Below are 57,671 nucleotides of genomic sequence, written 5' to 3'. Positions count from 1 at the left end.
TCATCTGATAGTGTTGATGATGGTGAAGCAGTGTTACGTTAAGTACGCTGCTTTGATCTTCTTGCCGTAGCCAGGGAATCATCGCATCGCTGGACCAGACCGACTCCAGTTCCCCGGCGGCAATCACCTTGCCACTGTTGAGAACGACCACCTGCTCGGCCAGCCTGAGAATCTCTTCCATGCTGTGAGTCACATACAAGATGGGAATATTGACGTCATGGGCCAGACGTTCAAGATAAGGAATCAGCTCCCGTTTTCTTGGCACATCCAGTGATGCCAGCGGTTCATCCATTAAAAGCAGTTCCGGGCCGGTTAACAACGCCCGCCCGATAGCGACCCGCTGCTTTTCACCGCCAGACAAGGTTAACGGAAACCGTTTAAGTAAATGGCCAATGCCCAATAACTCAACGATGTCGTCAAACTGCCCTTTCATATTGTCGTGCATACCGTATTGCAGATTACCTCTGGTACTGTAATGCGGAAATAACCGGGCATCCTGAAAGACATAGCCAATACGCCGTTTCTCCGGCGGTAAATAGATCCCTTTAGAACAATCAACCAGAACGCGATCGTATAATACAATCTCACCGCTGTCTGGTCGAGTCAGGCCGCTGACGGCATTAATCAACGAGGTTTTTCCTGCACCGGATAAACCAAATATCGCCGTAATGCCCTGACCCGGAACGTCAGTGGAGATGTCTAATGACAGATCGCCCAAGCGCTGCTTAAAATTTAGTTTTAACATCAGATACCCAACCTACGTCGGCTCCAGCGCGCCAGCCACTCAGACAGCAGTAATGAAATCAGAGAGAGCAGAATAGCGATAATACACAGCCTGGCCGCATCACCCTCTGCGCCCGGCGTTTCGATTAACGTGTACATGGCCAACGGAATGGTGCGGGTTTCTCCGGGAATGTTAGACACAAAGGTGATAGTGGCACCAAACTCTCCTAATGAACGGGCAAAAGCCAGTACCACCCCGGCCAAGATGCCGGGAAAAGAGAGCGGTAAAGTAATGGTAAAAAGGACCCGCCAAAAACCCGCGCCCAGCGTTCGGGCCGCCTGCTCTAACTTGAGGTCAACGGCTTCCAACGCCAGCCTGATAGCCCTCACCATTAATGGAAAAGCAATCACCGCTGAGGCCAGTGCCGCACCGCGCCAGCTAAAGGTAAAGCTAAAACCAAACCAATGATAAAGCCACTCACCAATAATTCCGCGCTTTCCCATGCCGATAAGCAATAAATAGCCAATCACCACCGGGGGCAGAACCAGAGGCAGGTGGATAATGCTGTCAACCAGTGCCTTACCCGCAAACTGACAACGGGCAAGAATCCATGCGACGAGAATACCCAGAGGCAGGCTGAAAGCCACTGCTACTCCGGCCACTTTGAGGCTGAGTAACAGGGCTTCTAATTCATATTCAGATAATATCATTACTTAAGTGGGCTAAAACCATAACGTTTAAACACCGCTGACGCTTCCGGCGTTGCAAGATACTCGGTGAAAGCCTGTACTGCCGGTGTTGAATGACCTTTGATTATCGCCATAGGATACTCTACCGGTAAATGGCTGTCTTTAGGGAATACGCCGACCACTTTCACTTTTTTGCTGGCAACGGCATCAGAGCCATACACAATACCCAGCGGAGCCTCTTCACGTTCAACTAATGCTAATGCGGCGCGCACGTTATTTGAACGAGCCATTTTAGATGCCAAAAGATCCCAACTGTCTAAATATTGAAGCGCTTGTTTAGTATAGATACCGGCCGGTACATGGTCAGGGTCACCAACGGCTAAACGGCCACCGTTCAATAAAGATACCCAGTCAGTTTTTTTATCAATAGTCACTGATTTTAGCGCGCTTTGTTCAGGGGCAACTAATACCAACTCATTGCCTAACAGCGTCACGCGGGTTTTATCTTCAATCGCTTTTTTATCCACTGCGTAATCCATCCACTGTTGGTCTGCAGAGATAAAGATATCGGCCGGGGCACCCTGCTCTATCTGACGCGCTAAGGTAGAAGACGAAGCAAAAGAACTCAGAATCTCATTGCCGGTTTTCTTCTGATAATCAGCTGAAATTTCCTGTAATGCGTTGGTTAGTGATGCCGCAGCAAATACCGTTATCTTTTCAGCCGCAGAGACCGTTTGAAACATACTGGCCGTAAACAGGGCAACAAGGGCGGTTAACTTCAATTTATTTTTCATTATAACCTCATGGATATAGAGTTCAGCGGGATATCGATATATAACCGATAATATAACGATTAATGATCTGTTTGTCATCGCCTGAATTAAGATTCATTGAGGAAAATCATTTGTTAAAAAATGGATAAAAAAATACCGGCCTTAATCAATAAGGCCGGTATCTGGTAATATCAGGCGGGAGACTACCCGTTCTTTTTATCGTGGTGACCGATTTTAGAAATAATATTAAATACTTCACCAAGGCCGTAAATCATTCCAAGAATGAGAGCCATAACGACCGGAACCATGCAGGCAGCAAAAACCAAACTTTTCAAAATTTCAAACATAGATGCCTCATTTCAACCTAAAAACGCCAACGCGCTTTTTATTAATCTATAACCAGCAGATAACCGAATATTAGCACAGAGTCTAGCAGGTATCCGCAGATAAATTTCATCTATATGTGCTGCAAACAGGAATTTGGCAGAACCATAAAAATAGGTAACAATGCATCATACATTTGTTCAACAGGCAGATATATCAATGAATGCTGAAATTTTACTGACGCTTAAACTTCAGGGAAACCTGTTTGCCGATCCTCGCCGTATCGCACTATTAAAGCAAATTGCACATACTGGCTCTATTAGTCAGGGCGCTAAACTGGCCGGCATTAGCTACAAGAGCGCATGGGATGCGGTCAATGAAATGAACCAGCTCACTGAAAACTTACTGGTTGAACGCAGTACCGGTGGCAAAGGCGGCGGCGGTGCCTCGCTCACAACTTACGGTCAGCGCCTTATTCAGCTATATGATTTGTTAGGTCAAATACAGCAAAAAGCATTTGATGTGTTACAGGATGACAGCCTGCCTTTAGATAGCCTGCTGGCCGCTATTGCCCGCTTCTCTTTACAGACCAGCGCGCGTAATCAATTTTTTGGTACCCTTGAATCCAGCCATGAAGACGCCGTTCAGGATAATATCGTGGTGCTTATGGCCGATGGTAAAACCCGGATTAATGCCTCTCTTACTCAACAGAGCGCGGAACGACTACAGTTATCTGCCGGTAAAGAAGTTCTGGCACTGATTAAAGCCCCGTCCATTTCGTTACATGTAGCGCCTTTGACAGTGAGTGATAACTGCCTGTCCGGCCAGGTGACATCGGTAAAATCCGGTGAAAAGAACAACGAAGTGTTAATGCAGTTAGCCGGCGGACAAACCCTGTGTGCCACCCTCAGCCATCAGGATGCCGATAAGCTCGGGCTGCACGTTCAGCAGCAGCTTTGGGCCAGTTTCAGCGCTGAAAGCATCATTATCGCCACCCTGTGTTAATGCCGTCTGCTTAGTGATATCAATATCTGACGCTTCCTCTTATTTGGTAAATGATTCACCAAATAAGAGGATCGGTAACCCATATTTCCCCAGAGCAACCCTATCACAATTTCACTACCCTCTCTTGTCGCTGTCATATATTTGATACCAGTCACAGAATAGTAATCTGCTTATTTCCGCTTGCTTGACCACTCGCCAAAGATGAAATTTTAATTCATTGTTTTAAAAAGATTATTAATTAAAAGTCTCGACCAATATTTAAATACTATCAATAATCAACAATCGCATATTGGTTTTAATCCGCCCCTGCCCTCAATAATAAAAAACCGTTAATTATCATTATTCATACGGTAATAGAACTCGCTACTTCCACCTGTTTTTCGGGTAATTTCCCGAATATTTTTGAAGCCAAAAGGAACAACGTTAAATGAAAAAATATCTTTCTGGTGTGGTCGCTCTGGCGGCGGTATCCGTCAGCCCGGTGACTCAGGCTGAGTACCTATGGGGCTTTGCTAACCTCGGTCTGCATTATCTGGACTGGAGCCAAAGCACAACCAACAGAACCAGCGAGAAATCTCATAAAGATGACTTCTTTTATCTGGAGTTAGAGGGCGGAGCCGGATTTACCTGGGGAGAGACCTATGGTTTCTTCGATTTAGAGAATCCGTTAAATAAAGAACATGACCAAAAAGGCGATGAACAGCGCTATACCTTTAAAAATACTAACCGAATCTATCTGGGTGATAGCGGTTTTAACCTTTATGGCCATATATACGGTACCTATAGCGCCCCTAACGGTAACCACTTTCATGACAATATGGTGCTATACGGCTTAGGCTATAACCTTAAAATCAGCGATTTTTGGTATAAGCCTTTTATTGCAAAACGCTATACCAACCAGACTTACTTCACCGGCAGCAATGGGTATGTATTTGGCTGGGTTGCCGGCTATGACTTCACCTCTTTTGGTGAGAAATTTAGCCTGACCAACTGGAATGAATATGAATTTGACCGCGCAGACCAATATGCTGCCGGTAACGGTGGTAAAGAGGGTATCAACGGAGCCGTCGCGCTTTGGTGGAAGCCAAACCCAACGATTACAACCGGCTTTCAATATCGCTACGCGGATAATAAGCTAGGTGAGAGTTTCCTGCAGGATGGTTTTATTTACTCAATAAAATATAATTTTTGATCATCTGCGATAAGACTTCTGGCCTGTCCCCTTACGGCGGCAGGCCTCTTACATTCTAATGCTCAGCTAAACGCAACCACAGCGTCTTACCAACAGACAAAATTGAAACGCAATATCAAAAAATTTCAATTTGCCCCAAAACCCGCATTTTATGCCTATGATTTATCACTCTCGGTTTGCGATTCTACGCAGATTGAGTAATCTGCTATAACAACAAATAAAAAAGCTTATTAATAGTTAAATTTAAAAGGCGCGGAATGAAAAAATTAACCATATCAGACGGGAGTTTTAGGCTGAGCCATACCCAATCACTCTCTTTACCGGCCTTGTCTTTAAATGAAAGTGAAAGCTGGGCATTTGTCGGTTCTAACGGCAGTGGAAAATCGGCACTGGCTCGAGCCCTGTCTGATGAACTTACGCTATTAACCGGTGACAGAGAAAATCAGTTTAAACATATCGTTCGTATCTCTTTTGAACAGCTACAAAAGCTGGTGACTGAAGAGTGGCAAAGAAATAACACCGATATGCTGAGCGAAGGTGAGGATGATACCGGGCGCACAACCGCAGAAATTATTCAACTGGAGCAGGCAAACCAAGACCAGTGCCAACGTCTGGCTGAAATGTTTGGTATTAGCCACCTTCTCAACCGCCGGTTTAAATACCTTTCAACCGGTGAAACCCGCAAAACCTTACTCTGTCAGGCATTGATTTCATCCCCGGATTTATTAATTTTAGATGAGCCTTTTGACGGGCTGGATGTAGCCTCTCGCCATCAGTTGGCCCAGCTATTATCTGAGCTTTCAGCCCAGGGCGTCACGCTGGTATTGGTGTTAAATCGGTTTGATGAAATTCCGGAATTTATTACTCATATCGGTGTATTAGCGGGCTGTCACCTGACCCGAACCGGTTTACGTGATGATATTCTGTCTGAAGCACTCGTAGCCCAGTTAGCCCAAAGTGAACGATTGTCAGGAACCTCACTTCCTCCGGCCGACGTGACTGAAAGCACGCCGCTTGCGGCAGACCAACCGTTAATTACGCTCAATAACTGTTTTATTCACTACAACGACCGGCCAATCATTAACGGACTCAACTGGCAGGTAAACCCCGGTGAACACTGGCAGATCGTTGGCCCTAACGGCGCGGGTAAATCGACTTTATTGAGCCTGATTACCGGCGATCATCCACAGGGTTATAGCAACGATCTCACCTTATTCGGGCGTAAACGCGGCAGTGGTGAAACCATATGGGATATTAAAAAACATATCGGCTATGTCAGTAGTAATCTTCATCTGGACTATCGGGTCAGCGTAAGCGTAAGAAATGTTATTTTGTCCGGTTATCTGGACTCTATTGGTATCTATCAGGCTACGTCTGACACTCAGGATAAACTCACTCAGCAATGGCTGGATTTACTCGGGCTGAGCAACCTTGCCGATACCCCCTTCCATTCATTATCCTGGGGCCAGCAGCGCTTAACATTGATCGCCAGAGCGCTGGTCAAACATCCGGCCTTGCTCATTTTAGATGAGCCGCTACAAGGGTTAGACCCGCTTAATCGCCAGTTAGTCAAACGTTGGATTGACGTGCTAATCAGCGAAGGCAAGAGCCAGCTGTTGTTTGTTTCACATCACGCTGAAGATGCCCCGGCCTGTATTACACACCGGCTGAGTTTTATTCCTACCGGAAATAGCTATGCTTATGCTATTGAAAATAAAGGCTACCAATAGCCTTACTCAGTAGATGACTATCGTTTAGTGACTGCTGCAATCGGCATTAGTTACAGCGTCACTAAAAACAATCGATAATTAGCAACACATTCATTCCAATGAATATCGGTTATTTGACCATTTTCATTCTGTTACTTCAGGAGCTTATATGTCATCAGCATTAATCATTATCGATTTAATTCAAGATATTGTCGGTGAGCATGCAGCCAGCCATCAACAAACCCATGAGCGCGGCGTTATCCCGCTGGCAAATAAAACCGCAGCCTATGCCCGTAGCCAGAAAATCCCCGTGATTTGGATTAAGGTCGGATTCGCTGATGATTACCATGATATCCCCACTCACTCGCCGATGTTTAACAGCGTTAAACAGGCCGGAAGATTGCGTTTAAGCAGCCCTGGCTGTGACTGGATTGAGGGGTTAGACGTTCAGCCACAGGATGAAGTTATGGTGAAAAAAGCTGTTTCAGCCTTTGCCGGTAACTCGCTTCACCAATGGCTAAGTGACAGAGGTTATGACCATCTGTTACTCGGAGGAGTCAGTTCTCTGATGGCCATTCAAAGCACCGCCAGACAGGCTCACGATCTTGGTTATAAAGTCAGCGTGCTGGAAGATCTTTGTGCCGCAGCAACACAAGACGCGCATGTTCAAAGCATGGCGGCATTAGGCGGAATGGCCTATATTTCCAGCACCGCTGAATGGATAAAAAATAGTCAGTAATCAGATCAAACGCAGCATATATACCCTGTGACTGTGACTTGGAACGGCAATAATTAAATGGTAGACTCCCCCGCTCAATAAGTTAGGGAAGACGACCTTAGCGTATATCTATAAGTTGATCTGACCATTTATAATTATTATTACGTTTTGTTATTTTTAAAGGATTAATACACATGTTTCCAATTGCTACATTCCAAATCATATTTGGTGTCATTGCTGCTATTCTGGCTATCGGGCTTTTTATACTTTTTCGTAAAAATGTTAAATTGAGAAAAGGTGCTGCCGCATTAGGCTTATTCATCGCTGCCGGTGGTTACTTATTTTTAGTTAACCACGTTTATGTGGTCAGTGACGATAACCAAGTGCAAGAGTTTGGCTTAATTAAAACCAGCGATTTTCAATTAGTCAACGGTACAGAAATTCGCCTGGTACCTGAAATCAAAATGGATAAATCATGGTTAGTAAATAACGGTAATTTGCCGATGGCTTTTGAAACCGTGATCTATGGCGAGACCAGTGCTAATCCGTATGGTTTCGAATTAGCCGGCTATAAGTCAATTGGTTTAGATAGCTCTATTGATTACTTATTTACTACACCACCAGATAGCATAAAAATCAAAGGTAAATCAGCAACTAAAGGCTGGTTACACCGTTAATCTGCTCTTCAACGGGCTTCGTGTCACGGGGCCCGTTTGATATTACCCGCCATACGTTATCGCTCTGCCGTTATTCCTCCCCCGACCTATCCGCTATAACCTGTTTTAAATCTACCGGTGAAAGCCAAAATGTAATCGGTTTCACAAAATGCGATAAGTGCCTCTTCCCAGCCTAAATGGATATGCTAATATATAACCAGAATATTCAAACGGAGAGTCTATTATGAGAGTTCTGGTTACTGGTGGTACCGGTTACATAGGAAGCCATACCTGCGTACGATTAATTGAAGCCGGCCATACGCCGGTTGTTATTGATAATTTATCCAATAGCAAAGTCAGCGTTCTGGCGCGGATTGAAAAACTGACCGGCCATAAACCTGCGTTCTATTGTGGTGATGTTCGTGACGCTAAGCTGTTAGAGACTATTTTCTCAGACCATCCCATCGACTCCGTTATTCATTTCGCTGCCTTAAAAGCGGTGGGAGAATCCGTCAGCAAGCCGCTGGAATATTACGATAACAATATTAATGGCTCTCTGGTATTGGTTGACGCTATGCGCCGTGCCGGTGTGACAAATTTTATCTTTAGCTCATCAGCGACGGTTTATGGCGAACAGCCGGTCATCCCTTATGTGGAAACCATGCCGACGGGCAAACCATCCAGCCCTTATGGCAACAGCAAGCTGATGATTGAGCAATGCCTGCAGGATCTGCAAAAAGCCCAGCCGGAATGGAGCATTGCCTTATTGCGCTATTTCAACCCGGTAGGTGCCCATCCTTCCGGTTCGATGGGCGAAGATCCGCAGGGAATTCCCAATAATTTAATGCCGTTTATCGCCCAGGTTGCCGTTGGGCGCCGGGATTCACTGTCTATCTTTGGTAATGACTACCCGACCCCTGACGGAACCTGTCAACGGGACTATATTCACGTGATTGATGTGGCCGACGGACATATTGCTGCCTTGGATAAAGTCACGGGTCGCCCCGGTGTATATACTTATAACCTTGGTGCCGGATTTGGCTACAGCGTTCTCGATGTGGTTAATGCCTTTGGTCAGGCCTGCGGAAAACCTCTCCCCTATCATTTTGCGCCCCGCCGTGAAGGCGATCTGGCCCGCTTCTGGGCCGATCCGACTAAAGCCGCAGTAGAGCTAAACTGGCGGGTCAAACTCAATTTAGATGATATGTGCGCCGATACCTGGCGCTGGCAATCGGCTAATCCTCAAGGATATCCTGATGAATAGTTCTACCACCACCCAGTTCAATCCGGTCGACCATCCTCATCGGCGGTTTAATCCGTTAACCGGACAGTGGATTTTGGTATCCCCCCATCGGGCTAAGCGCCCGTGGCAGGGTCAGCAAGAGGCGCCTGAATCCAATAAACGCCCGGTTCACGATGCTGAATGTTTTCTCTGTGCGGGAAATACAAGGGTTACCGGCGATATCAACCCGGACTATAAGCAAACTTACGTTTTTACCAATGACTTTGCGGCTCTGATGCCGGACACGCCGGACGCCAATCAATCGCAAGACCCTCTTATTCGTTGTCAGAGTGCCAGAGGAACCAGCCGGGTGATTTGCTTTTCTCCGGATCACAGTAAAACGCTGCCGGAACTATCGCTTTGTGACTTAGAAAAAATCATTGATACCTGGCAGCAGCAGATTGATGAGCTTAGCCAAATTTACCCTTGGGTTCAGGTGTTTGAAAATAAGGGTTCGGCGATGGGGTGTTCTAACCCTCACCCTCACGGACAAATATGGGCAAACAGTTTTTTACCGAACGAAGTCGAACGGGAAGACCGGCTACAAAAAACCTATTTTGAGCAATATCAGTCACCGATGCTTGTCGACTATGTGCGTCGAGAAATGGCTGACGGCAGTCGTACCGTTGTGGAAACAGAACACTGGTTAGCCGTAGTGCCCTATTGGGCATCATGGCCGTTCGAGACGTTGTTATTGCCCAAAGCACATATTCAGACCATGTCACAGCTATCTGCAGGGCAGAAAAGCGATTTAGCCGTGGCATTGAAAAAGTTAACCAGCCGATATGATAATTTATTCCACTGCTCCTTCCCTTATTCCATGGGTTGGCACAGTGCGCCCTTCAATCAGCAAAATAACCAACACTGGCAGCTTCATGCCCATTTCTATCCCCCGTTGCTTCGCTCCGCCACGGTGCGAAAATTTATGGTGGGTTATGAAATGCTGGCTGAAGCCCAGCGAGATTTAACTGCCGAGCAGGCCGCAGAACGCTTACGTGCCGTCAGCGATGTTCACTATAACGAGTCAGGAAATAACAATGAATGATTTGAAGCAGCAGACACAAACCACATTTCAGCAACAGTTTGGTTATGCGCCTGAGCTAACCATTCAGGCCCCCGGCCGCGTGAATCTGATTGGTGAGCACACTGACTATAACGACGGTTTTGTCCTACCTTGCGCCATTGATTATCTTACCGTTATCTCTGGCGCTAAACGTCACGATCGCCAAATTAGAGTGATTGCCGCTGATTACCATAACCAGCAAGATATTTTCTCTCTGGACCAGGAAATAGCGCTCCATCCTGAATATATGTGGGCTAACTATGTGCGCGGCGTTGTCCTGTATTTACAGCAGCGCAAGCCGGAATTTGGCGGCGCAGACCTGGTTATCAGTGGCAATGTTCCTCAGGGTGCGGGACTCAGTTCATCGGCCTCTCTGGAAGTCGCGGTAGGCAAAGCCATTCAGGCGTTATATCAGTTAGACATTGACCACGTTGAGCTGGCGCTTAACGGCCAGCAGGCAGAGAATCAATTTGTCGGCTGTAACTGCGGCATTATGGACCAGCTCATCTCCGCGTTAGGTCGTCAAGATCACGCGCTGTTAATCGATTGTCGTAGCCTAGATACCAAAGCCGTTCCCGTACCCGAAGATATGTCCGTTATTATCATCAACTCTAACGTTAAACGCGGGTTAGTTGACAGTGAATACAATACCCGCCGCAGGCAGTGTGAAACAGCGGCTGCATTCTTTGGTGTTGCTGCACTCAGAGATGTCACACTGGAACAATTGGAACAGGCAAAACAGCACTTAGACCCTATGGTATTTAAACGCGCCCGCCACGTAATTACCGAGAATACCCGAACGCTGGCCGCCGCAGATGCGCTGGCCGCCGGCGATCTGCCCATGCTCGGCCGGTTAATGGCTGAGTCCCATGCCTCAATGCGCGATGACTTTGAAATTACCGTCCCGGCCATTGATACATTGGTCTATATTATTAAGCAGGTCATTGGAGAGCGTGGCGGTGTCCGCATGACAGGCGGCGGATTTGGTGGCTGTGTTGTCGCATTGGCCCCCCGGTCTTTCGTTGATGAAATTCGTCAGGCGGTCAGTCAGCAATATCAGGAGCAAACGGGTATGAAAGAAAGTTTCTACATCTGTAAAGCCTCAGAAGGAACCGGCGTATGTTGAGTTCTCAGTTACACACCGCCCCGGACGGTAAACCCTTCACGATTGTGACGTTAAACAACAGTCAGGGAATGCAGGTTCAAGTGATGGATTGGGGAGCAACATGGCTTTCCTGCCGGTTCCCTGTCGAGGAGACGGTACGTGAAGTGCTGCTTGGCTGTGCTCAGCCACAGGATTATCTAAACCAGCAGGCGTACCTCGGGGCAACGGTAGGTCGCTATGCCAATCGAATTGCCGGTGCCCAAATAGAGCAGCAAAATGGCCCCATTAACCTGACGCCTAATCAGGGAACCCATCAGCTACACGGCGGCCCTGACAGCTTCGACCAGCGTCGCTGGGACATCATATATCAAACTATCAAGTCGGTGACTTTCAGGCTGATATCCCCGAACGGAGACAATGGTTACCCGGGGAATCTTCAGGTCGATGTGACCTACACGCTGACAGATACTAATAAAGTGGATATTCGTTATCAGGCAACCGTTGACCGTGGATGCCCGGTGAATATGACTAACCATGCCTATTTTAATCTTGACGGCGTTAATCATGACAGCCGGGAACATCGCTTATATATCAATAGCGATACTTTTTTACCGGTAGACAGTGAAGGTATTCCCAATGCCGATCTCACGCCGGTAGCCGGCTTGAGCATGGATTTCCGCCAACCCAAAACGCTCAGCCAGGATTTCCTGCAGGATAAGTTTCAACAGCAGGTCAGTGGCTATGACCATGCTTATTTACTGTCGGAAGAGTGCCGCAATGGTGATAAAGCCGCCGCCCTGCTCTGGTCTTCAGACAACAAAGTCAAAATGTCGGTATTTACCACTAAGCCGGCATTGCAGCTTTACAGCGGGAATTTCTTAAGCGGTACGCCATCCAGAGACGGCGGCAGCTATGGAAATTACGCCGGAATTGCACTGGAAAGTGAATTTTTACCCGATAGCCCTAATCATCCAGAATGGCCACAGCCAAGCTGCTGGCTTACCCCGGGTGAAACCTATCGTTCATTAACCGTGTATCAGTTTGAATCGGTTACAGGCTGATATAGCCCTGTTTTAAGCCACGTTGTTAGTTAAAGCCCGGGAGATATCCGGGTCCAGCCTACTGACAACGTGGTTTAATTTGATCTCAATGTAAATTTCGTCCACATAATCAATATCGGAATAGTGCTTTTTCCTCGCGGCCGAAGAGCGGCTTGTTGAGCTCAACGGGCTTTTCTATTTAGCGCACGCAATCCCCTTCTTCCGTTTATAAATTCAACTATGATTAATTATTGGCTGCTATTTACTATTTAAGTTCCTCTCGCCTAGAGTACAATGATAATCATTATCATTAAATTCGACAGTTTATTTAGGAGAAAAATGATGGCTGTAACAAAATTAGTGTTGGTCAGGCACGGTGAAAGTGAGTGGAATAAAGAGAACCGCTTTACTGGCTGGACCGACGTTGAATTATCTGACAAAGGCCGTGCGGAAGCCATTCAGGCCGGTGAATTGTTAAAAGCCGAGGGTTTCACCTTTGACTTCGCCTATACCTCGGTGTTGAAACGGGCTATTCATACTTTGTGGAATATTCTGGATCAAATGGATACTCAGTGGCTTCCGGTCGAAAAATCGTGGAAACTCAATGAGCGCCATTATGGTGCCCTGCAAGGGCTGAATAAGGCCGAAACCGCTAAAAAGTATGGCGATGAGCAAGTTAAGCTGTGGCGCCGCGGATTTGCCATCACTCCGCCAGAATTAACTAAAGACGATCAACGCTATCCCGGTCACGACCGACGTTACGCCAATCTGGCAGACGCTGAATTGCCTGTGACAGAAAGCCTGGCGACCACCATTGAACGGGTTATCCCTTACTGGACCGATGTTATCAAGCCGCGCATGGCGAAAGGTGAACGCATTATTATTGCCGCCCACGGTAACTCTATTCGCGCCATGGTGAAGTATTTAGATGATATGAGTGAAGATGAAATTCTGGAATTGAACATCCCGACCGGCGTACCGCTGGTTTATGAGTTTGATGAAAAGATGAAGCCAATTAAACGCTATTATTTAGGCAATGCTGACGAAATTGCCGCTAAAGCAGCCGCAGTGGCTAATCAGGGAAAAGCTAAATAGGGCTAAGCGTAAAACAAAGAACAACGGGAAAGCCGTCGCTTTCCCGTTTTGTTGCGTAGAGTAAGGCTATTTACGGCGTGCTTTTACTGCATCAGCCAGATTTTTCAGCAGAAGCTCAGTATCATCCCAGCCAATACAGGCATCGGTTACGCTCTGGCCATAGGTCAGTGGCTGTGCACCTTCTAAATCCTGCGCTCCTTCAACTAAATGGCTTTCAACCATTACACCGGTAATGGCGGAGTCTCCGGCAGAGATTTGCTGGCAAACGCTATCACAGACATCCATCTGCTTTTTATATTGTTTGCAGCTGTTGGCATGGCTGAAGTCAATCATCACGTTAAGCGGCAATTTGGCTTTATTCAGCGCTTCTTTAACCGCCGCAACGTCTTCTGCACTGTAATTGGTCACTTTTCCGCCGCGCAAAATAATATGGCAGTCATGGTTGCCGCGCGTATTGACGATGGCTGAATGACCATACTTAGTCACGGATAAGAAACAGTGAGGTGCGCCGGCTGCATTGATGGCATCAATAGCCACTTTAATCGTGCCGTCAGTACCATTTTTAAATCCGACCGGGCAAGATAATCCGGAAGCCAGTTCGCGGTGAACCTGTGATTCGGTAGTACGAGCACCAATTGCGCCCCAGCTCATTAAGTCAGCCAGATACTGTGGCGTAATCATATCCAGAAACTCACCGGCCGTCGGTAATCCACTGTCATTGATATCCAGCAGTAATTTACGCGCAATGCGTAAACCATCGTTGATCTGATAGCTATGGTCTAAATGAGGATCGTTAATCAGCCCTTTCCAACCGACAGTGGTGCGCGGCTTTTCAAAATAAACGCGCATAACGATTTCCAGCTCATTATCAAAACGTGAGCGGATGTCTAGCAGGCGGCGTGCATATTCTAATGCGGCTTTGGTGTCATGAATTGAACAAGGACCAATAACGACCAGCAGACGATCGTCTTCTCCGGTGAGAATGTTATGAATAGCTTCGCGCGCACCGGCTACGGTAACCGCCGCTTTCTCTGTTGCCGGGAACTTTTCCAGTAATGCTACCGGAGGTAATAATTCATTAATTGCTTCTATTCTTACGTCATCATTCTGGTAATTCATCTTCACTCATCCGGTGTCAAATAATACAAACAATATGACAGCCTACAACAATCTGCTATGTGCAAACAATACTATCAACGCATGTGTCGAATTACAGACAGTTACGCGGAAAAATTCCCCTTCTACGTACTTTTGTCTGATAAACATCATTCATCTCGAACAAATGAACTAAAGGTAAGCTTACACATCCTCATATTGAGCCTGACAATCATCCTAATGAAATTATTCTGGTTATTGATAACCCAGGTGGGATGAATAGATAAAGTTCCTTAGATTGGCATTCAGGGCGCAAGATTAAGATAGCCTTAAAATGATTATCTAAGATGCTAACTAGGGAAGTGTTCTAATTGAGGTTAAGGGTAAATTTCGCCCGCATGGATAGCATTGGAATATGGGTATTTTCTGGCGGTCGAGATGGCGGCATGAGGGAGTTTGGCTGTAGAAACGAAAAAAGCGCCTTAGGCGCTTTCAGATTGCTGACAAACCTCAAATACTAAAATTTAGGTGTTAAAAAACTTAAACGCAGGGAGAGCTTTCCGTTGGGGTCGTAGCAACTTTAGTTGCCGGAGGGCCCCTAGGAAAGGTAGGCCCGGAGCCCTCAAAGCTCAAAACCTCGCCCTTCGGCCGATAGAAAAAATAAATATTCCAATAATGATTATGCGGACGAAATTTGCACTGAAATCAAATTAGATCACTTTGTCATTAGTCTGAAAGCGCCTTAGGCGCTTTTCTCTGAAATTGGTGGGGCGTGCAGGATGACTCGGCCTGTGGCCTCGCCCTGCGGGCCGTTGTCTACGACAACGTTGTCTCGCTTCGCTCGGCTCGAACCTTTAGGTTCTCATCCAACACGCGTTAACTTTTTTAAGCCAGAAACGAAAAAAGCGCCTTAGGCGCTTTTCTCTGAAATTGGTGGGGCGTGCAGGATAACTCGGCCTTTGGCCTCGCCCTTCGGGCCGTTGTCTGCGACAACGTTGTCTCGCTTCGCTCGGCTCGAACCTTTAGGTTCTCATCCAACACGCGTTGACTTTTTTAAGCCAGAAACGAAAAAAGCGCCTTAGGCGCTTTTCTCTGAAATTGGTGGGGCGTGCAGGATAACTCGGCCTTTGGCCTCGCCCTGCGGGCCGTTGTCTGCGACAACGTTGTCTCGCTTCGCTCGGCTCGAACCTTTAGGTTCTCATCCAACACGCGTTAGCTTTTTTAAGCCAGAAACGAAAAAAGCGCCTTAGGCGCTTTTCTCTGAAATTGGTGGGGCGTGCAGGATTCGAACCTGCGACCAATTGATTAAAAGTCAACTGCTCTACCAACTGAGCTAACGCCCCAATTTCTTAATGCTTTATCGTCGGACCCAACGTAACTTCTTTAACTTCAAAAGAAGTGGTGGGGCGTGCAGGATTCGAACCTGCGACCAATTGATTAAAAGTCAACTGCTCTACCAACTGAGCTAACGCCCCAACGTTTTTACTGTTTCCAGTTATCCCCGGCAACGGCGGCATATATTACTGACTTCCTGAAAGTGTGCAACAATTAATTTATCTTTCAGAGTCTAACTGCCTGATTTTCACCCATACCAACTTATAAAATGTACAAGTAGGTAAAAAAATAGGCAGATTATGATGACTAAATACGATTACAGAGCCGCTAAACGTTTCTCTGCTTGCTTAGCAATATCGGTATTTGCGAACTGGCTTACCACACGTTGGTAAACGGCTTTCGCTTTATCTTTGTCACCCTTCTCTTGCATGATAATGCCAACTTTCAACATTGACTCAGCCGCTTTAGGTGATTTTGGATAATCTTTAACGACGGTAGCAAAATAGTATGACGCATCATCTTTTTTGCCTTTGTTATAAAATAACTGACCTAACCAATAGTTTGCATTCGATTGATAGGTTGATTTTGGATACTGCTTAATAAAGCTTTGAAATGCCTGAATGGCATTATCGTAATCTTTTTTTCCAACAACCAGCGCCACAGCATTATCATAATCCTGTTTTTCATTACCCGTACTGGCAGCAGAAGAACCTGTCGCAGTAGCCGTAGTTGAAGCAGTGCCGGTGGATGCCGCCGCGGTTCCTGAGGTCGCTGCAGATGCAGTTCCTTTAGAACTTAGCTCGTCCATTTGTTGCAAAATGAATTTTTGTCTTTCTACCGCTTGATCCAGCTGATACTGGTTGGTTTGGATCTGTCCACGCAGAGTATCGATATCTCTCTGCATGTCTGAAACCTGCTGCTGCAGTTGTGTGAATAACTGACTGTGTGCATCAGAAATTCGCTCAAGCTGAGTAATGCGATCGTCAGTTGAAGCAGCAATAGCAGCCCAAGGGGCTGCTATGCCAACCAGTAACGACAGACTTAATACATGATATCTGAAATTACTGTTCATATTTTTCTCTTAGTAAACCAGTACTGCACGACGGTTTTTAGCAAACGCTGCTTCGTCATGGCCTAGCACTGCTGGCTTCTCTTTACCGTAAGATACGATAGCGATTTGCTCACCAGATACGCCTTTTCCTTGCAGATACATTTTCACTGCATTAGCACGACGTTCACCCAGTGCGATATTATATTCTGGTGTACCACGCTCATCCGCATGACCTTCAACAGTCACTTTGAAAGATGGGTTTGAACGCAGGAACGCAGCATGCGCATCCAGCATTTGAGCGAAGTCAGAACGAACATCATAACGGTCAAAATCAAAGTATACGATGTTGTTTCTTTGTAGCTCTTGCATCGTTAAACGCGCTTGTTCATCAGCAGAACCGTAGCCGCCGCTGCCGTTTAACATTCCGCCATTACCACCTAAAGCAGACTGATCGTTGTCAGCGCTTTTATTGGAACTACATGCGGCCACAGCTAGAATAGGTAAAGCCAGCATCAGCCCTTTTAGCACTTTGTTCAGTTGCATTGTTTCGATCCTTTTATATAAGTTTGCCATACATATTTACACATGCATCACAGATACGGCGACCAGGCAGGGAATTTAACCTGACCCTCAGTCGTCGGAAGACGCGCTTTAAAACGCCCATCGGTCGACACTAAGCGTAATACGCTACCCAGCCCTTCAGTGGCGCTGTAGATAATCATAGTACCGTTAGGTGCGATGCTAGGCGTTTCATCTAGGAATGTATCAGTCAAGAGTTGCACCGATCCCGTTTCCAGATCCATTTTGGAGATGTGCTGCTGACCGCTCGCTGAACTCACCATAGCCATAAATTTGCCATCGGGTGAAACATCCGTATCTTGATTTTGATTACCTTCCCAGGAAACGCGAACTGGCACACCGCCATTAATATTCACTTTATAAATTTGAGGTCTACCGCCCTGATCGGAGGTATAGGCTAATGTTTGGCTATCCGGATACCAAGATGGTTCGGTATCATTACTCCGGCTACGCGTAACTTGAGTAATCTGGCTTGAAGCCAAGTCCATAACGTATAAATTTAAGCTACCGTCTTTAGACAGAGCAAATGCCAGCTTTTTGCCATCAGGCGAAAACGCAGGAGCACCATTATGACGCGGGAAAGAGGCGATGCGTTTAATTGCGCCATTAGCTAAAGTCTGCATCACTAACTCTGAACGTCCACTTTCAAACGTCACATAGGCAATTTTAGTTCCGTCCGGAGACCAAGCTGGTGACATCAGCGGCTCAGGAGAACGGTGAACGACGAATTGGTTAAAGCCATCATAGTCAGCAACGCGCAGCTCATGCGGATATTGGCCACCGGCTTTACGTACCACATAGGCAATACGCGTACGGAATGCGCCCTTAATTCCGGTTAACTTCTCAAAGGTTTCATCACTGGCAGTATGTCCTGCATAGCGTAACCACTGTTTAGTCACTTTATACTGGTTCTGAGACAGTACGGTTGGCGTTGCCGTAGAAGTATCAACCAGTTGATAAGATACTAAGAAACTGCCATCAGCACTTGGCTGAACCTGACCAATCACTACCGCAGTAATCCCTAGCGCAGACCACGCTGCAGGCGTCACTTCCGATACTGAAGTGGGTGCCTGAGGATTGCGAGACGGATCCAACGGATTAAATTTACCGCTGTTTCTTAAGTCAGACGCAACGATTTCAGCAATATTTTCAGGAGCAGCTCCTGAACCCGTCCATTTAAATGGTACAACGCCAATAGGTCGCGCTGAGTCAACACCTTGAGTGATGACAATTCTAACTTCAGCGTGTAGCACAGATGCCCATAGGATAAGCAGGCCCATAGCTAATCGAAATGCATGCTTCATGTTTTCTCCCTTATCTAGACCTTAGGGCCCGGATAAATTGCTCATTAATAATAAAGCCATATAACGTAAGCCTTAAAATATTGGTCATAACAAACCGTAAATCAAGTTTAAGCGTTATGTCTGTTTATATTGTTCCATCACTGAGGTTTAAAATCTATCGGAGCATTCTTAAACTTCTCATATATTGCTGCTGAAGGTGGTTTCGGTAACTTAGCCTGTCTTGCAGCCACCAGAGCTACCTGACAAAGCGCCGGATCGCCCCCTTCCGCTTGAACACTGATTAGCATACCGTCCGGAGCCATCTTAATCCGTAAGGTACAGGTTTTACCTTTATATAGCTGAGCATCAAAAAAGTTCTTCATCAGCGCAGCCTGAACCTGATTCATATAACCATCAACTTCGGGTCCTGAAGGACCAGCCTTAGCGCCTGTAGTGCCTGACGCGCCGTTAGCTGACGGTGCATTTTTATCTGAAGCCAGCCCGCCAAAGAGATCGTCGACGTCAGCATCTTGTTTTGCCGCAGCGGCGGCAGCCGCTTTTTTATCATCGGCCGCTTTTTTGGCATCTGCGGCTTTCTTAGCATCATCCGCCTTTTTCGCATCATCCGCCGCTTTCTGTTTTGCGGCTTCAGCCTGCTGTTTCTTCACTTCTTCTGCCGCTTTTTTAGCGTCAGCTTCAGCCTGTTTTTTCGCTTCAACTGCGGCGGCGGCGGCTTCTTTTTGCACTTTTGCTTCAGCGGCAGCTTTAGCCGCGTCAGCTTCGGCCTGCTTTTGGGCTTCCTGAGCCTTCTTAGCGGCCTGTTCTGATTGCTTCTGAGCTTCAGCTTGCTTCTTAGCCTCTTCTTGAGACTTCAAGCGATCGCGTTCTAAATCTTTTAACCGTTTTTGCTCAGACGCCTGCTGCTGTTTTAACTCTTCAGCCTGACGTTCCGCCTCTTGTTGGCGTAGTTTCTCTGCCCGCTTTGCATCTAACTTTTGCTGTTGTTGACGATCGGCTTGCTGAGCCATCGCATTAGGATCAACCATCACGGCATCAATCACACTCCCTCCGCCACCAGAAGGAGGCGGAGGAGGTTGCATAAATGCACCGATCGCTAAAATACCGACCACTAAAATATGCAAGATAATCGAAACCATGACGGAACGATTTAACTTGTCGTTTTGCTCTGTAGCCTTTCCCACGCGCTGTTTTCCAAAAACTAATTAATTGGCTGAGTCATCAGCCCGACAGACTTCACGCCAGCCTTATGAAGCATATTTAACGCTTTAATAACTTCATCGTAAGGAACTTCTTTAGCCCCACCGATTAAGAATACCGTTTTAGGATCTTCTGCCAATCGGGCCTGTGCTTCGGCAATCACCTGCTGTTCAGGAATTTGAGATATACGCTCTTTATCAATCACCAACGTATATTGACCAACGCCTGAAACTTCGACAATGATCGGCGGCTTATTATCCGTCGCCACTGCCGTTGAATCTGTTGCATCAGGTAAATCAACCTCAACGCTTTGGGTAATAATTGGGGCGGTTGCCATAAAAATCAACAATAACACCAACAATACGTCCAATAGCGGAACAATATTGATTTCGGCTTTAGTATCGCGACCACGCCGAGAACGTTTATACGCCACGTTAACCCCCTAGCTTATTTAGTCTCAGTAGAGAACGCCTGACGATGGAGAATGGTGGTAAATTCTTCCATAAAGTTGTCATAATTCTGCTCAAGCTTAACAACGCGCAGATTCAGGCGACTATGAGCCATTACAGCAGGGATTGCAGCAAACAGACCGATGGCTGTTGCAATCAAAGCTTCGGCGATGCCGGGTGCTACCATTTGTAAGGTAGCCTGTTTTACTGCACCCAAGGCGATAAAGGAGTGCATAATTCCCCATACGGTACCAAACAGACCAATATACGGGCTGATAGACCCTACTACACCGAGGAATGGAATGTGATTTTCTAAGTTTTCAAGCTCACGATTTAGTGACAAACGCATAGCACGCGTAGCACCTTCAATTGCTGCCTCTGGCGCATGATTATTTGCGCGATGAATACGAGCAAACTCTTTAAAACCAGAATAGAAAATTTGTTCAGATCCGCCTAACTCATCACGACGGGCACTGCTTTCTTGATACAGGCGAGATAAATCAATGCCCGACCAGAATTTATCTTCAAAGGCTTCAGCTTCGCGTCTTGCCGTACTGAGAATACGCGTGCGCTGGATGATGATAGCCCAAGATGCGATCGAGAATCCGACCAGAATCAGCATTACAAATTTAACGAGTAAACTAGCCTCTAAAAACAGGCTCATGATATTCATGTCAGTCACTTCTTTAACTCCGCGACAATAGACCTAGGAAGTTTCGTTGGCTTCATTAGGTGTGAATCAACACATGCTACTAACACATCGGCCTGGCTAAGTAATTTACCATTTTGGTCAAAGATGCGTTGTGCAAACGTAAGGGATGCGCCCCCGATAGCGACCACTTCAGTTTCAATCTCCAGCATGTCATCAAGACGGGCAGGAGAAATATACTCAACGGACATACGGCGGACAGCGAAAGCGACATGCTCACTCAGCAATTGTTGCTGATTATAATTGTATTGACGCAGCATCTCTGTGCGCGCTCTTTCATAGAAGGCTACATAACGCGCATGGTAAACCACACCACCGGCGTCAGTATCTTCAAAATAGACCCGGACGGGCCATTGGAATAGCAAGTTACTCACAATATATCCAGTCTAACTTAATAACTAACCGACTGATACTATACGCAAGAGCAAACCTCTTGGGAATGGGAAGAATGGATGAGAGCAAAAATAATTCTCAGTTAGGAAAACTGACCATTATTTTTGCTAATCGAGAAGTAGCTTATGATAAATAGTAGGCTAAACCTGCGATCAGGATCGCAATTGCCGGAAGAGGTGTAAAAAATGCCTTCCAACGTGTTTTATGCGGTCGAAAACCGACGCCGTGAATAATACCGGTACAGACAGCCCACATAATAGCAAAGCTTTGCCAGACGGCGATGTCACTGGTTTTAGCCGCAAACTGCGCAGGCTCCCAGAAAACACAGAACGCCATCGAAAACGCTAAGATTAAAGAAAGGGCCCGAATCGGGCCCTTATCCATAATAGCGTACAGTTTATTAAACACAGTACCCATTATATTTAGTCTTTATCCCCGTTATTGGTCTCATACCAAACGGCACCAATGATACCGGCAGCACAGGCAAGTAACGTTCCAAGACTCCAGGCAAAATACCACATTTTTTATGCTCCTAATGTTGATATCAATACAGTGCAGCGTGGTTGTCTTCGATATGTTTCTTATCAAGACGACCAAACATTTTGACGTAGCTCCAAATCGTATAACCCAACACGATAGGAACAAATATCAACGCAACAAAGGTCATGACGGTTAATGTCAGGTGACTAGAAGTCGCATCCCACATTGTCAGGCTCACATCAGGCACCAGGCTTGATGGCATAACGAATGGGAACATAGTGATACCTGAAGTGAAGATAACGCATGCAATCGTTAAAGAGGAGAATAAGAAACTCCATCCACCTTTATTGCAACGTGAAGAAATAATCGTCAGCAGAGGTAAAACTACGCCTAATGCAGGTACAGCCCACAAAATTGGATAGTTGTTAAAGTTAACTAACCATGCGCCAGCCTGATGAGCAACTTCTTTGGTCAGCGGGCTTGACGGTGCAGTGTGGTCCATAACGGACGTAATAATGAAGCCATCCATATAGTAGACAACCCAAACGCCGGCAGCGGCAAAGGCTAACATCACAACCAGGGCACTGATTTGCGTTGCGGCGCGAGCGCGCAAACGCAGTTCAGCCGTGGTTTTCATTTGCAGCCATGCAGCACCCTGAGTAACCAGCATCATCAGGCTAACAACGCCAGCGATAAGGGCAAACGGGTTCAACAATTGGAAGAAGTTACCGCTATATGTCACGCGCATTAAGTTATCAACGCTGAAAGGTACACCCTGTAACAGGTTACCGAAAGCAACACCGAAAACTAATGCCGGGACGAAGCTACCAATAAAGATGCCCGCATCCCACATGCTGCGCCAGCGCTGATCTTCAATCTTACCGCGATAGTCAAAGCCTAACGGACGGAAGAATAAAGCCGACAGAACCAGAATCATTGCAACATAAAAACCGGAGAATGCCGCAGCATAAACCATTGGCCAAGCTGCAAACAGCGCACCACCAGCGGTAATTAGCCATACCTGGTTGCCGTCCCAGTGGGGGGCAATGCTGTTGATCATAATACGGCGTTCAGTATTGGTCTTACCTATAATAGGAACCAAAATACCTACGCCCATATCAAAACCATCGGTAATGGCGAAACCAACCAGCAACACGCCAATTAACAGCCACCAGATAAATCGTAATGTATCGTAATCTAACATGTCTGGACTCCTGTTTACCGTGTTTCTTGCGCTATTGAAGCACTACTCTGCTCAAAATGATAACGTCCTGTTTTCAGAGCGCTTGGCCCCAGACGTGCATATTTAAACATTAAGAACATTTCAATAATGAGGAACAGCGTATACAGCCCGCAAATCAGAATGATCGAGAACCATATATCACCCGTTGTCAGCGAAGATGTCGCAGCAGCTACCGGTAATGTATCGGCAATTGCCCATGGTTGACGACCATACTCTGCGACAAACCAGCCAGCTTCAACGGCAATCCAAGGTAATGGAATACCGAACAGCGCCATGCGTAGCAGCCATTTTCTTTCGCCAATCTGGTTGCGAGCAACGTTCCAAACGCCCAAGCCTATAATCAGCAGCATTAAGAAGCCACAGGCGACCATCAGACGGAATGAATAATAAAGCGGAGCAACTTCTGGAATGGTACTCAGAGCCGCAGCTTTAATTTCTTGTTCAGTCGCATTATTAATATCTTTCGCTTGAGTTTGTAACAGAATACCGAAGCCAAGATCTTTTTTGGTTTGATCAAACGTATCGCGAACTGCCGGATCGTTATCACCTGAACGCAGTTTCTCTAACATTTGATACGCGGTAATACCATTACGAATGCGCAGTTCGTTCTCAACCACTAAATCTTTAATACCGGTAATTTGCGTATCCAGTGAACGGGTCGCAATGATCCCGAGCATATACGGAATTTCGATGGAGAAGTTGTTTTCCATCCGTTCCTGATTTGGAATACTTATGACGTTAAATGCAGCAGGTGCCTTTTGGGTATCCCACTCAGCTTCAATAGCAGCTAACTTAACGCGCTGCACATCACCCAGTTCACGACCAGATTCATCGCCTAACAGGATAACGGAGAGTACAGAAGCAAGACCGAAGCAGGCAGCAATCGCAAATGAACGCTTTGCAAAACCAATATCGCGTTTTTTCAGCAGGAAGTATGAGCTGATGCCCAAAATGAACATGGCACCCGTAACATAACCAGCGGAAACGGTATGTACAAATTTAACCTGAGCAACCGGGTTCAGAACGAGGTCGGCAAAGCTGACCATTTCCATACGCATGGTTTCATAGTTAAATTCTGACGCAATCGGGTTTTGCATCCAGCCGTTAGCAACCAGGATCCACAGTGCAGAAAGGTTAGAACCTAACGCAACAAACCAAGTGACAACCAAGTGCTGAACTTTACTTAGACGATCCCAACCGAAGAAGAACAGACCGACTAACGTTGATTCTAAGAAGAACGCCATTAGACCTTCGATAGCCAGCGGCGCACCGAAGATGTCTCCAACATAATGAGAGTAATAAGACCAGTTTGTACCAAACTGGAACTCCATGGTTAAACCAGTAGCGACCCCCAGTGCAAAGTTAATACCAAATAACTTGCCCCAGAACTTGGTCATATCTTTATAGATTTGCTTACCCGTCAGCACATATACCGACTCCATAATTGCCAGCAAAAACGCCATACCCAGCGTTAGCGGGACAAAAAGGAAGTGGTACATTGCCGTCAAGGCAAACTGCAATCGTGATAGTTCGACGACATCAAACATCTTGACTCCTTGCTCCTCACAGGAAGGCTTTTGGGGAGATAATTATACATCCGGTATACCCAAAGCCTTACACCATACTCACCAAAGATGAGTGCCTTAAAATTTCTAATAAATCAAACATCAAGCAAAATTCGTTAACTCGACTATTCTAATGGTAGTGCTCTATTTTGAACTGCAAACGCTGCTATCCATTGGTAACAAATTATGCCATTACATCGAACCGCTTTATAACAATTCGAATACTACGCCTCTAATCCCTTACAATAAATAGGTATTTCACAATAAAACTAGAATTGTGAACTCAAATCAAAATTACCACGTCACACACATCCCAATAAAATGATCCAGAACAAGTTTGGCTAATTACACCATAGATTCATAATTTTTCAATTGGGTTTAACTGCTATTTTGACGATATCTGCTAAATAATATAGTCGATTACCGTAACTTAGCAACATCAATCACTTTTCATTAACACTAAAATAACATTTTATTCCATTTATCATAATTAAGGGCATTGAGATAAAAGCGACCGGCAGAGAAAGAATATTAAGGACTGAAGAATTCATTGCTATTGATTGCTCATAAATACAACACCTTTATCTCCCCTCCCCTGTTATTTGTCGATAAAAAAAGCCGCTTTCGCGGCTTTCTTAAATAAACAGCTTTAATTCAAATTAATTAACTTCGGCAGATACATTTTTGGCAGCATGGGACTTACTGCCCAAGGCTTTTTTTACTGCGTCACCGATATCCGCCAAGCTGCGAACCGTATAGACCCCAGCCGCTTCCAAGGCCGCAAACTTCTCATCTGCGGTACCTTTACCACCGGCGATAATCGCACCGGCATGGCCCATACGCTTGCCTTTTGGCGCAGTAACGCCGGCAATATAGCCAATAACCGGTTTAGTAACATGATTCTTAATATAAGCAGCCGCTTCTTCCTCTGCCGAACCGCCAATCTCACCAATCATCACAATGGCTTCAGTTTGTGGATCTTGTTCAAACAGTTTCAGAATATCGATAAAGTTGGAGCCCGGAATAGGATCACCACCAATACCGACGCAGGTCGATTGCCCAAAACCGGCATCCGTGGTCTGTTTCACCGCCTCATAAGTCAGAGTCCCTGAACGAGAGACAATGCCGACGTTACCCTGTTGGTGAATATGACCGGGCATAATGCCAATTTTGCAGGCTCCGGGGGTAATAACGCCCGGGCAGTTTGGCCCAATCATTCTTACACCCAGCTGATCAACTTTGACTTTAACCGTCAGCATATCCAGCGTAGGGATCCCTTCGGTAATACAGATAATCAGTTTAATACCGGCATCTGCGGCCTCAAGAATCGAGTCTTTACAAAACTGGGCCGGAACATAAATGACTGATGCAGTCGCACCCGTGGCAACAACGGCTTCACGCACAGTATTAAATACCGGCAGGCCTAAATGTTCTGTTCCGCCCTTGCCCGGCGTCACACCGCCGACAAGTTTAGTTCCATAATCAAGCGCTTGCTGTGAGTGAAACGTGCCCTGACTTCCGGTAAAACCCTGACAAATAACTTTAGTATCTTTATCAATAAGTATGGACATTATTTCCCCTCCGCAGCAGCAACAACCCGTTGGGCTGCATCAGTTAAACTGGATGCGCCGATAATATTCAATCCACTTTCACTCAGTTTTTTCACCCCAAGCTCAGCATTATTACCTTCCAAACGTACTACCACAGGAACGTTGATGCCAGCCTCTCCCACTGCACCAATAATGCCGTCAGCAATTAAATCACAGCGAACAATGCCGCCAAAAATATTGACGAATACGGCTTTAACTTTTTCATCAGAGAGGATGATCTTAAAGGCTTCGGTCACGCGCTCTTTGGTTGCACCACCGCCAACATCAAGGAAGTTAGCCGGGTCGCCACCGTGAAGCTTCACGATGTCCATGGTGCCCATTGCCAGGCCCGCACCGTTAACCATACAGCCGATATTGCCGTCTAAAGCAACATAGTTCAGTTCCCATTGCGCGGCGTGAGACTCGCGGGCATCTTCCTGAGACGGGTCACGCATTTCGCGCAGCTCAGGCTGGCGGTACAGGGCGTTATTATCAACGTCCAACTTACCATCCAGACAGATTAAGTCTCCGGCCTTAGTCACCACCAGCGGGTTTATCTCAACTAAAGAGAGATCGCACTCAAGGAATAACTTACCAAGCCCGACAAAGATATTGGTAAATTCATTAATTTGTTTACCGCTTAATCCCAGCTTGAACGCCAGCTCTCTCCCCTGATAAGGCATCGGGCCCGTTAAAGGATCGAGAATCATTTTATGAATCAGTTCAGGCGTCTCTTCCGCAACTTTCTCAATTTCAACGCCGCCTTCGGTCGATGCCATAAAGACAACTCGACGGGAACTGCGGTCTACTACCGCACCAAGGTAAAGTTCACGGTCAATATCCGTCGCACTTTCAACCAAAATCTGACTAACCGGCAAACCTGCCGCATCAGTTTGATAAGTGGCCAGGCGCTGACCTAACCAGCGATGGGCAAAATCACGGATTTCATCTTTAGTTTTCGCCAGTTTCACACCACCGGACTTACCGCGTCCGCCGGTATGCACCTGACACTTGACTACCCAAGGACCGGCACCAATTTTTCCGGCAGCTTCAACAGTTTCTTGAGTTGTGTTACAGGCATAGCCTGTTGGTACCGGTAAGCGATACCGAGCAAACAGCTGTTTTGCCTGATACTCATGTAGGTTCATGATGTTCTATCCATTATTGTGGGGATTAAAGAACTGCGACTCTCTACGCTCAGGAGATCGCTACATAGCGACACTAAGCTCGAAAACACACTCATTCTGATAGGTACTCTCATTACACAACACTGTTGAGTGCCTATCGTCCTTAACTTGATGGGGTCGGATAGCGGTAAACTCAGCCGCTATCCGTCATACACCCACTAACGCTTAAACCGGTAAATTCACTAAACGTCTAATAACAAACGGGTAGGATCTTCCAGCAGATCTTTTACTGCCACCAAGAAACTCACCGACTCACGACCATCAATCAGACGGTGATCGTAAGACAGCGCTAAGTACATCATTGGCAAAATCACAACCTGACCATCAACCGCCATCGGACGGTCTTTAATCGCATGCATGCCTAAAATAGCGCTTTGAGGTGGGTTAATAATTGGCGTTGACATTAATGACCCGAACACTCCGCCGTTAGTAATGGTGAAATTACCGCCGGTTAAGTCTTCTACAGTCAACTTACCATCACGGCCTTTAACCGCGAGATCCTTAATACTTTTCTCAATATCGGCCATGCCTAATGAATCAACGTCACGTAATACTGGCGTAACCAGACCGCGAGGCGTTGATACCGCAATGCTGATATCAAAATAGTTGTGATACACCACATCTTCGCCATCCAGCGAGGCGTTAATTTCAGGGAAACGTTTTAACGCTTCAACCACCGCTTTCAGGTAGAAAGACATAAAGCCTAAACGCACGCCGTGACGTTTTTCAAACGCCTCACCGTATTGCTTACGCAAATCCATAATTGGCTTCATGTTGATTTCATTGAAGGTCGTCAACATGGCGGTATTATTTTTTGCTTCAAGCAGACGCTCAGCAATACGTTTACGTAAGCGAGTCATCGGTACCCGTTTTTCACTGCGATGAGCCAGCGATGCTGAATCGGCCTTTTTAGCTTCTGCTGCTGGAGCCGGTTTAGCGCTGGCCGGCTTTTGCTGTGCTAAGTGCTGAGTGATATCTTCACGGCTAATACGTCCGCCTACGCCAGAACCTTTGATTGCATTAGCATCCAGGCCGTGCTCGGCAATTAAACGACGAACACCCGGACTCAGTGCGTCATTTGAACCCTCTTCCAGACTGGCCGTTTGGCGCTGTGCCGGCGTTGATTCACTGCTTTGTGGTAAATCAGTAATTTGTTGACCGGTCACATCTGCCGGGCGTAGTCGACCTAGCAGTTGACGAGAAATAACGGTTGCACCTTCGTCTTCTAAAATAGCGTCGAGAATACCGGCTTCCAGAGCAGGAACTTCCAGAACGACTTTATCAGTCTCAATCTCAACTAAGACTTCGTCACGTTGAACGCTATCTCCTGGTTTTTTGTGCCAGGTTGCAACGCTCGCATCAGCGACGGATTCAGGAAGGTCAGGAACGAGAATATCTATGTTGCTCATTGTTTATCCTTTATTCATTTAACGTTAAGCGCGTCTTCAACCAGATTCTTTTGTTGTTCTTGGTGTACAGACATATAACCAACGGCAGGTGAAGCCGAGGCCGGGCGGCCAGCATAGCGAAGTTTAGATCCCTCAGGGATGACATCGCGGATATTATGCTGACTGCAATACCAGGCGCCTTGGTTTAAAGGCTCTTCCTGACACCAGACAAAATCTTTCACATGAGCATAGTCGAGTAATGCGTTTTGCATTACCTGATGTGGGAACGGATAAAGTTGCTCAATACGAATAATCGCCACATCGCTTTGCCCGTTGGCGCGGCGCTGATCTAATAAATCGTAGTACACTTTGCCCGAACACATTACTACACGTTTAACCTGCGCAGGATTGAGATTATCAATTTCACCGATAGCCGGCTGGAACACCCCGTTAGCGAGTTCATCTAAAGAAGAAATGGCTAATGGATGACGCAGTAGTGACTTCGGAGACATAACAATTAACGGGCGGCGCATTCCACGCAGCGCCTGACGGCGCAGCATGTGATAAACCTGAGCCGGCGTTGAAGGCACACAAACCTGAATATTCTGTTCTGCACAAAGCTGTAAATAACGCTCTAAACGTGCTGATGAGTGCTCTGGTCCCTGCCCTTCATAACCATGAGGTAATAACATTACCAAGCCACACATCCGCCCCCATTTTTGTTCACCGGAGCTGATAAACTGGTCGATAACCACCTGAGCGCCGTTAGCAAAATCACCAAACTGCGCTTCCCAGATAGTTAACGTCCGAGGTTCTGCTGTGGCATAACCATATTCAAATGCCAGAACGCCCGCTTCAGATAACACGGAATCCCATACTTGGAAGTTGCCTTGGCTATTATGAACGTTGGCCAACGGAATATAGTAAGAGCCGTCTTTTTGGTTATGAACAACGGCATGACGATGGAAGAATGTTCCACGGCCTGAGTCTTCGCCAGAAATACGTACCGGAATATTTTCATCAACCAGCGTGGCATAAGCCAGATTCTCAGCGGCACCCCAGTCAAACGGCTTTTCGCCATCGGCCATCAGTGCGCGATCGTCATAGATCTTCACCACTCGTGGATGCAGCTCAACGTTGTCCGGAACCTGACTAATGCGCTTAGCCAGATCTTGCAAACGTTTCATCTCAACGGAGCTTGGATACTCTTCATCCCACTCATGATTTAAATAAGGCGCCCATGCCATTGAATGGGTGTCAATCGGACGCCACTCTTCAACCACGCAATCACCGTTATCTAACGCATCGCGATAAAGGTTAACCATTTCGGTAACCTCTTGCGCAGACACCACGTTGGTTTCAATCAGTTTGTCGGCATACACTTTACGCGGCGTAGGCTGCTTTTTAATCTTCTGATACATCATCGGCTGGGTTGCACTTGGCTCATCCGCCTCGTTGTGCCCGTGACGGCGATAGCAGACCAGATCAATCATGACATCGCGTTTAAAGGTATTACGATAGTCCAGCGCCAGACGAGTAACGAAGGCGACGGCTTCCGGGTCATCTGCATTTACGTGGAAAATTGGCGCCTGAATCATCTTGGCGATATCAGTACAGTACTCGGTTGAGCGTACGTCCTGAGGATAAGAGGTGGTAAAGCCAATCTGATTATTGATTACGATGCGCACCGTTCCACCGACTTCGTAGGCGCGAACCTGAGACATATTCAGCGTTTCTTGCACAATTCCCTGGCCGATAACCGCCGCATCACCGTGAATCGTGATCGGTAGCACCTGATTGCTGCTGCCGGTTGCATCTATTCTGTCACGACGTGCGCGCACAGAGCCGATAACGACCGGACTGACAATTTCCAGATGCGATGGGTTAAATGCCAACGTCAGGTGGACCAGTTTGCCATCGGTTTCAAAATCAGAGGAGAAGCCCTGATGATACTTCACGTCACCGGTGCCAAGATGCTCTTTATGGATGCCGGCAAACTCATCAAACAGATCGCCCGGGCGTTTACCCAGTAAGTTAATTAATACGTTGAGGCGGCCGCGGTGAGCCATGCCCAACACCACTTCACGACCGTCGTTATGGGCTGCGTGTCGAACCATCTCTTTAAGCATCGGAATAAGTGCATCACCGCCTTCCAGAGAGAAGCGTTTTGCGCCCGGATACTTGGCACCAAGATAACGCTCAAGCCCCTCAGCTGCGGTTAATTCCCGCAAGAAACGTTTCTTTTCTTCAACGCTAAAGCTGCCACGGCCAGATACCGACTCCAGACGCTGTTGAATCCAGCGCTTCTCTTCCGTATTGGTGATGTGCATATATTCTGCACCAATAGAGTCGCAGTATGTTTGCTTCAGCGCCTGATAAATTTCGCTGAGCTTCATGGTCTCTTTGCCAACGGCAAATGAACCTACGTTAAAGGTTTCCTGCATATCTTCTTCAGTCAGATTATGGAAGGCAGGATCGAGCTCAAGAACCGGCTCTTTATAACGTAGTTTTATCGGGTCAAGGTTGGCATTCTGGTGGCCACGAAAACGGAATGCGTTGATCAGCTGTAATACTTTAACCTGCTTGGCGTCATTCTCCGGATCGCTTACGCTGGAGGTATAACGCTTAGAGTCTTTAGCTAATCGACGAAAATAGTCACGCGTAGTTGAATGGAATTGGTCCGGGCTAAGGTTTTCAATCGGCAATTTATCGAAAATTGCTCTCCAGCTGTCATCAATAGAATCCGGATCTGTCAGGTAATCTTCATAAAGTTGCTCTATGTAAGATTGATTCGCACCCGCAAGATAAGATGAATCTAACCAAGTCTTTATTGCGCCGTTCTGCATTATGACCTCTTAAGCTTAATGCTTCAGTATGGTGTTGTGATAATTCGTTACCACTCTCTCTAACACGTCGTTACTAAAACAAGCCTACATTTAAATTACTGCAAAAAAGAGAGTAAGTAGTTTCACTTTTATACAACACTCGTAAAACCGCTGAGACTTCCGCGATACCCTTATTAATATCAGATTATTCAATTGAACATAACCCTTTGTTATCTCTAATTGTTATGTTCAAAAAACCGCCAATCTCAATGTAGCAATAAGGAGGTGTAACCCGTAACCCCAGAGTTCAGGTTGCAACTCCCCGACCAGAAGTGTCCTTGAGTATAGAAGGCTCATTTTACTATTACAATTCAAATAAAAACAGATTGATAACATTTTCCCAAAAAAGTGATAACGATCACAATCATTAAAAAACCATTAAAAACAATAACTTTATATAAATCGTGTCAGCTATAATGTTAATCAATTGTCACATGAAAATTAAATTGTAAAATAAAAGTGAAATTTATCTTCACCATAGTCTAAATTTATGCAACTGTATTTAAGATAATTTATAGGATGGCAATAGCGTTTCATTTTATTAAATTTGCCAAACTCCCCTAACCAAGAATTATTTCTGGAGACAATCATGGCTGTAGAAAAAAAAGCAACATTGGTCTTTGATAGTGGTAATAATATAGAACTACCGATATTATCCGGCTCGTTGGGAGAGGACGTTTTAGACGTAAGGACCCTTGGTTCCAAAGGACTTTTTACCTACGATCCTGGTTATCTATCCACGGCATCTTGCGAATCGAAAATAACCTTCATTGATGGTAACCAAGGTATATTATTGCACCGCGGTTATCCGATTGCGCAATTAGCAAAAGAATCTACTTATTTAGAAGTTTGTTATATTTTATTATATGGCGAAACCCCGACGCCTGAAGAATTTGCGACATTTAAAGACATCGTGACCCGACATACGATGATTCACGAGCAGATTTCCCGTTTATTCCAGGGTTTTCGTCGTGACTCTCACCCGATGGCGGTTCTTTGCGGTGTAACCGGTGCCCTCGCCGCGTTCTACCATGACTCTTTAGATGTAAATAACGAGCGCCATCGCGAAATTACGGCCTTCCGTCTGCTGTCAAAAATGCCGACCGTTGCTGCGATGTGCTACAAGTACTCTGTCGGTCAGCCGTTTGTTTATCCGCGTAATGAACTGTCTTATGCAGCGAACTTCCTGCATATGATGTTCTCTACCCCATGCGAAGAGTATGTGGTTAACCCGGTAGTTGAACGCGCCATGGACCGCATCCTTATTTTGCATGCCGACCACGAACAAAATGCGTCAACCTCTACGGTCAGAACCGCGGGTTCGTCCGGTGCTAATCCGTTCGCTTGTATTGCCGCAGGCATTGCCTCTTTATGGGGACCGGCTCACGGCGGAGCAAACGAAGCCTGCTTAAAAATGCTGGAAGAGATTGGTACTGTTGACCGTATTCCTGAATTTATTGAGAAAGCCAAAAATAAAGACGATCCGTTCCGCTTGATGGGCTTTGGCCACCGCGTGTATAAAAACCACGATCCGCGCGCCACAGTGATGCGTGAAAGCTGCCATGAAGTGTTAAAAGAGCTAAATCTCAGCGATGAGTTACTGGACATTGCGATGGAGCTTGAACATATCGCATTAAATGACCCGTACTTCATTGAGAAGAAACTGTACCCGAACGTTGACTTCTACTCCGGTATTATTCTGAAAGCAATTGGGATTCCGACCACCATGTTTACCGTGATCTTTGCTATCGCCAGAACTATCGGCTGGATTGCCCATTGGAATGAGATGTATACCGACGGTATCCGTATCGCTCGTCCACGCCAGTTGTATACCGGTTATACCGAAAGAGAGTTTCACTCTCAGATCCCGAAAAAATCAGATAAAGCCTGATTGATACAACCAAACTTTAAAGCATAAAAAACCCGGGCTTACCCCGGGTTTTTCCATTTTAAATCACCACCAGCTATTTAACCGCTGACTTATCCGCCGTTTTATGTCCATGGTCATCATGTTTCCGGTGCCGATGGTAACCATCCACCATGCTCCAAAAAGTTTGGCTGATGGTATCCCCGGTGGTACACAAATAAAGATGAACCAGCATAAACATCACCGCAATCACCGATAGCGCCAGATGCACTTTCAACATCCAGTAACCATAACCGATAATTTCCGGATACAGGCACAGCAATCCGGTAATCAACAATAGCGGAACCATGCCATACATCACGGCTAAATAGGCTAATTGCTGTATTGGATTAAACTTACTTTTTTCACTGGCAGCAAAAGGATGAGGTTCTCCTTTCATAATGCCAAACAGATAAAAACGAACCTGCCTGATACAACGACCAATCAACCCTCGAGGTTGTATCCGATAATGGACCCCGTTATCACTGAACAGGTTGATCAATACAAAGCCAATCCAGAATACGATTAACAGATATCCGCAAAGCTGATGCAAGGTTATCAGCAGCGAAATTTTACCGATCGAGAAGTGGCCAAAAAATCCGCTGATAAGTAACATCACGAACAGTAGCGCATTTCCCCAGTGCCAAAATCTGACAGACTTGGAGTAAAGATAGGTTTTCTCTTCTTCCAGCCCGGCCGTTTTCGGCGTCAACCAATAACGCAACAAACCATGAAAAGCCAATACGGCAAATACCGCAACGACAATCAGGCCGGCAATCATCAGCCAAACGGGCCAGTAGTCAGGCGTATAATTTAACTCAGCACCCCAGATAATATTCATGCATTATCCCCTAAATGTATTTCTTTGCGGCGATATACTGCAGGCTTGCCTACGTTATCCAATTGATATTGATAAATATGTTCCTGACCGATCCATTTTTGAACTTCAGGCTGGTTAACCCGGCCGAAATGAAGCGCATCCGTCGGACAAACGCTAACGCAGGCAGGCTCCAGCCCCTGCGATAAACGAGAGTCGGTACAGAAATCGCATTTATCAGCAACGTGAGTCTCTGGATTTAAATAGCGGACATGATATGGACAGGCAGCAATACAGTAATCGCAGCCAATACATTTCTTCTCATTAACCTGAACAGTGCCGTTTTCATCACGAAATGACGCGCCGGTCGGGCAGGCTGAAATGCAGGGAGCATCTTCACAATGCTGGCAGGAAACCCGCACAAATTGAAAATGTGAACTTTTGCCTTCGTTTTCAGGTCCACGAATTTGGACCTGCAAGCGGCTATACCCTTCAGGGATGGCATTAACCACCTTACAGGCCACAGTACACGCCTGGCAGCCAATACAACGTTTTTCGTCATGCAACATGACATAATTGTTATTCATTATTCTCTCCGCCCCTAACCGCGAGCTAGCTGAACGCCTGACGTATGAACGTCAGTACCACAAACCGGGCTGATCTCATGAGGCAACAAATTGCCGCAGTGGATGCCATGAGTTGTCGCCGCTGTCTTGGCTCCGGCTTTAGCGCCAAATCCCATATAAACAAACAGCGTGTCAGGCCGGATGGCAGGCGTCACTAATGCCCGTCCTTTCTCTTTTCCGGTGCTATTTTCTAACCAGACAAAATCACCGGTTGTTATTCCCCGCTCTTTAGCCGTTTGTGGATGAATCCACACCGGGTTATCCCACATCAGTTCAGAAAGCAACGGAACGTACTGGGTTGCACCATTGGTATGAAGGGCCACTTTTCCTTGCACAAAGAATAATTCATTGTCTTTTTTCAGCGGAAAATTACGATAGCGCGGTGCACCATAGCCATTGGCCAGCCCTTCCAACGTTTCGGAATACAGTTCAATTAAGCTACTTGGCGATTTAAACTTCAGCTCATCGGCAAATGTGCCGTCAGCCGATAATCGGGCCGCCGCCGCGGGATAAGCCTCAACAAAGGCTTTGACTGATTCGGGCTCACGTAATAACAGAGGAATACCATATTCCAGATAGCCGGTGTGGCGAATTTGCTTATATAACGCCTCATCACCGTTAGTCTGGAACAGTTGGCGGGTTGCCATATCTTTCCATGGGAAATACTGGCCAAGACCGAGTTCGTTGCCTAACTCTTGCCAAATTTGCCAACTGGGTTTGGTATTACCGATAGGTGTAACCACCTGCTGGCGAACGGCATAAGCCGGGTGTTTTCCCGAGACATCTGAAATCTCTTCATCCCGTTCCAGATAGGTGGACTCAGGTAGAAGATAATCAGCATAGGNGGCACTTTCACTCAAATAAACATCACAGCTAACGACCAGATCCAGTTTGTCGATGGTTTTAACTAACTCAGGGCGGCATGCCACGGTCTGTAAAGGATTATGTCGCGACATGATCCAAGCCTTCACCGGATAAGGCTTTTCTTGCTCAACGGCACCAATAATACTTTGAACGATGCCGCCGCCTTTATTGATATATTTAAATTCCGGTTTCAATGCATCGATGCGTTTAGCTTTGATCTCCGGCATATTCTTAACGCCCGGTTTAGCTAACGTTGGCGCGACAGTCTGACCCGCCAGCTTATTGTATTTATCCGCACCTTTCTTTTGATACATTCCGCCCTGCCGCTCGATATTGCCCAGCAAAGCATTCATAGCAAAGATCATCCGACGCATATCTAGCTCTTCTTTGTTATAGGTAGCCCGGTGTCCCGGATTAACAATAACGTGAGGTGCAGCAGCGGCGATCTCTCTGGCAATACGGCGAGTCACATCAGCCGGAATATCCGAATACTGCTCAGCCCACTCAGGCGTAGCCGTTGCTAATGCTTCAGCTAACTGGGCAAAACCCGTGGTATAGCGTTCAACAAATGCCTTATCGTAAAGATTCTCATCAATTAATACCTTACACATTGCCATCAGAACCGGGAGGTCTCCGCCGGGGCGAATAGCGTGCCATTCATCAGCCTTGCTGGAAAAAATCGACATGCGAGGGTCAAAGCTCACCACTTTGGCTCCGCGTTCCTGAGCCATCATCATCTGATGCGTATCAGCAACCTCAATGCCTTCATACAGGTTGTGACCAAAAGCCAGCATATATTGAGTATTCGCAATATCCATGGAAAGATCGCCCCCCATCATGACTTGAGCAGCAATGGCTTTTCCTGCCGGGCAGGTACTTGCATGGGTGAATGTATTTGGCGATCCAAAAGCAGCCGCGAGATGAAATAAATGGGATGAAAGAGAACCTGACTTAGATGAAAAAACAACACTTTCAGCACCAGATTTCTGTTTTATTTCGTTCAATTTTTCAGCAATTTCTTTATAAGCAACTTGCCAACTAATAACTTCCCACTCTCCGCCACCTCTGGGGCCTTTACGTTTCATTGGCTGGACGATTCTGGCCGGATCATTCAGTAAACTTACCCCACTTCCGCCTCTGGCACAGACGCGGCTTCCTTGCTCTGGCGAGTTAGTATTTCCTTGAATAAATACGGTTTTACCTTTTACTACCTGAGCTTGGATAGGACAACGGAATGAACACATTTCACATAAGCTGGGAGTCAGGTTGCTCTTTCCTTCCAGCATTTCTGGCTGTTGCAGAGCCAATGCACCGGGGGCGAAACTACCGACTGCGCAACCTGCACAACCAATACCAACGCCTTTGATAAACTCACGACGATTAATCCTCACACTTCCTCCTGATATTTTTATTATTAAAGTAATTATAAAGAGGTATATATGAATTTAATTTGACCCAAGCAACACTTTGACTGCTTAAAGGCTAATAAACGATTTATATATGAATATAATTGAAAAAAGTAGGTTAATAATATTGATATTTGGTGTTAAAAATGAATAATACTTCGTTTAATGAAAATGATTATTATTCATTTATATAAAGGGGAATAAACTCATTAATCAGAACTGACAGCCCGGGCAATAAAAGAACGGGCGAGATGACAGCGTTATTTTTTGAATGGTTGCACCACAGCGAGTACAGGCCTGTCCGTCTCGTGAAAAAACATGAAATTTGAACAGTGCGCCATGATGATAGTTAGGATTATCATCACCGCGGGTCATATAAGATAAACGAGGGATCGTCAGCAACGCGCCCGCAAGCCTTGCTCGTTGTTCGGGCGCAAGCGCCTCCGGCTTATGCTCAGGTAATAATTGCGCATCCCACAAGATTTCAGCCCGTAAATAGTTACCTAACCCGGCTAAAAAAGACTGGTCGAGTAGCATACCGCCAAGTTGCCGACGCCTGAAACGCTGATCAAGCAAGCGCTCTGCAACCGCTGACTCGGTCAGAGAATCGTCTAAAATATCCGGGCCAATACGCTGTAAAAATGGATGCCGCAGAATAACGTCCTGCGGACCAACCTCAATATCTGAAGCGCTGTATAGCAAGATGGCTTTATCTGAAGTTTCTAACGCAACCCGTAAGTCACGTTTAGTATTAGGGCGTTTTCCCGCATCAGACACCGTCCATAGGCCATAAAGCTGATTATGGCTGTACATCGTCAGGCCGTCGGAGAAATGCGTGAGTAACGCTTTTCCCCGGGTTTCAATTCGTTCTATCTTCTGCCCCATCAATTGAGATTCAAACCTTTTCAATTGAGAAAAAGCAAACCAGGCTGAGGTGAGTACTTTGCCTTCAACGGCCGAAACCAGCTTATCAGCCGCGCGGCGAATTTCCGGTCCTTCGGGCATAGCAACTCCTATTTATAGAGACACATTAAATCAGTATGAAAATCAAACCGGGTTATTAATATCAATAAAAGTCACATCAAACTGATATTCAGCGCTTAACCATTCGCCTAGCGCCTTAATGCCATCGCATTCTGTTGCATGGTGACCGGCGGCGAAAAAATGAATTCCCATCTCTCGGGCAATATGAATCGTTCTTTCTGATACTTCTCCGGTAATAAATGCATCGAATCCATTTTCAGCGGCCAATTTAATGTAATCCTGTCCGCCGCCGGTACACCAGGCAACACGGCGAATTTCTTGCGGAGCATTATCGCCACAGTGAAGCGGTGAACGTTGATAGCGCTGGGTGATTCGCGCTTCCAGCTCAGCACCGGTAATTGGTTGCTTAAACTCACCGTGCCACATAAAGCACCCCGGGTTTTCCGCTTCAAAAGATCCAAACTGGTTAATACCTAAAGCGTCACCCAATAGCGCGTTATTGCCGAATAACGGATGAGCATCCAGCGGAAGATGGTAGCCATACAGATTCATATCATGGTTGATTAGGGTTTTTATGCGCTTATGCATCATACCGGTAATCATCGGTTCATCGTTTTTCCAGAAATAACCATGATGAACTAACACCGCATCAGCGTTCAGATTTACTGCCGCATCTAGCAAAGACTGGCAGGCAGTCACGCCGGTGACAATTCGTTGAATCTCATTACGCCCTTCCACCTGTAATCCATTGGGAGCATAATCTTTGAAACGTTGAACGTTAAGTTTCTGGTTAATTAACTTTTCTAATTGTCTGTTAAGCATGCGGTTCTCTTACATCTCTACAATTTATTTATACAACCATCCCTTTACGGGCCATTTCAAATGCGTTTAGCGTATTTATTCTGGCTTGAGAATGGTCAACGATGGGCTGCGGATAATCTAATTCGATCCCCTGCTTCTCTGCCCATAGGTGCGGTGTATGAATCCACTTTTCCGCTACTTCTTGCAATTCAGGCACCCACTGGCGGATAAAATGGCCCTGCGGATCGAAACGTTTACCCTGCGTCGTCGGATTAAATATGCGGAAATAAGGTGCTGAATCTGTCCCCGTGGACGCGGCCCACTGCCATCCACCGTTATTTGCCGCTAAATCGCCATCAATAAGCCGGGAGATAAAATAACGTTCGCCGCGTCGCCAATCAATCAGTAAATCCTTCACTAAAAAACTGGCAGTTATCATACGCAAACGATTATGCATCCAACCCGTCTGATTCAACTGACGCATTGCAGCATCCACTATAGGATAACCGGTTTTACCTTCACACCATGCGATAAAACTAGCCTCCTCAGGGTTCCATTGAACACCCTGAGTCCATTCAATAAAAGGCCGGTGTTTACACAATTGCGGATAGGCAACAATCAAGTGGTGATAAAATTCTCGCCAAACCAATTCGTTAAACCACGTAAAAGCGCCGCTATCGGGGTGCGATAAAAAATCAGGATGTTCTGCCAATAGCCGATTATAACATTGGCGAACAGAAAGCACGCCAATGGCTAAATAAGGCGATAAGCGGCTGGTCATATCCAGAGCAGGGATATCCCTATGCTTTAAATAATCAGCGGCGCGCTCCCGGCAAAAGGTTCTTAGCCGTTGAATAGCTTCTTGTTCTCCGGCAGGAAAATCATCATGAGGCAGTATCGGATAATTAAATTCAGGTATCGCGGTTAATTCAGGCTTATCACCACGAGCTTTAGGCACCGGACGTACAGGTTGAATACCTTGCTGGATTTGGCTGACAAAGCGATTACGAAAAGGAGTGAATATCTGATACATATCACCGTTTCCGGTTAGTACGCTGTTCGGCGGCAATAGTAGAGCATCATCAAAAGCGTGACAGATGATATCCGGTGATAGCGTGGCTTCTAACTGTCTATCCCGCCTCAACTCGTTAACCTGATACTGTTTATTATAATAAATATCTGAAATTCCATGCCGATCACACAGGCGTTTAATTTCAACGACTGAAGCGTCGAAATCATCACACTGTATAAATTCCAGCGGTATGCCCAAAGCGGCAAGGGAGTGTTGAAGGCTTAACAAATTAGAACGAATAAAACCGGCCTGTATAGCCGCCATATTATGGTTTTTCCATTGCTCAGGCGTGGCAACAAACAGAGCAATAACTTTATCATCAGCGCATCGGCAGGCGGCAGAGAGCGCACTGTTATCGGTGATGCGTAAATCATTTCTGAACCAGACTAATTGGGTTGCCATTATGTCCTTATTTCTTTTTGTTGTTTTTAGGCACGATGCCTAAGCCACGCCCGATGTTATATACCATAACTCAAATTCAGCGCTTCAGGATAGGGATCAAAATAGCGCTGTTGTTGAAGATATGCATCAGGGTATTCAGCAAGATAGTGTTTCAGTAATGCCATCGGAGCCTGTAACGACTGCAAACCTTGGCGGTACTGATCAATAAGCCCGGCTAATTCTTGCCGCTGTATGCTGGTCAGGTAGGGTCGAAAATATCCCTGAACGTGTTGTAATACATTCGTATGATTTTGGCGAGTTGCAGGTATAGACAGCAGTGACATTAGCTGAATTCGGTAAGCCAGAAAAAAATCCTGTATTGGCAATTTATCAATAGCGGCAACAAAGGGACCTATCTTTCGGTATTCCGGCTGGGAATGAGCTAACAAAATAAGTTTATAACGGCTGTGGTAATGGATTAATGCCCCCCGGGTCAGGCCGTCCACCAGAATCTGATTTAGCTCCCATAAGGCACAAATACGCGTTATCAGGTGTTGGCGAATCAAAGGCTGTTGTAATTGACCCGCCTCTTCTACCGGCAACCATGGCATGGCCTGTATTAACTGTTGGACTGATTCACGGGGCTGTGCTTCACACAGAATAAGCCCACACAGCGTAGAAAAATCCTCAACCTGCGCGGTATCATTCAGCCCGACCGTGACTTCAGCAGGCACAGTTCGAAGTGTAAGATAAGCTTTAAGTTGGTCATAAATCAACGCGAAACCGCGACGATCGCCATCAAAACGAACATCATTCCCCAATAGGCAATCACTCACCCCAATGGGTATTTCCCTTTTCATCTCTATCACTATCATAGCCTTATATTAATACGGCAATATCTTAACTAAAGTATAGGTGTTTATCATAGAAGAGTCTGGTAAAGGGATAATAGTAATAACAGAATGAGCTGATACAGGGTTTATCATAATAATCCCCTGAAATATTCAGGGGATTATTAACACCGTACAATAGAATGGCTGATTTAACTATTTTGATGACAGGACGTCAGATTAATAAAAGTCTTTAGGAGCCCGTTCTGATAAAGATAGCCAAACCGGTTTACTGCTTGTTTTACTCCACACGCGGTGTAGATAGCTATAATAGCGGCTCTTATCACTACGCAAGGCCATAAAAGGCAAAGCCAGCGTGCCAAGCAAAACAACACCAATGCGGCGAAGTACAATGCGGTAAAGTGGATATCTTTGATACATAACATGCCCCCCTAAAAATGACTAAGATATACAATGATGAGCCATAAACGACTCAATCAATACGTCTGTACAGTCAAATAAAAAGACAATAATCCTTATTGATTCACGGTATAAAAAACCGCTTTAAATCTGACAACCTAATATTTAATGAAACCTATATTAACTGATGACATAGACGCTGGCAACTGATCTGACCAGTTAGAATGAAAATTATTCCGCATTAATCCATTGCTGTTCAAGATTACATACCCCTGTTGATGACAATGGGATCAGCGCCAGCAAATAGACGTGCGGATACTGATTTAAATACAAAATTAACCAACCTTCATCGCTCAACTCTCGTAGTTCATTGCAGTTAAATCGCCGTGCCAATTGCCAGCGCAGGCGCTGATTATTGCTATTGGTTGCAACCCGATTAAGAAACAGCCGCCCGTGGCAAGGATAGCGCCTGATCTGAGGCAAAATACTGTGCTGGAACCAGCCGGCATCAATCGATGAAGTTTTGATGGCTTCCATAAGCATATCAACAAACTGATGAGTAAAATGCAGTTGGCAATTGATGGACATTTGGACTCCTTACGCTGACTTAATTAAGCGACGAGCATTTAAATCTTTATGGCTAACAACCTTACGGGTCACCACATCATCCATCCCCTTTAGCGCGGCATTTAATGCCGCACTGTGCAGATGTTGATAAAAGTTACGTTGTATAAACAGCGCCTGAGCCTCCTGGCTTTTATTATCTTGCATAAAATATCTCCTGATAATTAACTCTCCGCGTAACATAGTCAGCTAATCATCGAATCGCCAGTAGCTACGGTTAGAATTGCGGGATTTATTCCGATAATAATTCAGTGACTCTGTTGATTAATCATCTGGTTGCCTCAAGATATTGCTTGAATGGTAATGATAATTAGTCGTAACATCGTAAAAATATAACACCTACCTATTGAAGGGCTAAAAATGAGTACTTGGCTAATTTATGCTTTGCTGTCTGCCGTTACCGCAGCATTAGTTGCCATTTTTGGCAAGATAGGCTTGCAGCATCTGGACGCCAATACTGCCACGGCCATTCGCGCCGTGGTGATGGCCATATTTTTAATCGGCGTTGTTGTCGTTCAGGGCAAGCTAAACATGGTTTCGGAGGTATTGGCCGACCATAAAGCGCTGTTGTTTATTGTTCTCAGCGGCGTCGCCGGAGCGTTATCCTGGCTGTTCTACTTTATGGCCATTAAGCATGGCACGGTCTCTCAGGTGGCACCTATCGATAAGCTGAGCGTAGTTTTTGCGGTGATTTTAGCGGTTATTCTGTTTGGTGAGAAAGTTACCTTATTCACCGGAATTGGTATCGGCATGATTTCTGTCGGTGCACTGCTGGTTGCGTTGGGCTAGCCGGCAATAGATAAACCCTACCACCTATAAGACGCACTATTCTTCTGAATCAGGCTTGGCGCGGCCTTGCTTAAGTAACATCATAAAGTCGCGAAACGAGTGACGCAAAGGTTCAAATAACGGATGTTTACGGTTTTCCATCATCACTTCTGAAAACAATTTCAGACCGACCGTAAACGAGGTGGCGGTGTTAGTATCAAATCCCAAGTCATCCCGGGCCTTCATTTTTTCTATAAGCGATAAAATTTCATCGTGATTTTCTACCTCAAAGCTTACCGGAGACAGATCTAACGGCTCGCCCTTTTTATCACTCAGACCTTCAACGGTGATGCGGTAACGATATCCTGACATAGTGATTCCTCTCGCGAAAGTTCCGGCTAATTAAAGCGTAAAAAATAGATATATTAAAAGCATGGCAGATTATTCAGGGTAAAATAATCTGCCATTGTCCGGTGAAAGTCATAATAACCCTATCTGTCATTATGACCGTTTATCTTGAATGCTCTTTTGCTTTTGTAGCAACAGATCGATTATTTTGCCGACGCTAATACCGCACTCACAATATTCACCGCTTCATGTTCAATCTTTTCACGATGCTCCTGACCTAAGAAACTCTCACAATAGATCTTATAAGCTTCTTCAGTACCTGACGGACGTGCCGCAAACCAACCGTTATCCGTCATGACTTTCAGACCACCGATTGAAGCGCCATTGCCCGGCGCAGTCGTCAGGCGAGCCGTAATCTTATCCCCCGCCAGCATGTCAGCGGTGACCATTTCCGGCGATAGCTTAGACAGAATCGCTTTTTGTGCATGAGTAGCCGGTGCCTGAATACGGTTGTAGCTAGGCGCGCCAAAACGTGCCGCTAAATCTTCATAGTGATCCTGCGGATTCTTATCCGTTACCGCCGTAATTTCAGCCGCCAACAGGCACATGATCATGCCATCTTTATCCGTTGACCAAGGCTTTCCATCAAAGCGCAGGAATGAAGCGCCGGCACTCTCTTCGCCGCCAAAGCCTAAAGTCCCGTCAAACAGGCCATCAACAAACCACTTAAATCCGACCGGTACTTCCACTAATTTACGCCCAATACTGGCAACAACCCGATCGATCATTGCGCTGGAAACCAAGGTTTTCCCTACGCCGATATCTTTTCCCCACCGAGGGCGGTGCTGATACAAATAGTTAATCGCCACCGCCAAATAGTGGTTAGGATTCATCAAACCTTTCGGCGTCACAATGCCATGACGGTCATAATCGGGATCGTTGGCAAACGCTAAATCGAACTTATCTCTTAAAGCCAGTAACCCGGCCATCGCGCTAACGGATGAGCAATCCATACGGATAATGCCATCGTGATCCAAGTGCATAAAGCGGAAGGACGGGTCGATAGAATCATTTACCAGCGTGAGGTCTAACTTATAGAACTCGCCGATGCGCTGCCAGTAAGCAATACCTGCTCCGCCTAACGGATCAACGCCTAGCGTCAGCCCGGCCTTTTGAATGGCGGCCATATCAACCACATCAACTAGCTGCTCGACATAAGGCTGAATCAAATCCTGCGGGTGAATAAATCCGCTTTGCTGAGCCGCCGTGAACGTCAGGCGTTTAATACCCTGTAACTTATCTCGCAGTAATTGATTAGCTCTATTTTCAATCCATTGCGTCAGATTCGTGTCAGCCGGGCCGCCATTCGGTGGATTATATTTTATGCCACCGTCTTCTGGCGGATTGTGTGATGGCGTAATTACGATACCGTCAGCCAGCGCGCCGCCTTTACGGTTATAACATAGGATGGCATGTGAAATAGACGGCGTAGGCGTAAAACCGTTGTCTTGCTGTACCACAACGTCCACACCGTTGGCCGTCAGGACTTCTAAAACCGAAATAAATGCCGGCTCAGACAACCCGTGCGTGTCTTTACCGACAAAACACGGGCCAGTTATACCGTTAATCGCACGATTTTCAGCAATTGCCTGAGCGATGGCCAGTATATGAGGCTCATTGAAGCTCTGGCGTACAGAGCTACCTCGATGGCCCGAAGTACCAAACTTCACCGCATGGGCCGAGTTATCGCAATCTGGTTGCAAAACATAATACTCAGCAACTAGCTGAGGAATATTAATCAAATCGCTTTGCTGTGCCAGTTGCCCGGCCCTTGGGTGATTCGCCATTTAAGACACTCCCTGGTACTTACCGATAAATTAAATACTGCTGCAAGTTTGTTCTATTAATTCAGCCGGAAACTGCATTGCGGTCATAATATATTCAACCATGCTGCGTTTACGCTCTGAGTTAGTATTGGTAATAACCCAGTATGGCGTTTCGGGCACTGCTTTTGGCTTGGTATGACGGCCATTTTTTAACAGTGTTTCTTGATTATTAGAAAAATAAATACGGGTGCGGCCATGAAGTGATTCAGTCGCATCAGAAAAATCATTTTTATTGATTTGATAAAGCACTGACAATATAAGTAAAAAACGATCAACCGCGTTTTTTTGCTCGTTGTATTGATCGGACAGTAGTAGCTCGCTGATTTTGCCGCTTCGTTCCGCCGAAGACAGGGCCGAACGCTCTGTTTTTGCGCTAACAACCGCGATATTGGCGCTATCTGCAACCCCTTCAGGCACAACCATTGCCGGAGTGAAATTGAGCATCCGACGTAAAATTTCAGAAGCGCTCTCACCAATATGCAAGGTCTGGCTGGCGATATAACGATAAAGCTCTTCGTCCACTTCGATAGTTTTCATCTTTATCCTATAATTCTTTTCAAGTTATTCATGGAAATTATACGCGTTCGTATCGTGATACTCTAACGCAAAGCAACCAAAGATGTGACATTGTTATGAAATTAAACTACCGCCTTCAAGGTAATGGACCAATAATTGTTCTATTACATGGCCTATTTGGCAATTTAGACAATCTTGGCGTGATTGCCCGAGATCTCCAGCACGATTTTCAAACTTTACAGGTCGATTTACGCAATCACGGTCTTTCGCCTCATTCATCAGACATTAACTATCGGTTGATGGCTGAAGACTTATTGTCACTATTTGATGAGTTGGCGCTCAATGATATTACCGTTGTTGGCCACTCGATGGGGGGGAAAGTCGCTATGATGCTGACTGAACTGGCTGCGGAACGCATAGCGCGCTTAGTCATTATAGATATGGCACCGGTTGCTTATCCGGAACGCCATCATGACGATGTTTTTGCTGCCCTTAATGCCGTCACTGAATCAAAAGTGACACAACGCACTCAGGCCGCGGAGATAATGCGAAAATCAGGGCTGCATGAAGGTGTGATCTCATTTTTGCTTAAATCGTTTAATCAAGGAGAATGGCGTTTTAACGTCCCTGCCCTACAGCAGCACTATTCTGACATTATCGGTTGGCATGAAGTGAGTGCATGGAATAAGCCGGTCATGTTTATTCGCGGTGAGTTATCCCCTTATATCCAAGATAGCTATCGTCCGGCAATTGCACGCCAGTTTCCACAGGCCAGAGCTTACGTTGCTGCCGGTTGCGGCCATTGGGTTCACGCAGAAAAACCTCAGCAGGTTATTCGCGTGATTAGAAAAATGTTACCGTCATGATTTTGTTCAATTAAGCAACCATTGCGACATTTTTACCTACTAATCACGCTTTGTCATTGGCTAGGCGAAGACATCTGCGCTATGATTCACGGTCGCTTTATAAAGTAGCTAGGGAATTCCAATCGGTGCGCCGTCGCGGCAAATCCAAACTGGAACCTCTGTTTTTTGTATTTATCTGGTTTGATAGATTGATTTTATGGCAAAAGAACAATTAGATCGTACAACGCTGGATCTTTTCGCTGATGAGCGTCGTCCCGGTCGCCCCAAAACCAGTACTTTGTCTCGCGATGAGCAATTACGCATTAATAAACGTAACCAGCTTAAGCGCGATAAAGTTCGCGGCTTAAAGCGCGTTGAATTAAAGCTTACGCAGGAAGCGGTTGATGCTTTGGATGAACTCTCTGATGCTCAACAAATTAATCGTAGTGAGCTGATTGAATTGCTGCTTTTGAACGAATATAAAAAGCGGAAGAAAAACCGCGCGTAAAAAGACAGTATTAACCGTCTTCTGATATGATTTTGCTCCCCGTTGCTGATTCCTCCGATGTAGATTAACGATGCCATCCGGCATCAACAATGGTATATTATTGAATACGACGTATTAATATCCATACAATATTTATAAGGTGTAACGCGCTATGGCAACCGTAGGTATTTTCTTTGGTAGCGACACTGGCAATACTGAAAACATTGCCAAGATGATTCAAAAGCAGTTAGGTAAAGAGATCGTTGAAATCCACGATATCGCTAAAAGCAGTAAAGAAGACATCGAGCGCTTCGATACGCTGCTGTTAGGTATTCCAACATGGTATTACGGCGAAGCTCAATGCGATTGGGATGACTTCTTCCCTACGCTTGAAGAGATAGACTTTGAAGGTAAGTTGGTCGCTATTTTCGGCTGTGGCGACCAAGAAGATTATGCTGAATACTTCTGTGACGCGATGGGCACCATCCGCGATATTATTGAGCCTCATGGCGCAACAATTGTCGGTAACTGGCCAACCGCAGGCTATCATTTCGAAGCATCTAAAGGTCTGGCAGATGACGATCACTTTATTGGTTTAGCCATTGATGAAGACCGCCAGCCTGAGCTCACTGCTGAGCGAGTTGCCGCCTGGGTTAAGCAAATCTCTGCCGAAATGAATCTAAACTGATTACTTATTCTATTTCAGCTGCATTACACCATATATTTTATATATAAGTAATGCAGCTACCAGTTTAATCTCAACGCTTCTGAGTTAATACATATTATAAATTACTAAATTTATTATTGTCCTCTCTATATAATCCCCCGCGTGATAGTTCTGGCGTAGTTCACAATTAAAATACAAAAATTTTACTAAGCTGTGAGCAAGTGCAAACTAGTTTTCTCTATCTGTTGATATAATGTTAATTAATAATCCATAAGCTGTGTCCTTTTTAGGGATTATTGTTGATCGTTCTAACTCCAAGATGAGACGTTTGACTTAAAAAACTCTATAAAATACAAGCTATAAAGCAAACACACCGAATATAATTCATTCGAATTATATTCGCACGATAATAATTAAGGTGAGGTATAAGACGAGAAAAATATAATTATTCGATTCAGGTCTCATATTATTTATATAGATGAGCTTGCTATATTCAAATTACCAACTAGCAGCTACCTATATACATAGCTTGGTAATAAATTTTATTTCCTATTTATAGCTTTTTACAAAAGAGGAGGAGTCTCTATGCGCAGCATAGCGTCTCATATTACTTGGTTCGCCGTCGCTATACTTGGTGCCTGTGGACTCGCTATTATTGCGTTGAATAATGGTGAAAAGATTAACGCACTATGGATTGTCGTTGTCGCAGTCTCCGTTTATTTAATTGCATATCGCTATTACAGCCGTTTTATTGCCGACAAGGTGTTACAACTTGATTCAACCCGCATGACGCCAGCTTACCGTCACAATGACGGTCTGGATTATGTACCGACTAATAAATATGTGCTTTATGGCCACCACTTTGCGGCTATTGCCGGCGCTGGTCCACTAGTTGGTCCTGTATTAGCCGCTCAAATGGGCTATTTACCGGGTATGATCTGGATTCTGGCCGGTGTGGTTCTTGCCGGAGCAGTACAGGACTTCATGGTACTGTTCGTCTCAACTCGCCGTGACGGTCGTTCTCTGGGTGACTTGGTTAAATCTGAACTGGGCACCGTTCCCGGGGTCATCGCGCTGTTTGGCGCATTTATGATCATGATTATTATCCTTGCCGTATTGGCATTAATCGTGGTTAAGGCTTTGATTAATAGTCCATGGGGCGCGTTTACCGTTGGTATCACCATCCCTATCGCCCTATTTATGGGTGTATATAGTCGTTATATTCGTCCAGGTAAAATTGGCGAAATATCTATTATCGGATTCGTATTACTGATGCTGGCCATCATTTATGGTGGTGAAATAGCCAAGAATGAAACTCTGGCACCGTACTTCACCTTAGACGGCGTTGAACTGACTTGGGCTCTGATTATCTACGGCGGCATCGCCTCTGTACTGCCTGTTTGGCTGCTACTGGCTCCTCGTGACTATCTGTCAACCTTCCTGAAAATAGGTACCATTGTTGGTCTGGCAATCGGTATTGTGATTATTGCACCTGATTTACAAATGCCTGCAACAACACAGTTTATTGACGGTACCGGTCCGGTATGGTCAGGAAACCTATTCCCGTTCCTGTTTATTACTATTGCCTGTGGTGCTATCTCCGGCTTCCACGCCCTGATCTCTTCAGGTACCACGCCGAAAATGCTTGAAAATGAAAGCCATGCCCGTTTTATCGGTTATGGTGGTATGTTGATGGAATCCTTCGTTGCCATTATGGCGCTGATTGCCGCTTCCGTTATCGACCCGGGCGTTTACTTTGCCATGAACAGCCCGCTGGCGGTTCTTGGGCCAACGGTAGAATCAGCGGCGACAGTGGTCAGTTCATGGGGCTTTACCATAACGCCTGACGTTCTGGTTCAGTATGCTAAAGACGTAGGCGAGACAACCATCGTTTCTCGTGCAGGTGGTGCACCAACGCTGGCTGTAGGTATGGCTCATATTCTAAGCCAAATCACCGGTCCTTCTATGATGGCGTTCTGGTATCACTTTGCTATTCTGTTTGAAGCATTATTTATCCTGACGGCGGTTGATGCCGGTACCCGTGCGGGTCGTTTCATGCTGCAAGACTTGCTGGGTACCTTCGTCCCGTCAATGAAGCGCACTGACTCTTTTGTCGCGAATATCACTGCAACCGGTCTGTGTGTTGCTGCCTGGGGTTACTTCCTGTATCAAGGCGTTGTCGACCCGCTGGGTGGTATCAATACCCTGTGGCCTCTGTTCGGTATTGCTAACCAGATGCTGGCCGCGATTGCATTAACGCTGTGCGCAGTTGTGCTGTTTAAGATGAAGCGCGAGAAGTACGCTTGGGTGGCCGTTATCCCGACTATCTTCCTGTTAGTTTGTACGTTGACAGCCGGATGGCAAAAAGTGTTTGATGCCAACCCGCGCGTAGGCTTCCTGGCATTAGCCAATAAATATAAAGCGTCTCTCACTGAAGGTACGGTTCTTGCTCCGGCCAAATCCCTTGAGCAGATGAGTTCGCTGGTATTTAACAACCAGCTTAATGCCGGCCTCACATTGCTGTTTATGTTTGTTATGCTTAGTGTTGTAGTATTCGGTTTACGTACCGCCTTTAAGGCCCGCGCAAATCCAATGCCAACGGCGAATGAAATTCCTTACCAAGCGATGCCTAAGACCGCTGGTCAGGCTTAAACAACATATTAATCGTTAATATCATGGCGGTAACAGCAGCGAGATCTGCGGTTACCGCCATCGTTATCGGAGGGTTTAAACCCATGTTTGAAGATCTGGCAAAAGTAGGACGTTATCTCGGCCAGGCCGCTCGCCTTATGGTCGGCGTTCCTGACTATGATAACTACGTCCAGCATATGCGCCTGACCCATCCCGATCAGGAAGCGATGACATATGAAGAGTTTTTCCGTGAGCGCCAGGAAGCCCGCTACGGCGGCGGAAATGGCCCCTGCTGTTAAAACCCCATTACAGTTAAAAGATTACCGTTATTAAAAAGTACCTTTTTATAGCTACACATTTAATTATCCATTTTTAACAAACCGCAAAACTATGGCAAAAGGCTATTCGTTATGACCCCCCAACTACAATTGCCGGTAACAATTCTCACCGGCTTCTTAGGCTCCGGCAAAACAACCTTACTAAACTATCTACTGGAGCAGCATCCCGGTGAGCGCATTGCCATTATAGAAAATGAATTTGGCGCCGTTGGCGTTGATGGCGGATTGCTAGGCCAGCGTAGCGGGATTGAAGTTATAGAGCTGACCAACGGCTGCGTATGCTGTAGCGTCAGAGGCGAATTAACCGAAGCCCTGCACGACTTACTGGCTCGCAGAGATGCCGGAACATTGCTGTTTGACCGTTTGTTATTAGAAACCACCGGGCTGGCAGATCCGGCGCCTATTATTCAGGCTTTTTTTGTTGATGATCTGCTGCGTGAAAGATTACAGCTCGACGCAGTAATCACATTGGTTGACAGTGAACATGCACAAAAACAGTTGACTGAACACCGAGTCGCCGTCTCTCAGGTCGGATTCGCCGATAGGCTGATTCTAACCAAACTGGACCGCATTGATTCACAGGCGAAAGAACAGTTACTGGACCGACTGCGTAAAATTAATGCCCGAGCAATTATGTGCGAAGCAGATCACGGAAAATTAGATAAAGACGCATGGATTAATATTCAAGCATTTAATTTAGATGATTCCTTTAATATTGATTCTGCGTTCACGCTTTCACCAAAGAGCAATAACAATCCGGTTACATTTCGTCCGATAATTCAATCACCTACTCTACTAACTCGTTCATGGAATGATGACATAACGTCTCATGTTTTCGAAGCCAATGACGTTGATATCAAACTTATCGGCGCATTTATGGAAACAACCATCGAAAAATATGGTAATGACATGCTACGCTATAAGGGTATCTTATCCATTGCTGGGGAATCCCGCAGGCTGATAGTGCAGGGAGTACACCGCGTAGTTGGATTTGATTATGGTGCCGAATGGAGCACGGATGAAACCCGTAAGACGCTTTTAGTCATCATCGGGCGTAATTTACCAATCGATACATTACGAAATGAATTTTTAGCCACGGTCAAATGAATCACGGCTAACTGACCAAGCCCAATAACATTAACCTTGTAATTCATGAGGTTAAATACACACATGTTATTGTGATGAAAGATGTTTAATTTCAGCTTATGGTTCCCATTTCATGTATCGGGCCCTATAATGGTATATTATAATTTTGTTAACCATTCGCTAGCGATTCGTGGCGTCCCGAATTTAGGAACAAATCTGCATGACTGATAATAATATCGCGCTGAAGAGGGCTGGCCTGAAAGTTACGCTTCCACGACTAAAGATTCTGGAAATACTTCAGGAACCAGAAAATCATCACGTCAGTGCGGAAGATTTATACAAAAGACTGATTGATATGGGAGAAGAAATTGGTTTAGCCACCGTTTATCGCGTGTTAAATCAATTTGACGATGCCGGCATTGTGACCCGTCACAGCTTTGAAGGCGGAAAATCTGTCTTTGAATTAACCCAACAGCATCATCACGATCACCTCATCTGCTTAGACTGCGGACGTGTTATTGAATTCAGTGATGAAGTTATTGAACAACGTCAGCGTGAAATTTCAGAAAAGTATAAGATTAAGCTGACTAATCACAGTTTATATCTGTATGGCAAATGTCTGTCCGGCGATTGCCGTAAAGATGAGACTCTCCATACCACTGACTCTTAAATCTACCGATGGTTATCAATAACCATTAAAAAGCCCGACAGCATATAGCTTCGGGCTTTTTTGTATCTGCATTTCCATCATTTCTATTTTCATAATGTCGTTATGGCGAATAAATACCGATCAATTCTTTGTAAACTTACCGCAGGCGTTACATTTAATTCCATGTTGGTAAAAAAACAGCGGGAAACCTAATAGAATAAAAATCACAAACGCCGATTTTTTTCCTTTGGTATATAACGCCACATTACGACTACCACAGTAAGAACAGCAGCGCTCAGACACCTCTTCACCGCCGCTACCTGATGCTTCAATCACTGAAGGTGAAAAGTCTTCACCCAGGATTTCCCTCGCTTCCTCAAGGTCTGATACCGCCACCAGAACCCTTACGCCCCCGAGGGCATCAGAATATAGCCATTGCATATTTATCGTGTGTTCATCTGCAATATAGGCAGCAATCCCTGCTGATTCAAGATTGCTTTTTGCTATTTGAGCATCCAGTGGAAACGAATATCTAGCAACAACAGCCAGGTTACTCATCTGATAATTCCTTTACCTTGCATATAAAATGTCTCCTGAAACCATCAGTATCAGAAGACATTTTCGCACCATAAATGCCGTATTAATTATGAGTTAGCTTGGGCGGCCCAAGTATCTCGTAGTCCAACAGTACGGTTAAACACCAGTTTGTCTGCCGATGAATGGCGATTATCCGCACAGAAGTAACCTTCCCGCTCGAACTGGTAGGCAAATTCAGGCTTAGCATCCTTCAGACTTGGCTCAACAAAACCATGGGCTACAGATAAAGATTCCATATTAATGGTTGATAAAAAGTCGTCTGCAGCACCAGGATTAGCAACGTTAAACAAACACTCGTAAATACGGAATTCCGCCGTAAGTGCATGTGCCGCAGAAACCCAATGAATAACACCCTTGGCTTTACGTCCGTCAGCCGGGTCTTTACCCAAAGTCTCTGGATCATAAGTACAATAAATACAGGTGATATTGCCATCAGCATCTTTGTCAGCGCGTTCAGCCTTAACGATATAAGCATTTCTCAAACGCACTTCTTTACCTAAAACCAGACGCTTATATTGTTTATTAGCCTCTTCCCGGAAATCAGCACGATCGATATACAGTTCGCGGCTAAAAGGAACGGTACGGGTTCCCATTTCGGGCTTATTCGGATGCGCTGCGATAGTGAGCAGTTCTTCATGGCCTTCAGGGATATTCTCAATGATCACCCTAACCGGATCTAACACAGCCATCGCCCGTGGAGCGTTCTCGTTCAGGTCTTCACGAATACAGGTCTCTAACGCCACCATCTCTACGTTGTTATCCTGCTTAGTAACACCGATACGACGGCAGAACTCACGGATAGACGCAGCGGTGTAACCACGACGGCGCAGGCCTGAAATCGTCGGCATACGAGGATCGTCCCAGCCTTCTACCAGTTTTTCTGTCACTAACTGATTGAGCTTACGCTTAGACATAATGGCGTATTCTAAATTCAGTCGGGAAAACTCATACTGGCGCGGATGACATGGAATAGTAATATTGTCTAATACCCAGTCATACAGACGGCGGTTATCCTGAAACTCTAAGGTACAAAGAGAATGAGTAATGCCTTCCAGCGCGTCAGAAATACAGTGGGTAAAGTCATACATCGGATAGATGCACCACTTGCTTCCGGTCTGGTGGTGGTCAGCAAACTTAATCCGATATAAAACCGGATCGCGCATCACCATAAATGATGAACTCATATCTATCTTAGCGCGCAGGCAGGCCGAACCTTCAGCAAACTCACCGTTTTTCATTTTCTCAAACAGCGCAAGGTTTTCCTCAATGCTGCGATCGCGATACGGACTGTTTTTACCGGCTTCCGTTAATGTACCGCGGTACTGGCGCATCTCTTCTGCCGTCAACTCATCGACATAGGCTAAGCCTTTACTGATAAGTTCGACGGCATACTGATATAACTGGTCAAAATAATCAGAGGAATAACGCACAGCGCCATCCCAATGGAACCCCAGCCATTGAACGTCATTTTTAATTGATTCAACGTATTCGATATCTTCTTTCACCGGGTTGGTATCATCAAAACGCAGGTTGCATAACCCTTGATAATCCTGAGCAATACCGAAATTCAGGCAAATAGATTTTGCATGACCAATGTGAAGGTAACCATTCGGCTCCGGTGGAAAACGTGTTTGTACAGTTTTATGCTTACCGGATGCTAAATCTTCGTCAATAATTTGACGGATAAAATTAGTTGGGCGGACTTCAGCCTCACTCATTTATTTTTTCCTCTATGCCAAATGCAAAAGCGCTCACAACGTAGCTAGCCAAAATAATTCGAGTTGCAGGTGGACTAATCCCGATTGGCTTATATTCATAAGTGATTCGGGTCATTGAGCGTGGTTAACGCACCTGTAACTTGAAGTATGACGGGTATAACCTCTTATAATCCAACAACCGCCATCCAGACACAACCGTTTGTTGCATCAAAATGAATTTCAACAACAAAGTCGTCGGTTATTCATGCGTTGAGTATCCGGCTTATTTTACCCGTTCAGGGTATATATACCCTAAATAAAAAAAGCGGGAAGGTTTCCCTTCCCGCTCATTCAATTTGATTGCTAAGCAATAAGTTTAAATACTTATCCTTTGATATCAAAAAGTTTAGTCTGACCTGCAACAACGTTGCCACTGGCAATATCAATAACGCCGGCGAAATCATCAATGTTGCTGACAACCACCGGGCTGATGATAGAAGCAGCATTCAGTGCCAGATAGTCAAGATCCAACTCAAGTACTGGATCACCCGCTTTAACCGTTGCGCCCTCTTCGGCTAAACGTTTAAAACCTTGGCCATTCAATTTAACGGTATCAATACCGATATGAACGACAACTTCGGCACCATCTTCCGTTTCTAAACAAAATGCGTGGTTAGTACCGAAAATCTTAACCAACGTACCGTTAGCGGGTGAGACCACCAGATTGCCGGTAGGACGAATCGCAATACCATCACCCACAGCTTTGCTGGCAAAGGCTTCATCAGGAACGCTTTCTAACGCAACGATCTCACCGGTAATGGGAGAAACAAGGCTGCTTAACTTAGCCGCTTTGTTAATTTCAACCGCTTTAGCCGGCGCCGCCTCAACGGCCGGGGCTTCAGCCGCGGCAGCATGGCTAACAACCTTAGGTGCAGCACCGGAAGCAATTACTTTACGCATACTATCGGCAATCGATTCGGCTTTAGCACCCACAATAATCTGGATACTTTGCTTATTCAATTTCACTACGCCGGCTGCGCCTAAACGCTTAGCGGCATTTGAGTCAACCATTCCGGAATCTTTTACCGTTAAACGTAAACGGGTAATACATGCATCAATACCGGTCAAGTTATCGCTACCGCCGATGGCATTGATGTAACTGATAGCTAACGTATCCAGACCTTCGGTTGTATTGCTGTTTGCTTCAGGCGTGACTTCGGTTGAAGCATCTTCACGACCCGGCGTTTTCAGATTGAATGCGCGGATAATCACGGTGAACAGTACGAAGTAGACCACGAACGCAACCAGACCCATTACTAGCAGTATCCACACGTTGCTGCTCGCGGCAGGCAATTTGTACATTAATGCATAGTCAATCGCACCGGCAGAGAAGGTAAATCCGGCGTGGATTCCTAATGCTGTTGCGATATACAGGCTGATACCAGTCAGAATAGCGTGAACTAAATAAAGTAACGGAGCCAAGAACATGAACATAAATTCAAGTGGCTCAGTAACACCGGTCAGGAATGCGGTTAACGCAACGGATAACAGTAAACCACCCACAGAAGCACGACGCTCTGGCTTAGCGGCGAAGTACATAGCAAATGCTGCACCCGGTAAACCAAACATCATAATCGGGAAGAAGCCCGACATAAACATCCCTGCGGTTGCATCACCATTGTAGAAACGGTTGATATCACCGTGGAACACTTTACCTGCCGCATCGGTATAATCACCAATCTGGAACCAAGCGATAGTATTAAGCACTTGGTGCAGGCCGGTAGGAATCAGCAAACGGTTAACAAAACCAAAGATACCTGAACCCAGAGCGCCTTGAGATACGATCCACTCACCACCCAGTTGAATGGCGTGTTGAATTGGAGGCCAGACATAGCCGAAGATGGCGGCAAGGATTAAACAGAAGAAACCTGTCGCAATAGGAACAAAGCGCTTACCGCCGAAGAATGATAAGAAGTCAGGCAGTTTGATATCAGACCAGCGGTTATAAACTGCACCACCGACTAAACCGGCAATAATACCGGCCAATACGCCCATATTAATACTGGCCTCAATGGTGACCGTTGCTTTTGTCAGGATAAAGAAGCCGACTGCACCGGCAAGAGCTGCAGAACCTGCGTTATCTTTAGACCAGGTCGATGCCACACCGATAGCAAAAATCAGCGCCAAATTATCAAAGATAGCCGCGCCGGCCTGAGCCATAAACGCTAAGTTTAGTAAGTCCGGTTGACCAAAACGCAGCATTAATGCGGCAACTGGTAGTACAGCGATCGGAAGTTGTAGCGACCGCCCTAGTCGTTGAAAAAATCCAAGTATATTCACCTTGTTTCCCCTTGCATGCCCTAGAGTAGGGCTTATATTTTTATACTCAACAATAAGGCGTCCACGGTAACCGCTCTTTTGTTACTGACTGATAGACAAGATACAACTTACGACTTACGACTTATATAATATACAGTGTAAAAAATATATTTCGCATCACAAATTAAAACCTCCTAATTTGTGATTAACGTCACCAAAAACCTGCTTAACTCTTCTTACTGACTAGCTATACAGCGCAACTTATTTTATCATTAAAAATAT

General features: G+C 45.8%; 55 protein-coding genes, 2 tRNA genes and 3 other RNA genes (1 of these 60 only partly in view). 19 read left to right on the top strand and 41 right to left on the bottom strand.

The window, feature by feature from the left end; genetic code table 11:
* The 4 genes from modC to YWE_RS29555 form a co-directional block, all read right to left on the bottom strand.
* Positions 1-745, bottom strand: the 5' portion of a protein-coding gene (gene modC, locus YWE_RS0108035; RefSeq protein WP_029094060.1) for a molybdenum ABC transporter ATP-binding protein ModC. It extends 323 nt beyond the left edge of the window; the window shows 745 of its 1,068 coding nt (coding positions 1-745); it begins with the start codon at positions 743-745; its stop codon lies off the left edge, out of view.
* Positions 745-1,434, bottom strand: coding sequence for a molybdate ABC transporter permease subunit (gene modB, locus YWE_RS0108030; protein WP_029094059.1), 690 nt, complete (start codon positions 1,432-1,434; stop codon positions 745-747). Before modB ends, modC begins: the two co-directional genes overlap by 1 nt.
* The gene (gene modA, locus YWE_RS0108025; protein WP_029094058.1) at positions 1,434-2,207 is read right to left on the bottom strand and encodes a molybdate ABC transporter substrate-binding protein; all 774 of its coding nucleotides are present in this window, start codon (positions 2,205-2,207) and stop codon (positions 1,434-1,436) included. The genes modB and modA overlap by 1 nt, the downstream gene beginning before the upstream one ends.
* Before the next feature lie 182 nt (positions 2,208-2,389).
* The gene (locus YWE_RS29555; protein WP_029094057.1) at positions 2,390-2,533 is read right to left on the bottom strand and encodes an AcrZ family multidrug efflux pump-associated protein; all 144 of its coding nucleotides are present in this window, start codon (positions 2,531-2,533) and stop codon (positions 2,390-2,392) included.
* 196 nt (positions 2,534-2,729) lie between these two features.
* Here YWE_RS29555 and modE point away from each other — a divergent pair, with 196 nt between their 5' ends.
* The 10 genes from modE to gpmA all read left to right on the top strand — a co-directional run bounded on the left by modE (position 2,730) and on the right by gpmA (position 13,375).
* Positions 2,730-3,515: a molybdenum-dependent transcriptional regulator gene (gene modE / locus YWE_RS0108015; RefSeq protein WP_029094056.1), complete on the top strand. Its 786-nt coding sequence runs from the start codon at positions 2,730-2,732 to the stop codon at positions 3,513-3,515.
* A 427-nt stretch (positions 3,516-3,942) separates the two neighbouring features.
* The gene (locus tag YWE_RS0108010) at positions 3,943-4,707 is read left to right on the top strand and encodes a nucleoside-specific channel-forming Tsx family protein (protein WP_029094055.1); all 765 of its coding nucleotides are present in this window, start codon (positions 3,943-3,945) and stop codon (positions 4,705-4,707) included.
* A gap of 257 nt (positions 4,708-4,964) precedes the next feature.
* Complete coding sequence (modF, locus tag YWE_RS0108005; protein ID WP_029094054.1) at positions 4,965-6,437, top strand: molybdate ABC transporter ATP-binding protein ModF; 1,473 nt, start codon at positions 4,965-4,967, stop codon at positions 6,435-6,437.
* A gap of 148 nt (positions 6,438-6,585) precedes the next feature.
* On the top strand, positions 6,586-7,155 hold the full coding sequence (locus YWE_RS0108000; RefSeq protein WP_029094053.1) for a cysteine hydrolase family protein: 570 nt from the start codon (positions 6,586-6,588) through the stop codon (positions 7,153-7,155).
* A gap of 173 nt (positions 7,156-7,328) precedes the next feature.
* Entirely contained in the window at positions 7,329-7,811 is a 483-nt protein-coding gene (locus YWE_RS0107995) for a hypothetical protein (protein ID WP_029094052.1), read from the top strand.
* Between the two features lie 223 nt (positions 7,812-8,034).
* Positions 8,035-9,054 (top strand): UDP-glucose 4-epimerase GalE, encoded by a 1,020-nt coding sequence (gene galE, locus YWE_RS0107990; protein WP_029094051.1) that lies wholly within the window; start codon positions 8,035-8,037, stop codon positions 9,052-9,054.
* Positions 9,047-10,117: a galactose-1-phosphate uridylyltransferase gene (gene galT, locus YWE_RS0107985; RefSeq protein WP_036015460.1), complete on the top strand. Its 1,071-nt coding sequence runs from the start codon at positions 9,047-9,049 to the stop codon at positions 10,115-10,117. The genes galE and galT overlap by 8 nt, the downstream gene beginning before the upstream one ends.
* Positions 10,110-11,261, top strand: a complete 1,152-nt coding sequence (gene galK, locus YWE_RS0107980) for a galactokinase (RefSeq protein ID WP_029094049.1) — start codon at positions 10,110-10,112, stop codon at positions 11,259-11,261. The genes galT and galK overlap by 8 nt, the downstream gene beginning before the upstream one ends.
* Positions 11,255-12,301 carry a galactose-1-epimerase gene (gene galM, locus YWE_RS0107975; RefSeq protein ID WP_029094048.1) on the top strand — a complete coding sequence of 349 codons (1,047 nt, stop codon included), beginning with the start codon at positions 11,255-11,257 and terminating at the stop codon, positions 12,299-12,301. Before galK ends, galM begins: the two co-directional genes overlap by 7 nt.
* A gap of 321 nt (positions 12,302-12,622) precedes the next feature.
* The gene (gpmA, locus tag YWE_RS0107970; RefSeq protein ID WP_029094047.1) at positions 12,623-13,375 is read left to right on the top strand and encodes a 2,3-diphosphoglycerate-dependent phosphoglycerate mutase; all 753 of its coding nucleotides are present in this window, start codon (positions 12,623-12,625) and stop codon (positions 13,373-13,375) included.
* 66 nt (positions 13,376-13,441) lie between these two features.
* Here gpmA and aroG read toward each other — a convergent pair whose 3' ends face one another.
* From aroG to sucA, 21 genes are all read right to left on the bottom strand, one after another.
* Entirely contained in the window at positions 13,442-14,494 is a 1,053-nt protein-coding gene (aroG, locus tag YWE_RS0107965; RefSeq protein ID WP_029094046.1) for a 3-deoxy-7-phosphoheptulonate synthase AroG, read from the bottom strand.
* Between the two features lie 739 nt (positions 14,495-15,233).
* Positions 15,234-15,357, bottom strand: a non-coding RNA gene (locus YWE_RS29550) — RtT sRNA.
* A 44-nt stretch (positions 15,358-15,401) separates the two neighbouring features.
* Positions 15,402-15,525, bottom strand: a non-coding RNA gene (locus tag YWE_RS29545) — RtT sRNA.
* Positions 15,526-15,569: 44 nt separating this feature from the next.
* Positions 15,570-15,693: non-coding RNA, RtT sRNA (locus tag YWE_RS29540), on the bottom strand.
* Positions 15,694-15,737: 44 nt separating this feature from the next.
* Positions 15,738-15,813, bottom strand: a tRNA-Lys gene (locus YWE_RS0107960).
* A 56-nt stretch (positions 15,814-15,869) separates the two neighbouring features.
* Positions 15,870-15,945: transfer RNA gene (locus YWE_RS0107955), tRNA-Lys, on the bottom strand.
* 176 nt (positions 15,946-16,121) lie between these two features.
* A complete protein-coding gene (cpoB, locus tag YWE_RS0107950; protein WP_029094045.1) occupies positions 16,122-16,877 on the bottom strand; it encodes a cell division protein CpoB in 756 nt (251 codons plus the stop codon).
* 9 nt (positions 16,878-16,886) lie between these two features.
* Positions 16,887-17,399: a peptidoglycan-associated lipoprotein Pal gene (gene pal, locus YWE_RS0107945; RefSeq protein WP_029094044.1), complete on the bottom strand. Its 513-nt coding sequence runs from the start codon at positions 17,397-17,399 to the stop codon at positions 16,887-16,889.
* A 47-nt stretch (positions 17,400-17,446) separates the two neighbouring features.
* Positions 17,447-18,739: a Tol-Pal system beta propeller repeat protein TolB gene (gene tolB, locus YWE_RS0107940; RefSeq protein ID WP_029094043.1), complete on the bottom strand. Its 1,293-nt coding sequence runs from the start codon at positions 18,737-18,739 to the stop codon at positions 17,447-17,449.
* A gap of 137 nt (positions 18,740-18,876) precedes the next feature.
* Positions 18,877-19,920 carry a cell envelope integrity protein TolA gene (tolA, locus tag YWE_RS0107935; protein WP_029094042.1) on the bottom strand — a complete coding sequence of 348 codons (1,044 nt, stop codon included), beginning with the start codon at positions 19,918-19,920 and terminating at the stop codon, positions 18,877-18,879.
* Positions 19,921-19,937: 17 nt separating this feature from the next.
* A complete protein-coding gene (gene tolR / locus YWE_RS0107930; RefSeq protein ID WP_029094041.1) occupies positions 19,938-20,369 on the bottom strand; it encodes a colicin uptake protein TolR in 432 nt (143 codons plus the stop codon).
* A gap of 14 nt (positions 20,370-20,383) precedes the next feature.
* Positions 20,384-21,067 carry a Tol-Pal system protein TolQ gene (gene tolQ, locus YWE_RS0107925; protein WP_036015457.1) on the bottom strand — a complete coding sequence of 228 codons (684 nt, stop codon included), beginning with the start codon at positions 21,065-21,067 and terminating at the stop codon, positions 20,384-20,386.
* Positions 21,064-21,468: a tol-pal system-associated acyl-CoA thioesterase gene (gene ybgC, locus YWE_RS0107920; RefSeq protein ID WP_029094039.1), complete on the bottom strand. Its 405-nt coding sequence runs from the start codon at positions 21,466-21,468 to the stop codon at positions 21,064-21,066. Before ybgC ends, tolQ begins: the two co-directional genes overlap by 4 nt.
* Before the next feature lie 142 nt (positions 21,469-21,610).
* Entirely contained in the window at positions 21,611-21,904 is a 294-nt protein-coding gene (gene ybgE, locus YWE_RS0107910) for a cyd operon protein YbgE (RefSeq protein WP_029094038.1), read from the bottom strand.
* 5 nt (positions 21,905-21,909) lie between these two features.
* On the bottom strand, positions 21,910-22,008 hold the full coding sequence (gene cydX, locus YWE_RS29535) for a cytochrome bd-I oxidase subunit CydX (RefSeq protein ID WP_029094037.1): 99 nt from the start codon (positions 22,006-22,008) through the stop codon (positions 21,910-21,912).
* 23 nt (positions 22,009-22,031) lie between these two features.
* Positions 22,032-23,171 carry a cytochrome d ubiquinol oxidase subunit II gene (cydB, locus tag YWE_RS0107900; RefSeq protein ID WP_029094036.1) on the bottom strand — a complete coding sequence of 380 codons (1,140 nt, stop codon included), beginning with the start codon at positions 23,169-23,171 and terminating at the stop codon, positions 22,032-22,034.
* A 14-nt stretch (positions 23,172-23,185) separates the two neighbouring features.
* The gene (gene cydA / locus YWE_RS0107895) at positions 23,186-24,757 is read right to left on the bottom strand and encodes a cytochrome ubiquinol oxidase subunit I (RefSeq protein ID WP_029094035.1); all 1,572 of its coding nucleotides are present in this window, start codon (positions 24,755-24,757) and stop codon (positions 23,186-23,188) included.
* Positions 24,758-25,434: 677 nt separating this feature from the next.
* A complete protein-coding gene (gene sucD, locus YWE_RS26890) occupies positions 25,435-26,346 on the bottom strand; it encodes a succinate--CoA ligase subunit alpha (RefSeq protein WP_051323247.1) in 912 nt (303 codons plus the stop codon).
* Entirely contained in the window at positions 26,346-27,512 is a 1,167-nt protein-coding gene (gene sucC / locus YWE_RS0107885; protein ID WP_029094034.1) for an ADP-forming succinate--CoA ligase subunit beta, read from the bottom strand. The genes sucD and sucC overlap by 1 nt, the downstream gene beginning before the upstream one ends.
* A gap of 221 nt (positions 27,513-27,733) precedes the next feature.
* Positions 27,734-28,960 carry a 2-oxoglutarate dehydrogenase complex dihydrolipoyllysine-residue succinyltransferase gene (odhB, locus tag YWE_RS0107880; RefSeq protein WP_029094033.1) on the bottom strand — a complete coding sequence of 409 codons (1,227 nt, stop codon included), beginning with the start codon at positions 28,958-28,960 and terminating at the stop codon, positions 27,734-27,736.
* A 14-nt stretch (positions 28,961-28,974) separates the two neighbouring features.
* On the bottom strand, positions 28,975-31,785 hold the full coding sequence (gene sucA, locus YWE_RS0107875; RefSeq protein ID WP_029094032.1) for a 2-oxoglutarate dehydrogenase E1 component: 2,811 nt from the start codon (positions 31,783-31,785) through the stop codon (positions 28,975-28,977).
* 628 nt (positions 31,786-32,413) lie between these two features.
* Between sucA and YWE_RS0107870 the strand changes: the two genes are divergently transcribed.
* The gene (locus tag YWE_RS0107870; protein ID WP_036015454.1) at positions 32,414-33,715 is read left to right on the top strand and encodes a citrate synthase; all 1,302 of its coding nucleotides are present in this window, start codon (positions 32,414-32,416) and stop codon (positions 33,713-33,715) included.
* A gap of 73 nt (positions 33,716-33,788) precedes the next feature.
* Here YWE_RS0107870 and phsC read toward each other — a convergent pair whose 3' ends face one another.
* From phsC to YWE_RS30370, 10 genes are all read right to left on the bottom strand, one after another.
* The gene (gene phsC, locus YWE_RS0107865) at positions 33,789-34,571 is read right to left on the bottom strand and encodes a thiosulfate reductase cytochrome B subunit (RefSeq protein WP_029094030.1); all 783 of its coding nucleotides are present in this window, start codon (positions 34,569-34,571) and stop codon (positions 33,789-33,791) included.
* Entirely contained in the window at positions 34,568-35,134 is a 567-nt protein-coding gene (locus YWE_RS0107860) for a 4Fe-4S dicluster domain-containing protein (protein WP_029094029.1), read from the bottom strand. The genes phsC and YWE_RS0107860 overlap by 4 nt, the downstream gene beginning before the upstream one ends.
* Before the next feature lie 14 nt (positions 35,135-35,148).
* The gene (gene phsA / locus YWE_RS0107855; protein WP_029094028.1) at positions 35,149-37,428 is read right to left on the bottom strand and encodes a thiosulfate reductase PhsA; all 2,280 of its coding nucleotides are present in this window, start codon (positions 37,426-37,428) and stop codon (positions 35,149-35,151) included.
* Between the two features lie 228 nt (positions 37,429-37,656).
* Positions 37,657-38,448: an endonuclease VIII gene (gene nei / locus YWE_RS0107850; protein ID WP_029094027.1), complete on the bottom strand. Its 792-nt coding sequence runs from the start codon at positions 38,446-38,448 to the stop codon at positions 37,657-37,659.
* Positions 38,449-38,490: 42 nt separating this feature from the next.
* Entirely contained in the window at positions 38,491-39,249 is a 759-nt protein-coding gene (locus tag YWE_RS0107845) for a Nif3-like dinuclear metal center hexameric protein (RefSeq protein ID WP_029094026.1), read from the bottom strand.
* Between the two features lie 28 nt (positions 39,250-39,277).
* Complete coding sequence (phrB, locus tag YWE_RS0107840; protein WP_029094025.1) at positions 39,278-40,702, bottom strand: deoxyribodipyrimidine photo-lyase; 1,425 nt, start codon at positions 40,700-40,702, stop codon at positions 39,278-39,280.
* Positions 40,703-40,758: 56 nt separating this feature from the next.
* Positions 40,759-41,541: a DUF1722 domain-containing protein gene (locus tag YWE_RS0107835; protein WP_029094024.1), complete on the bottom strand. Its 783-nt coding sequence runs from the start codon at positions 41,539-41,541 to the stop codon at positions 40,759-40,761.
* A 210-nt stretch (positions 41,542-41,751) separates the two neighbouring features.
* Entirely contained in the window at positions 41,752-41,952 is a 201-nt protein-coding gene (locus YWE_RS0107830; RefSeq protein ID WP_029094023.1) for a YbfA family protein, read from the bottom strand.
* A gap of 210 nt (positions 41,953-42,162) precedes the next feature.
* Positions 42,163-42,519 carry a hypothetical protein gene (locus tag YWE_RS0107825; protein ID WP_029094022.1) on the bottom strand — a complete coding sequence of 119 codons (357 nt, stop codon included), beginning with the start codon at positions 42,517-42,519 and terminating at the stop codon, positions 42,163-42,165.
* A gap of 9 nt (positions 42,520-42,528) precedes the next feature.
* Positions 42,529-42,702 carry a hypothetical protein gene (locus tag YWE_RS30370; protein WP_154661406.1) on the bottom strand — a complete coding sequence of 58 codons (174 nt, stop codon included), beginning with the start codon at positions 42,700-42,702 and terminating at the stop codon, positions 42,529-42,531.
* Positions 42,703-42,915: 213 nt separating this feature from the next.
* Here YWE_RS30370 and YWE_RS0107815 point away from each other — a divergent pair, with 213 nt between their 5' ends.
* The gene (locus tag YWE_RS0107815; protein WP_029094021.1) at positions 42,916-43,344 is read left to right on the top strand and encodes an EamA family transporter; all 429 of its coding nucleotides are present in this window, start codon (positions 42,916-42,918) and stop codon (positions 43,342-43,344) included.
* A 36-nt stretch (positions 43,345-43,380) separates the two neighbouring features.
* On the opposite strand, the gene YWE_RS0107810 is transcribed toward YWE_RS0107815, so the two are convergent.
* From YWE_RS0107810 to seqA, 3 genes are all read right to left on the bottom strand, one after another.
* Positions 43,381-43,695, bottom strand: a complete 315-nt coding sequence (locus YWE_RS0107810) for a DUF3861 domain-containing protein (RefSeq protein WP_029094020.1) — start codon at positions 43,693-43,695, stop codon at positions 43,381-43,383.
* A 179-nt stretch (positions 43,696-43,874) separates the two neighbouring features.
* The gene (pgm, locus tag YWE_RS0107805; RefSeq protein WP_029094019.1) at positions 43,875-45,518 is read right to left on the bottom strand and encodes a phosphoglucomutase (alpha-D-glucose-1,6-bisphosphate-dependent); all 1,644 of its coding nucleotides are present in this window, start codon (positions 45,516-45,518) and stop codon (positions 43,875-43,877) included.
* Positions 45,519-45,548: 30 nt separating this feature from the next.
* A complete protein-coding gene (gene seqA, locus YWE_RS0107800) occupies positions 45,549-46,094 on the bottom strand; it encodes a replication initiation negative regulator SeqA (RefSeq protein ID WP_029094018.1) in 546 nt (181 codons plus the stop codon).
* 95 nt (positions 46,095-46,189) lie between these two features.
* On the opposite strand from seqA, the gene YWE_RS0107795 reads away from it, so the two are divergent.
* The 7 genes from YWE_RS0107795 to fur all read left to right on the top strand — a co-directional run bounded on the left by YWE_RS0107795 (position 46,190) and on the right by fur (position 52,797).
* On the top strand, positions 46,190-46,939 hold the full coding sequence (locus YWE_RS0107795; protein WP_029094017.1) for an alpha/beta fold hydrolase: 750 nt from the start codon (positions 46,190-46,192) through the stop codon (positions 46,937-46,939).
* Between the two features lie 196 nt (positions 46,940-47,135).
* Complete coding sequence (ybfE, locus tag YWE_RS0107790) at positions 47,136-47,426, top strand: LexA regulated protein (protein ID WP_029094016.1); 291 nt, start codon at positions 47,136-47,138, stop codon at positions 47,424-47,426.
* A 151-nt stretch (positions 47,427-47,577) separates the two neighbouring features.
* Entirely contained in the window at positions 47,578-48,093 is a 516-nt protein-coding gene (fldA, locus tag YWE_RS0107785) for a flavodoxin FldA (protein ID WP_029094015.1), read from the top strand.
* 564 nt (positions 48,094-48,657) lie between these two features.
* The gene (locus tag YWE_RS0107780) at positions 48,658-50,724 is read left to right on the top strand and encodes a carbon starvation CstA family protein (protein ID WP_029094014.1); all 2,067 of its coding nucleotides are present in this window, start codon (positions 48,658-48,660) and stop codon (positions 50,722-50,724) included.
* Between the two features lie 83 nt (positions 50,725-50,807).
* A complete protein-coding gene (locus YWE_RS0107775; RefSeq protein ID WP_029094013.1) occupies positions 50,808-51,002 on the top strand; it encodes a YbdD/YjiX family protein in 195 nt (64 codons plus the stop codon).
* Positions 51,003-51,113: 111 nt separating this feature from the next.
* Positions 51,114-52,148 carry a CobW family GTP-binding protein gene (locus YWE_RS0107770; protein ID WP_029094012.1) on the top strand — a complete coding sequence of 345 codons (1,035 nt, stop codon included), beginning with the start codon at positions 51,114-51,116 and terminating at the stop codon, positions 52,146-52,148.
* Between the two features lie 199 nt (positions 52,149-52,347).
* The gene (gene fur, locus YWE_RS0107765; protein WP_029094011.1) at positions 52,348-52,797 is read left to right on the top strand and encodes a ferric iron uptake transcriptional regulator; all 450 of its coding nucleotides are present in this window, start codon (positions 52,348-52,350) and stop codon (positions 52,795-52,797) included.
* 120 nt (positions 52,798-52,917) lie between these two features.
* Here the strand turns inward: fur and YWE_RS0107760 are convergent, their stop codons facing one another.
* From YWE_RS0107760 to nagE, 3 genes are all read right to left on the bottom strand, one after another.
* The gene (locus YWE_RS0107760) at positions 52,918-53,334 is read right to left on the bottom strand and encodes a putative signal transducing protein (protein WP_211230995.1); all 417 of its coding nucleotides are present in this window, start codon (positions 53,332-53,334) and stop codon (positions 52,918-52,920) included.
* An 86-nt stretch (positions 53,335-53,420) separates the two neighbouring features.
* Complete coding sequence (gene glnS, locus YWE_RS0107755; RefSeq protein WP_029094009.1) at positions 53,421-55,091, bottom strand: glutamine--tRNA ligase; 1,671 nt, start codon at positions 55,089-55,091, stop codon at positions 53,421-53,423.
* A gap of 363 nt (positions 55,092-55,454) precedes the next feature.
* Complete coding sequence (gene nagE / locus YWE_RS0107750; RefSeq protein WP_029094008.1) at positions 55,455-57,410, bottom strand: PTS N-acetyl glucosamine transporter subunit IIABC; 1,956 nt, start codon at positions 57,408-57,410, stop codon at positions 55,455-55,457.
* Between the last annotated feature and the right edge of the window lie 261 nt (positions 57,411-57,671).

Source organism: Budvicia aquatica DSM 5075 = ATCC 35567 (assembly GCF_000427805.1).
Taxonomy (GTDB): domain Bacteria; phylum Pseudomonadota; class Gammaproteobacteria; order Enterobacterales; family Enterobacteriaceae; genus Budvicia; species Budvicia aquatica.
Note: the sequence above shows the minus strand (reverse complement) of the source record. Positions and strands in the feature narration are given on the sequence as shown.

Excerpts from the sequence above, each read along its gene's own strand:
- YWE_RS30370 (WP_154661406.1), bottom strand. The coding sequence starts at position 42,702 with ATGCAAGATAATAAAAGCCAGGAGGCTCAGGCGCTGTTTATACAACGT.
- YWE_RS0107995 (WP_029094052.1), top strand. The coding sequence starts at position 7,329 with ATGTTTCCAATTGCTACATTCCAAATCATATTTGGTGTCATTGCTGCT.
- YWE_RS0107770 (WP_029094012.1), top strand. The coding sequence starts at position 51,114 with ATGACCCCCCAACTACAATTGCCGGTAACAATTCTCACCGGCTTCTTA.
- YWE_RS0107775 (WP_029094013.1), top strand. The coding sequence starts at position 50,808 with ATGTTTGAAGATCTGGCAAAAGTAGGACGTTATCTCGGCCAGGCCGCT.
- pal (WP_029094044.1), bottom strand. The coding sequence starts at position 17,399 with ATGCAACTGAACAAAGTGCTAAAAGGGCTGATGCTGGCTTTACCTATT.
- YWE_RS0107835 (WP_029094024.1), bottom strand. The coding sequence starts at position 41,541 with ATGAAAAGGGAAATACCCATTGGGGTGAGTGATTGCCTATTGGGGAAT.
- pgm (WP_029094019.1), bottom strand. The coding sequence starts at position 45,518 with ATGGCGAATCACCCAAGGGCCGGGCAACTGGCACAGCAAAGCGATTTG.
- cydA (WP_029094035.1), bottom strand. The coding sequence starts at position 24,757 with ATGTTTGATGTCGTCGAACTATCACGATTGCAGTTTGCCTTGACGGCA.
- YWE_RS0107860 (WP_029094029.1), bottom strand. The coding sequence starts at position 35,134 with ATGAATAACAATTATGTCATGTTGCATGACGAAAAACGTTGTATTGGC.
- modB (WP_029094059.1), bottom strand. The coding sequence starts at position 1,434 with ATGATATTATCTGAATATGAATTAGAAGCCCTGTTACTCAGCCTCAAA.
- sucD (WP_051323247.1), bottom strand. The coding sequence starts at position 26,346 with ATGTCCATACTTATTGATAAAGATACTAAAGTTATTTGTCAGGGTTTT.
- YWE_RS0107780 (WP_029094014.1), top strand. The coding sequence starts at position 48,658 with ATGCGCAGCATAGCGTCTCATATTACTTGGTTCGCCGTCGCTATACTT.
- YWE_RS0108000 (WP_029094053.1), top strand. The coding sequence starts at position 6,586 with ATGTCATCAGCATTAATCATTATCGATTTAATTCAAGATATTGTCGGT.
- aroG (WP_029094046.1), bottom strand. The coding sequence starts at position 14,494 with ATGAATTACCAGAATGATGACGTAAGAATAGAAGCAATTAATGAATTA.
- modE (WP_029094056.1), top strand. The coding sequence starts at position 2,730 with ATGAATGCTGAAATTTTACTGACGCTTAAACTTCAGGGAAACCTGTTT.
- cydX (WP_029094037.1), bottom strand. The coding sequence starts at position 22,008 with ATGTGGTATTTTGCCTGGAGTCTTGGAACGTTACTTGCCTGTGCTGCC.
- YWE_RS0107815 (WP_029094021.1), top strand. The coding sequence starts at position 42,916 with ATGAGTACTTGGCTAATTTATGCTTTGCTGTCTGCCGTTACCGCAGCA.
- phrB (WP_029094025.1), bottom strand. The coding sequence starts at position 40,702 with ATGGCAACCCAATTAGTCTGGTTCAGAAATGATTTACGCATCACCGAT.
- galE (WP_029094051.1), top strand. The coding sequence starts at position 8,035 with ATGAGAGTTCTGGTTACTGGTGGTACCGGTTACATAGGAAGCCATACC.
- galT (WP_036015460.1), top strand. The coding sequence starts at position 9,047 with ATGAATAGTTCTACCACCACCCAGTTCAATCCGGTCGACCATCCTCAT.
- YWE_RS0107760 (WP_211230995.1), bottom strand. The coding sequence starts at position 53,334 with ATGAGTAACCTGGCTGTTGTTGCTAGATATTCGTTTCCACTGGATGCT.
- ybgE (WP_029094038.1), bottom strand. The coding sequence starts at position 21,904 with ATGGGTACTGTGTTTAATAAACTGTACGCTATTATGGATAAGGGCCCG.
- phsC (WP_029094030.1), bottom strand. The coding sequence starts at position 34,571 with ATGAATATTATCTGGGGTGCTGAGTTAAATTATACGCCTGACTACTGG.
- YWE_RS29555 (WP_029094057.1), bottom strand. The coding sequence starts at position 2,533 with ATGTTTGAAATTTTGAAAAGTTTGGTTTTTGCTGCCTGCATGGTTCCG.
- YWE_RS0107830 (WP_029094023.1), bottom strand. The coding sequence starts at position 41,952 with ATGTATCAAAGATATCCACTTTACCGCATTGTACTTCGCCGCATTGGT.
- galK (WP_029094049.1), top strand. The coding sequence starts at position 10,110 with ATGAATGATTTGAAGCAGCAGACACAAACCACATTTCAGCAACAGTTT.
- galM (WP_029094048.1), top strand. The coding sequence starts at position 11,255 with ATGTTGAGTTCTCAGTTACACACCGCCCCGGACGGTAAACCCTTCACG.
- nei (WP_029094027.1), bottom strand. The coding sequence starts at position 38,448 with ATGCCCGAAGGACCGGAAATTCGCCGCGCGGCTGATAAGCTGGTTTCG.
- sucC (WP_029094034.1), bottom strand. The coding sequence starts at position 27,512 with ATGAACCTACATGAGTATCAGGCAAAACAGCTGTTTGCTCGGTATCGC.
- YWE_RS0107825 (WP_029094022.1), bottom strand. The coding sequence starts at position 42,519 with ATGTCCATCAATTGCCAACTGCATTTTACTCATCAGTTTGTTGATATG.
- ybfE (WP_029094016.1), top strand. The coding sequence starts at position 47,136 with ATGGCAAAAGAACAATTAGATCGTACAACGCTGGATCTTTTCGCTGAT.
- sucA (WP_029094032.1), bottom strand. The coding sequence starts at position 31,785 with ATGCAGAACGGCGCAATAAAGACTTGGTTAGATTCATCTTATCTTGCG.
- YWE_RS0107845 (WP_029094026.1), bottom strand. The coding sequence starts at position 39,249 with ATGCTTAACAGACAATTAGAAAAGTTAATTAACCAGAAACTTAACGTT.
- modF (WP_029094054.1), top strand. The coding sequence starts at position 4,965 with ATGAAAAAATTAACCATATCAGACGGGAGTTTTAGGCTGAGCCATACC.
- glnS (WP_029094009.1), bottom strand. The coding sequence starts at position 55,091 with ATGAGTGAGGCTGAAGTCCGCCCAACTAATTTTATCCGTCAAATTATT.
- fur (WP_029094011.1), top strand. The coding sequence starts at position 52,348 with ATGACTGATAATAATATCGCGCTGAAGAGGGCTGGCCTGAAAGTTACG.
- gpmA (WP_029094047.1), top strand. The coding sequence starts at position 12,623 with ATGGCTGTAACAAAATTAGTGTTGGTCAGGCACGGTGAAAGTGAGTGG.
- tolB (WP_029094043.1), bottom strand. The coding sequence starts at position 18,739 with ATGAAGCATGCATTTCGATTAGCTATGGGCCTGCTTATCCTATGGGCA.
- cydB (WP_029094036.1), bottom strand. The coding sequence starts at position 23,171 with ATGTTAGATTACGATACATTACGATTTATCTGGTGGCTGTTAATTGGC.
- seqA (WP_029094018.1), bottom strand. The coding sequence starts at position 46,094 with ATGAAAACTATCGAAGTGGACGAAGAGCTTTATCGTTATATCGCCAGC.
- YWE_RS0107810 (WP_029094020.1), bottom strand. The coding sequence starts at position 43,695 with ATGTCAGGATATCGTTACCGCATCACCGTTGAAGGTCTGAGTGATAAA.
- cpoB (WP_029094045.1), bottom strand. The coding sequence starts at position 16,877 with ATGAACAGTAATTTCAGATATCATGTATTAAGTCTGTCGTTACTGGTT.
- fldA (WP_029094015.1), top strand. The coding sequence starts at position 47,578 with ATGGCAACCGTAGGTATTTTCTTTGGTAGCGACACTGGCAATACTGAA.
- YWE_RS0107795 (WP_029094017.1), top strand. The coding sequence starts at position 46,190 with ATGAAATTAAACTACCGCCTTCAAGGTAATGGACCAATAATTGTTCTA.
- YWE_RS0107870 (WP_036015454.1), top strand. The coding sequence starts at position 32,414 with ATGGCTGTAGAAAAAAAAGCAACATTGGTCTTTGATAGTGGTAATAAT.
- YWE_RS0108010 (WP_029094055.1), top strand. The coding sequence starts at position 3,943 with ATGAAAAAATATCTTTCTGGTGTGGTCGCTCTGGCGGCGGTATCCGTC.
- odhB (WP_029094033.1), bottom strand. The coding sequence starts at position 28,960 with ATGAGCAACATAGATATTCTCGTTCCTGACCTTCCTGAATCCGTCGCT.
- modA (WP_029094058.1), bottom strand. The coding sequence starts at position 2,207 with ATGAAAAATAAATTGAAGTTAACCGCCCTTGTTGCCCTGTTTACGGCC.